This window comes from Bradyrhizobium sp. 154 (assembly GCF_023073875.1).
Taxonomy (GTDB): Bacteria; Pseudomonadota; Alphaproteobacteria; order Rhizobiales; family Xanthobacteraceae; genus Bradyrhizobium.
Window position 1 is genome coordinate 169,773 of sequence record NZ_JADPKG010000094.1, and the last position, 49,257, is coordinate 219,029.

The 49,257-nt window shown below is 61.2% G+C and carries 52 protein-coding genes and 1 tRNA gene; 44 read left to right on the forward strand and 9 right to left on the reverse strand.

What is annotated here, in order from left to right:
• Positions 1–468: 468 nt before the first annotated feature.
• On the reverse strand, positions 469–840 hold the full coding sequence (locus IVA92_RS22165; protein ID WP_247277135.1) for a cupin domain-containing protein: 372 nt from the start codon (positions 838–840) through the stop codon (positions 469–471).
• A 395-nt stretch (positions 841–1,235) separates the two neighbouring features.
• Between IVA92_RS22165 and IVA92_RS22170 the strand changes: the two genes are divergently transcribed.
• From IVA92_RS22170 to IVA92_RS22180, 3 genes are all read left to right on the forward strand, one after another.
• A complete protein-coding gene (locus IVA92_RS22170; protein ID WP_247277136.1) occupies positions 1,236–1,625 on the forward strand; it encodes a helix-turn-helix domain-containing protein in 390 nt (129 codons plus the stop codon).
• Positions 1,606–2,757 (forward strand): hypothetical protein, encoded by a 1,152-nt coding sequence (locus IVA92_RS22175; protein ID WP_247277137.1) that lies wholly within the window; start codon positions 1,606–1,608, stop codon positions 2,755–2,757. Before IVA92_RS22170 ends, IVA92_RS22175 begins: the two co-directional genes overlap by 20 nt.
• 271 nt (positions 2,758–3,028) lie before the next feature.
• Positions 3,029–3,736: a hypothetical protein gene (locus IVA92_RS22180; RefSeq protein ID WP_247277138.1), complete on the forward strand. Its 708-nt coding sequence runs from the start codon at positions 3,029–3,031 to the stop codon at positions 3,734–3,736.
• A 7-nt stretch (positions 3,737–3,743) separates the two neighbouring features.
• On the opposite strand, the gene IVA92_RS22185 is transcribed toward IVA92_RS22180, so the two are convergent.
• The gene (locus IVA92_RS22185; RefSeq protein ID WP_247277139.1) at positions 3,744–4,139 is read right to left on the reverse strand and encodes a response regulator; all 396 of its coding nucleotides are present in this window, start codon (positions 4,137–4,139) and stop codon (positions 3,744–3,746) included.
• Positions 4,140–4,526: 387 nt separating this feature from the next.
• On the opposite strand from IVA92_RS22185, the gene IVA92_RS22190 reads away from it, so the two are divergent.
• The 6 genes from IVA92_RS22190 to IVA92_RS22210 all read left to right on the forward strand — a co-directional run bounded on the left by IVA92_RS22190 (position 4,527) and on the right by IVA92_RS22210 (position 7,507).
• Positions 4,527–5,063 carry a hypothetical protein gene (locus IVA92_RS22190; protein ID WP_247277140.1) on the forward strand — a complete coding sequence of 179 codons (537 nt, stop codon included), beginning with the start codon at positions 4,527–4,529 and terminating at the stop codon, positions 5,061–5,063.
• A complete protein-coding gene (locus IVA92_RS22195; RefSeq protein ID WP_247277141.1) occupies positions 5,063–5,647 on the forward strand; it encodes a hypothetical protein in 585 nt (194 codons plus the stop codon). The genes IVA92_RS22190 and IVA92_RS22195 overlap by 1 nt, the downstream gene beginning before the upstream one ends.
• Before the next feature lie 164 nt (positions 5,648–5,811).
• Complete coding sequence (locus IVA92_RS22200) at positions 5,812–6,318, forward strand: HK97 family phage prohead protease (protein ID WP_247277142.1); 507 nt, start codon at positions 5,812–5,814, stop codon at positions 6,316–6,318.
• Between the two features lie 159 nt (positions 6,319–6,477).
• Complete coding sequence (locus IVA92_RS35795; RefSeq protein ID WP_256464556.1) at positions 6,478–6,606, forward strand: hypothetical protein; 129 nt, start codon at positions 6,478–6,480, stop codon at positions 6,604–6,606.
• A complete protein-coding gene (locus tag IVA92_RS22205) occupies positions 6,603–7,226 on the forward strand; it encodes a hypothetical protein (RefSeq protein WP_247277143.1) in 624 nt (207 codons plus the stop codon). The genes IVA92_RS35795 and IVA92_RS22205 overlap by 4 nt, the downstream gene beginning before the upstream one ends.
• Positions 7,223–7,507, forward strand: coding sequence for a hypothetical protein (locus IVA92_RS22210; RefSeq protein ID WP_247277144.1), 285 nt, complete (start codon positions 7,223–7,225; stop codon positions 7,505–7,507). Before IVA92_RS22205 ends, IVA92_RS22210 begins: the two co-directional genes overlap by 4 nt.
• Before the next feature lie 1,365 nt (positions 7,508–8,872).
• On the opposite strand, the gene IVA92_RS22215 is transcribed toward IVA92_RS22210, so the two are convergent.
• Together IVA92_RS22215 and IVA92_RS22220 are read right to left on the reverse strand one after the other, a co-directional pair.
• The gene (locus IVA92_RS22215; protein ID WP_247277145.1) at positions 8,873–9,070 is read right to left on the reverse strand and encodes a hypothetical protein; all 198 of its coding nucleotides are present in this window, start codon (positions 9,068–9,070) and stop codon (positions 8,873–8,875) included.
• Between the two features lie 142 nt (positions 9,071–9,212).
• Entirely contained in the window at positions 9,213–9,389 is a 177-nt protein-coding gene (locus IVA92_RS22220) for a hypothetical protein (protein WP_247277146.1), read from the reverse strand.
• Between the two features lie 126 nt (positions 9,390–9,515).
• Here IVA92_RS22220 and IVA92_RS22225 point away from each other — a divergent pair, with 126 nt between their 5' ends.
• Positions 9,516–10,787, forward strand: coding sequence for a hypothetical protein (locus IVA92_RS22225; RefSeq protein WP_247277147.1), 1,272 nt, complete (start codon positions 9,516–9,518; stop codon positions 10,785–10,787).
• 129 nt (positions 10,788–10,916) lie between these two features.
• On the forward strand, positions 10,917–11,558 hold the full coding sequence (locus tag IVA92_RS22230) for a hypothetical protein (RefSeq protein WP_247277148.1): 642 nt from the start codon (positions 10,917–10,919) through the stop codon (positions 11,556–11,558).
• A 99-nt stretch (positions 11,559–11,657) separates the two neighbouring features.
• On the opposite strand, the gene IVA92_RS22235 is transcribed toward IVA92_RS22230, so the two are convergent.
• The 3 genes from IVA92_RS22235 to IVA92_RS22245 form a co-directional block, all read right to left on the reverse strand.
• Complete coding sequence (locus IVA92_RS22235) at positions 11,658–12,020, reverse strand: hypothetical protein (RefSeq protein WP_247277149.1); 363 nt, start codon at positions 12,018–12,020, stop codon at positions 11,658–11,660.
• Positions 12,021–12,064: 44 nt separating this feature from the next.
• Positions 12,065–13,021 carry a hypothetical protein gene (locus IVA92_RS22240; RefSeq protein ID WP_247277150.1) on the reverse strand — a complete coding sequence of 319 codons (957 nt, stop codon included), beginning with the start codon at positions 13,019–13,021 and terminating at the stop codon, positions 12,065–12,067.
• Between the two features lie 231 nt (positions 13,022–13,252).
• On the reverse strand, positions 13,253–13,582 hold the full coding sequence (locus tag IVA92_RS22245; protein ID WP_247277151.1) for a hypothetical protein: 330 nt from the start codon (positions 13,580–13,582) through the stop codon (positions 13,253–13,255).
• A gap of 327 nt (positions 13,583–13,909) precedes the next feature.
• Here IVA92_RS22245 and IVA92_RS22250 point away from each other — a divergent pair, with 327 nt between their 5' ends.
• The 3 genes from IVA92_RS22250 to IVA92_RS22260 all read left to right on the forward strand — a co-directional run bounded on the left by IVA92_RS22250 (position 13,910) and on the right by IVA92_RS22260 (position 16,967).
• Complete coding sequence (locus IVA92_RS22250; protein ID WP_247277152.1) at positions 13,910–14,392, forward strand: hypothetical protein; 483 nt, start codon at positions 13,910–13,912, stop codon at positions 14,390–14,392.
• A 68-nt stretch (positions 14,393–14,460) separates the two neighbouring features.
• Complete coding sequence (locus IVA92_RS22255) at positions 14,461–14,646, forward strand: hypothetical protein (RefSeq protein ID WP_247277153.1); 186 nt, start codon at positions 14,461–14,463, stop codon at positions 14,644–14,646.
• Positions 14,647–15,701: 1,055 nt separating this feature from the next.
• Positions 15,702–16,967 (forward strand): hypothetical protein, encoded by a 1,266-nt coding sequence (locus IVA92_RS22260; protein WP_247448799.1) that lies wholly within the window; start codon positions 15,702–15,704, stop codon positions 16,965–16,967.
• Between the two features lie 38 nt (positions 16,968–17,005).
• Here the strand turns inward: IVA92_RS22260 and IVA92_RS22265 are convergent.
• Together IVA92_RS22265 and IVA92_RS22270 are read right to left on the reverse strand one after the other, a co-directional pair.
• Positions 17,006–17,082, reverse strand: a tRNA-Asp gene (locus IVA92_RS22265).
• 160 nt (positions 17,083–17,242) lie between these two features.
• Positions 17,243–17,446, reverse strand: coding sequence for a hypothetical protein (locus IVA92_RS22270; protein ID WP_247277155.1), 204 nt, complete (start codon positions 17,444–17,446; stop codon positions 17,243–17,245).
• A gap of 427 nt (positions 17,447–17,873) precedes the next feature.
• Here IVA92_RS22270 and IVA92_RS22275 point away from each other — a divergent pair, with 427 nt between their 5' ends.
• The 30 genes from IVA92_RS22275 (at position 17,874) to IVA92_RS22420 (ending at position 49,051) form a co-directional block, all read left to right on the forward strand.
• Entirely contained in the window at positions 17,874–20,129 is a 2,256-nt protein-coding gene (locus tag IVA92_RS22275; protein ID WP_247277190.1) for a TonB-dependent siderophore receptor, read from the forward strand.
• A gap of 448 nt (positions 20,130–20,577) precedes the next feature.
• On the forward strand, positions 20,578–20,943 hold the full coding sequence (locus IVA92_RS22280; RefSeq protein WP_008136158.1) for an NADH-quinone oxidoreductase subunit A: 366 nt from the start codon (positions 20,578–20,580) through the stop codon (positions 20,941–20,943).
• Complete coding sequence (locus IVA92_RS22285; RefSeq protein ID WP_247277156.1) at positions 20,934–21,521, forward strand: NADH-quinone oxidoreductase subunit B; 588 nt, start codon at positions 20,934–20,936, stop codon at positions 21,519–21,521. The genes IVA92_RS22280 and IVA92_RS22285 overlap by 10 nt, the downstream gene beginning before the upstream one ends.
• Positions 21,522–21,532: 11 nt before the next feature.
• Positions 21,533–22,147 (forward strand): NADH-quinone oxidoreductase subunit C, encoded by a 615-nt coding sequence (locus tag IVA92_RS22290; RefSeq protein WP_247277157.1) that lies wholly within the window; start codon positions 21,533–21,535, stop codon positions 22,145–22,147.
• Between the two features lie 2 nt (positions 22,148–22,149).
• Positions 22,150–23,346, forward strand: a complete 1,197-nt coding sequence (locus IVA92_RS22295; RefSeq protein ID WP_247277158.1) for an NADH-quinone oxidoreductase subunit D — start codon at positions 22,150–22,152, stop codon at positions 23,344–23,346.
• The gene (locus tag IVA92_RS22300; protein WP_247277159.1) at positions 23,346–24,338 is read left to right on the forward strand and encodes an FkbM family methyltransferase; all 993 of its coding nucleotides are present in this window, start codon (positions 23,346–23,348) and stop codon (positions 24,336–24,338) included. Before IVA92_RS22295 ends, IVA92_RS22300 begins: the two co-directional genes overlap by 1 nt.
• A gap of 12 nt (positions 24,339–24,350) precedes the next feature.
• Positions 24,351–24,962 carry an NADH-quinone oxidoreductase subunit NuoE gene (gene nuoE / locus IVA92_RS22305; RefSeq protein ID WP_247277160.1) on the forward strand — a complete coding sequence of 204 codons (612 nt, stop codon included), beginning with the start codon at positions 24,351–24,353 and terminating at the stop codon, positions 24,960–24,962.
• Positions 24,962–25,168 (forward strand): hypothetical protein, encoded by a 207-nt coding sequence (locus IVA92_RS22310; RefSeq protein ID WP_247277161.1) that lies wholly within the window; start codon positions 24,962–24,964, stop codon positions 25,166–25,168. Before nuoE ends, IVA92_RS22310 begins: the two co-directional genes overlap by 1 nt.
• A gap of 15 nt (positions 25,169–25,183) precedes the next feature.
• Positions 25,184–26,509 carry an NADH-quinone oxidoreductase subunit NuoF gene (gene nuoF / locus IVA92_RS22315; protein ID WP_247277162.1) on the forward strand — a complete coding sequence of 442 codons (1,326 nt, stop codon included), beginning with the start codon at positions 25,184–25,186 and terminating at the stop codon, positions 26,507–26,509.
• 4 nt (positions 26,510–26,513) lie between these two features.
• The gene (locus IVA92_RS22320; protein ID WP_247277163.1) at positions 26,514–26,765 is read left to right on the forward strand and encodes a hypothetical protein; all 252 of its coding nucleotides are present in this window, start codon (positions 26,514–26,516) and stop codon (positions 26,763–26,765) included.
• Between the two features lie 14 nt (positions 26,766–26,779).
• Positions 26,780–28,855 (forward strand): NADH-quinone oxidoreductase subunit NuoG, encoded by a 2,076-nt coding sequence (gene nuoG / locus IVA92_RS22325; protein ID WP_247277164.1) that lies wholly within the window; start codon positions 26,780–26,782, stop codon positions 28,853–28,855.
• Between the two features lie 10 nt (positions 28,856–28,865).
• A complete protein-coding gene (gene nuoH / locus IVA92_RS22330) occupies positions 28,866–29,933 on the forward strand; it encodes an NADH-quinone oxidoreductase subunit NuoH (protein WP_247277165.1) in 1,068 nt (355 codons plus the stop codon).
• Between the two features lie 14 nt (positions 29,934–29,947).
• Positions 29,948–30,436 carry an NADH-quinone oxidoreductase subunit NuoI gene (gene nuoI, locus IVA92_RS22335; RefSeq protein ID WP_026202312.1) on the forward strand — a complete coding sequence of 163 codons (489 nt, stop codon included), beginning with the start codon at positions 29,948–29,950 and terminating at the stop codon, positions 30,434–30,436.
• 9 nt (positions 30,437–30,445) lie between these two features.
• Positions 30,446–31,084, forward strand: coding sequence for an NADH-quinone oxidoreductase subunit J (locus IVA92_RS22340; RefSeq protein ID WP_247277166.1), 639 nt, complete (start codon positions 30,446–30,448; stop codon positions 31,082–31,084).
• Positions 31,081–31,389, forward strand: a complete 309-nt coding sequence (gene nuoK, locus IVA92_RS22345; RefSeq protein ID WP_008547737.1) for an NADH-quinone oxidoreductase subunit NuoK — start codon at positions 31,081–31,083, stop codon at positions 31,387–31,389. The genes IVA92_RS22340 and nuoK overlap by 4 nt, the downstream gene beginning before the upstream one ends.
• 8 nt (positions 31,390–31,397) lie before the next feature.
• On the forward strand, positions 31,398–33,503 hold the full coding sequence (nuoL, locus tag IVA92_RS22350) for an NADH-quinone oxidoreductase subunit L (RefSeq protein WP_247277167.1): 2,106 nt from the start codon (positions 31,398–31,400) through the stop codon (positions 33,501–33,503).
• Positions 33,504–35,012 (forward strand): NADH-quinone oxidoreductase subunit M, encoded by a 1,509-nt coding sequence (locus IVA92_RS22355; protein WP_247277168.1) that lies wholly within the window; start codon positions 33,504–33,506, stop codon positions 35,010–35,012. It begins immediately after the preceding gene.
• Positions 35,013–35,034: 22 nt separating this feature from the next.
• Positions 35,035–36,471, forward strand: a complete 1,437-nt coding sequence (nuoN, locus tag IVA92_RS22360; protein WP_247277169.1) for an NADH-quinone oxidoreductase subunit NuoN — start codon at positions 35,035–35,037, stop codon at positions 36,469–36,471.
• A 1-nt stretch (position 36,472) separates the two neighbouring features.
• Complete coding sequence (locus IVA92_RS22365) at positions 36,473–37,279, forward strand: biotin--[acetyl-CoA-carboxylase] ligase (RefSeq protein WP_247277170.1); 807 nt, start codon at positions 36,473–36,475, stop codon at positions 37,277–37,279.
• The gene (locus IVA92_RS22370) at positions 37,279–38,949 is read left to right on the forward strand and encodes a ribonuclease J (RefSeq protein WP_247277171.1); all 1,671 of its coding nucleotides are present in this window, start codon (positions 37,279–37,281) and stop codon (positions 38,947–38,949) included. Before IVA92_RS22365 ends, IVA92_RS22370 begins: the two co-directional genes overlap by 1 nt.
• A 10-nt stretch (positions 38,950–38,959) precedes the next feature.
• On the forward strand, positions 38,960–39,364 hold the full coding sequence (mce, locus tag IVA92_RS22375; protein WP_247277172.1) for a methylmalonyl-CoA epimerase: 405 nt from the start codon (positions 38,960–38,962) through the stop codon (positions 39,362–39,364).
• A gap of 9 nt (positions 39,365–39,373) precedes the next feature.
• Positions 39,374–39,649, forward strand: coding sequence for a DUF1467 family protein (locus IVA92_RS22380; RefSeq protein ID WP_247277173.1), 276 nt, complete (start codon positions 39,374–39,376; stop codon positions 39,647–39,649).
• 240 nt (positions 39,650–39,889) lie between these two features.
• Positions 39,890–40,237, forward strand: a complete 348-nt coding sequence (locus tag IVA92_RS22385) for a hypothetical protein (protein ID WP_247277174.1) — start codon at positions 39,890–39,892, stop codon at positions 40,235–40,237.
• 35 nt (positions 40,238–40,272) lie between these two features.
• Positions 40,273–41,571: an S-methyl-5-thioribose kinase gene (gene mtnK / locus IVA92_RS22390; protein WP_247277175.1), complete on the forward strand. Its 1,299-nt coding sequence runs from the start codon at positions 40,273–40,275 to the stop codon at positions 41,569–41,571.
• A gap of 156 nt (positions 41,572–41,727) precedes the next feature.
• Positions 41,728–43,314: an ABC transporter substrate-binding protein gene (locus tag IVA92_RS22395; protein ID WP_247277191.1), complete on the forward strand. Its 1,587-nt coding sequence runs from the start codon at positions 41,728–41,730 to the stop codon at positions 43,312–43,314.
• A gap of 60 nt (positions 43,315–43,374) precedes the next feature.
• On the forward strand, positions 43,375–44,310 hold the full coding sequence (locus IVA92_RS22400) for an ABC transporter permease (protein ID WP_247277176.1): 936 nt from the start codon (positions 43,375–43,377) through the stop codon (positions 44,308–44,310).
• The gene (locus IVA92_RS22405; protein ID WP_247277177.1) at positions 44,307–45,128 is read left to right on the forward strand and encodes an ABC transporter permease; all 822 of its coding nucleotides are present in this window, start codon (positions 44,307–44,309) and stop codon (positions 45,126–45,128) included. The genes IVA92_RS22400 and IVA92_RS22405 overlap by 4 nt, the downstream gene beginning before the upstream one ends.
• Positions 45,125–46,105, forward strand: a complete 981-nt coding sequence (locus IVA92_RS22410; RefSeq protein WP_247277178.1) for an ABC transporter ATP-binding protein — start codon at positions 45,125–45,127, stop codon at positions 46,103–46,105. The genes IVA92_RS22405 and IVA92_RS22410 overlap by 4 nt, the downstream gene beginning before the upstream one ends.
• Positions 46,098–47,120: an oligopeptide/dipeptide ABC transporter ATP-binding protein gene (locus IVA92_RS22415; RefSeq protein ID WP_247277179.1), complete on the forward strand. Its 1,023-nt coding sequence runs from the start codon at positions 46,098–46,100 to the stop codon at positions 47,118–47,120. The genes IVA92_RS22410 and IVA92_RS22415 overlap by 8 nt, the downstream gene beginning before the upstream one ends.
• Before the next feature lie 146 nt (positions 47,121–47,266).
• Complete coding sequence (locus IVA92_RS22420; protein WP_247277180.1) at positions 47,267–49,051, forward strand: adenylate/guanylate cyclase domain-containing protein; 1,785 nt, start codon at positions 47,267–47,269, stop codon at positions 49,049–49,051.
• The last annotated feature ends 206 nt before the right edge of the window (positions 49,052–49,257 follow it).

A 49,257-nucleotide genomic window follows, 5' to 3' on the forward strand; every position in this document is an offset into this window, starting at 1 on the left:
CTCGTTCTGGCCGGTGGCTCGGGGACACCCCTGGACCCCGCAAGTTCCTGGAGGCGTAGACGATTCGGGCGCGGCCTGACTATGCCGGCTCGAATGTCGTCCATGGCTTGCCGCAGACGCGACAGCGTCGAGAAGTTCAGGCTAAGACTATGAAGGAATTGCCAAAATGGCGCGAGAGACGGGGCTCGAACCCGCGACCTCCGGCGTGACAGGCCGGCTAAAAGGCTCCTGCCTTCAATCAGAGTTTCAACTTTCGTGGAACAAAAACGAGCCTGAAACTGGCCGAAGTTGAAACCTCGGCCGGAGTCGTCTTGAGGAGCCTGCTGCGCCGAACACAACCACACAACCGGAGAATTCACCTTTAGGTTGTTAACAGAACAAAAGAAGGCTGTAAGCACGGCTGGGCTCGAAGCCGAGGCACGCAAAGCACGCGGTCGCTTTGATACATCAGAGCCGCAGGCGGAGCGACTATTGAGCCGGCTCCATCATCGGCTTGCCCTTATCAATGATGTGGACGGTTAGCATCTTCAGGGTCTTATCGCCCGCAATCTTGAAGCCCGCATGAGGGACGTCGCGAGCGTTGATTACTGCCGCGCCAGTTGGAAACTGAATCTCCTTGCCATCGGGGAGCGCCAGTGTCGCGCCATCGAGCACGTAAACCGCCTCTTCACCGTGGTGGGTGTGGCGCGCGAGATTATTCCCTGGCGGCACGTCCACAACGCTGACGATGACTTCCATGTTGGTGCCGGTTAGATCGGCACGCTTCAATTCCTGGCGGTTGGTTTGGGCTTGGGCGGCAAAGGTGAGCACGAAAAAAAGAATGGCAGTCAGGCGGAGCATGTCACTCTCCCAAAAATGAGCGCCGTCTAGCGCTTCTCAAAAATGGCCAGTTCAGTACTGTGGCAACGCAAAAACCGTTTAAAGAGCCGCCCGCAGGCCAAACCTGGGATGGATGCGTTTAGCCGGACCGCGGACGGGCATTGAAAGGGTATGCTCGCCCAGGTCGAGGGCAATTCACGAGCCGGTGATGACCCCTTGCCAGACCTCCACTTGGTCGCCAACGAGAGCGCCGCGACCGCGCAAGTCCTGGCATTAATCTTCCGGCGGCCCTTTACCGCCGCCGCGCTCGCCTCCTATCTCCCCCAGCTTTTTCGGGCGGCCCGCTTTAGTGCCTGCCCAGCAGAGCCGCACTATTCAACAGTAACAACAATTGGGGGCCTTCATGGGCGATGTCCATGACGCTTGATCAGGTTCGGTCAGCGATGCCGTCTGGCGAGAAAGAGTGCGACCTGTACTGCAACCACAACGCCGATGTGTGGAGGACTGTACGTTGCGGTTCTGGAGGCCGGGTCGCTCATTATATTGCAAAGGCGACGCTGGCATTCGGCCATTGTGCAATCAGCCATAATGACCTGGCTGCCGCATCATTCTGTGGCCGTCGCACGATCGGCAAAGCCGTTCGAGAGCTTATCGAGAAGGGCTTTATTTCATACGAGGGGCGCACCGCGACCGGCGAGCCCATCTACAAGGCGATCTGGGGGCGTGCCGAGGCATGCGCAGCGCGATACGATTTCGTGGCTCCCGAGGATTCTCTGGAGCCAACGAATGCCCAAGAAGCAGCGTGATTTCGCGCCAACCTACTGGGTGCGCTCCAATCTTCGTGACGACATAAACGGAGATTCGAGGGTCACTCACACAGCAACTCGTTTCTTCGAGAAATTGCTTGCCTCCTACAGCTGGAAGAACGGCTATGCGGAGTGTGCTGACACGTTTATAGATCGTGACATCCCGATTTCCCTGGCCTCAATCAAGCGCGCTCGCAAACTGCTGTGCACGCTTGAACGAATTTGGATTATACGGCGCGGCGGTCGAAGGGGTGTAGTCAATCTGCCGACGCGCTATGGCATCGCGCTCTATTACCGAGGTTCAGATCGCTTCCGTGAACTCAGCGGCGGCGAGCACGCGGTGGACTTTCGCACCAGCACGGTCACCATGCCGAACGACTATCATTTGGCCGGCCGGCTAGCAGGTCCGCCCCAAGGGGCAAATGACGACCTTCCCAAGGTATCAAAAGTGCGCTCCCAAGGTATCAAAAGCGCACACCCAAGGTGTCATGGTGACCCCCAAACCCATCCTCTTACAGAGGATAATATAGGCGCCCCTAAAGGAGCGCGCCCTGTTGAGGGCGCGCAGGGTGGCGCCAAGAAAGAGGAAAGTGCGGCGCGCTGGCATGCCTCTGAGGGAGGTCGGTTTGCGAAGTGGCGCATCGTCCACGCTGAATATGTCGGCAAGAAGGGCGCAGACGATGACGAGAAAGACGTCTTGCTTGCCCACCTTCGGAGCGCACGTGGTGCCAAGTTTACATTGCGCTGCCATATCGACAGCGACGAATACGCAAGCCTTGACGATGCTTTAGGCGTGGATGGCGAACCTGAGAGGTTGGCAAACCAAGAAGTGATGATGTCAACCGGAAATGCTGCAAAGACTTTCCGTAGATCTGCACCACTCCCATGGTGCGAGGTGACAATCCTGTCTGGTGAGTCTGATGAAGACGGTAGCGCACGTGTTCGGGTGGAGTTTCACGACAATCACGGGGGCGAGTCGACGATGAACCTGTCAGCAGAAGCAGCAGCGGCGCTTGCGGCCGAATGCGGCGGGGAAGATCGGTCAGTCGGATCTCGCGTCCGGTACCGGATCATGCCGGACGATTCATACGAGTGGAGGCTTGTCGTCGCGGCCAGCCGAACGGCGGCCTGACCGGGGGGCCATCCTGATCCCTTTCGCAAGCCGCCCCGCTTACCGGCCGCCCACTCGCGCGCTAAATCCCGCAGATATCGAGGAAAATTTTCACCGGTGACGCGAACTGAAAACCTGCGGCGTCGCGTCCGCAAGTGCACATACCGGTAGGAGGCGTGGTGGGCTGAGAGTGTCAATCCACCCCCGTTCAGCATTCGATCCGGCGGCAACAGCCGGACGAAACCAAGAGCCGATAACGGCCAAGCAATATGCACTGTTACGTCGAGACCTTATGAAACACGCAAACGATAACGGCCCCATTCAGGCCGACGACTTCACCGACCTTGCAGCCCGCCGTGCCTGGCTGGAGACTGCACCAGCTACGCACGCTGCACACCGTGAGCAGTCCCCCTGCGCAACGTGGGCGAAGCGGGAGAAAGACGAGGTCACGTTCATGGGCCTCAGACTATGGCGCGCCTTGAACGAGCCGCCGCGCCTTGCCGCCAATGATAACGATGCGCCGGACGAGGAGGGTGCGGATGCCGGCGGGCAGCCCGTACTGCTCAACATGGATAGAGAGCTGGTCGACGTCAGCGCCAAGCAGCTCAAATACGCGGCGGAGCATGGCATGGTTCGCTGGCAGGGCGCCAAGCTCGTGAAGGTCTGGAGCGGACGCAAATGGGTTAGCCCGGACGCCAAGTTCGGCAAGGTGCGCACGCGCAAAATCGAGAAAGCCGACACCGAGCATTTTGACGCCGAAATGCCCGACGCTCAGACGGAGTTGGCTCGGGCGCAGGATACTGAGAGGTTGCGCAGCCGGCTGGGGCACAAGGTGTGCACTGTGCTGGATATGGCCTCAGGCGACAGCACGCTTGCGGAGATAGGCGAGTATCTGGGCTTTGCTGGCCAATACGCGCAGCGATCGGCCTCCAAGGAAGTGCGGGCGGCTGTCGCTGCGCTGAACGTGGCCATGGCTGAGGGTGAGCGCGCCGCAGCTTGACGGGGCCTTACTCTGCCGGGGGAATGGGGGTTGCATTCAGCAGATTGGAAATGGCTGTAACCAACTGCGCCGGCGCAAATGGTTTGGCGAGGAGAAGGCTATTTGGAACGCCGTGTATCGGCCATTTGTCGGCGCTAGCGCCTGACATGTAGACGACGGGGAAATTAGGGTCGATGGCTCTTGCACATCTTGCTACCTCCCAGCCGTCCACGGTGCCGGCGAGGTTGATATCCGTGACTAGCGCGCGATATTTGCTGTTGGTCCCCTGCAGCAGTGTAACCGCTTCCTCACCCGTGGCTGCGACCTCCGCTTCATAGCCGCCGTCAACAAGAGCGTCTTCAACAAGCGCCCAAATTAGCTGCTCGTCTTCCACGACCAGAATGGCAAGCGATAGCTCTGACACAGACGCGCTCCCCGACAGCCCTCAACATGACGCGCAGCAAGTAGAAAAGTTCCAATGCGCAAAAGTGAACTTAGGCCATTTTTGGCCACTGTGGTCGGCGCGGGTCCGCATCTAGACCTCCGGGGGAAGAGACGTGGGCCGGCAATGGGAAACACCACCTCAAATTTCCAATGGTTGAGTGCTAGCGTCCCATTCCGACCGGACGTGTACGCTCGCAATCGCTCCAAGCTCTATAGTCCTTATAGGCAGAGTTTCTGCCCTTACGTGACGTGCACCACTGTGCCGGTTTCGGCCGGCGTCCTTTTTTCCGGCCTAGAGCCGTGAAGCCGCTAGTCGGCCAATTCCAACAACCGTCTATTCGACATTTTTCATTGAGGAGAAGAAAACGTGGCGAAACTCGCCGACGTCCTCGCCGCAGTTGACTCCCTCGGATTCGACGCTGCGCGAGTCAAACACGTGGCACGCCGTCTTAGTGAGGCGGGAAAGATCCCGGCTGGTGGCCCAGCAAGATCACCAGAGTTGAGTGAAGATGACGTCTTGCGGCTCGTCATGGCTGTGGCCACCTCGCCGAAACTTCGGCAAGCAGAAATGTCTGTCGATACCTACGGAGCGTTGACGCCGGTCGGCACGTGTCTTGCTGGCGATGCACCGGATTCTATTCCGCGAAATGCCGCCGATGCAATCGCAGTCGAAGTCGAGATGGCCCGTAGGGGCGATACGAAGGCGCGGCATTCCTTCCTCAGCTTCGTCCGATCGTGGCCGGAAATCGTGATCGAACGCCGTGGCGATCCCGTTGTGCGGTTCCGCCAGCCGGGTACGAACGCTGCCCATTGGGCACACGACGGCCACAGGACAGCCACCACGATTCCGGTCGCTGCTGTCGCCGACATTCTTGATCTGTTGTTTGGAAAGGTTGCTGCCTGATGGCTCTCCTAAAGAAGAAACCCGCCGACGAATTCATTGTTCCGAGCCTAGCTGACTCTAGCCCTGAATTCGCCGCCCTGATCGCAAAGAGGCAGGAGCTGGAGCAGAATTACGCGAAGCTCAACACCGAGCGCTCTAAACTTCTTGAAGAGATCAAGGCCGCTAAAGCGGCTGGAGGGGAGCACCTGAATAGTAGTGTCGCCCGAATTCTTGGTGATGCCGCGAAAGGCAGCATCGGAGAGCTGTCGAAGCGACTTCGCGACATCGTAACTGAGATGAGCAACATTGAAGATGCTCGGGAGGTGTTGTACCGCCGCACCGGCGAGGCGCGAGACAAAGCCAGCAAGATTGTCTGCAGCGCGGTACGACATGAATATAAGCGCCGTCTCGCTGCGCTGTGTGACGCCGCGCGCGCATTGGAAGCGGCTCGCGAAGACCATGATGCGCTAATTGATGACCTAGAGCGTGAAGACGTGCGCCTCGGCTATCTGGCGCCGATTACGCCACACTTCATGGGCGATCGCCGCGAGGGCAGGATTTTCCATTTTCTGAAGGAAGTGAGAGAGAAGGGTTACAATGTCTAACGGATCAGAGCGCACCTCCGACGCTGGCGATCGAAAGCCTGTGCGTCGCAGCGTCAAGTTGCCCGGCGAAAAACCACACTCCGAATGCTCGGACTCGCCGGCCGTGATCGCGCGTAAACTAATGCAGGAAAAGCGCGAGAAGAGATTGCGAGCGATGCAGCGCAATGGCTGAAACTATTTCAGGATTCGCCATTTCATGGAACAGACCCGCGATCATCGCCGGGCTCTTCGAGGAAAGGTTCGCGCGTGGTGCATTCGATAGGCACCTCGCGCAGAACCCAGACGTCGCCGCGCTCTGGAGTCACGATCAAAGCAGGCCACTGGGGCGCATCAGTAACGGCGCCCTCAAATTGCGTTCAGACAATGTGGGTTTATATTTTGCGCTAACACCTGATCCCAATGCACCGCTAGGACAAGAGGCATTGGCGACTGTCGGCAACGGCACGGTCAATGAAGTCAGCGTCTCATTTACTCCGGTTGTTGAGGAGTGGACCGACGACGGCGACATGCCGAAACGACTGATTACCGAGGCTAGGTTGTTTGAGATCAGCCTCGTCCTTTGGGGCGCTTACGGCAAGGACACCTCGGCTCAGATCAGCCGAGCATCAAGCAACAGCATCGCAGCCAAGCGGCGCATTGAAGCGAAGATGCGAGCGCGCGGCATTCTTTAGCACCGGGGTGGGGAGGGGTGTAGCAACTCCCTCGGCCGTTTGCCCGCGGAGACCGGCGCCCTCCCATTTCACGCGCATCTGCAATTGAAAAGATGGGGTATCAGAGGTTGCATTGGTTAATCATGCAGCCGACCACAAAATCCCAGAACGGAGATCTCAATGCCAATTTTTACGGCTATCGCGACCGCAGTTCTCGCGACTTTCAGCATCACTAGCACCTTCATCGACGAAGCTGAAATCGTGGTGATTGACGAAGGGTCTGATGATGACGAGGGCGTGGACAAATGACTGCGATTTCGGCTTTCAAGTCTTCAGACTCGATTCACGTCTTTTCCGATGGCGCCTGGCACGACCCGATGTCTGCTAAACTTTGCGGCGTGGGAACCAAAGTCCACACGATTCCGGAGCACAACGCAATTTTTGCGGTCACCGGAATGTCGACGGTGCCGCATCTGCTTTCGGGACTTCTGATGGAAAATCACTTCGCCGATTTTCGTTCGCTTGCAGATGCAATGCCGGATCTGGTTAAGGCGTGCTCCACTCGGGCGAAGGCAGTCGGCCTTAACATGACCGGCCGGTGCGACGTCGTCCTGGCGGGTTGGTCCGAAAATGTCGGTCCATCGATCTTCGTCACGGAATGCCATTTTGACCACGGCTTTTTCAAAGGAGCCGCAGTCGAGCTGTACATCAGGCCTAGCGTAGATGGTTCATCGGGAATGCATTTTCCTGATGATGGACTGCGGTTGCTAGAGAAGCAGCATGCCGCAAGATTTAACCGAGCCGCCGAAGGTACATTCGGCAGCGCGACGGTTGGCGGACTTGTCGGCGGCTTCGCGCAGCATACGCAAATCGATGCTGATGGTATCCAAATCAAAGTGCTGAAGCGGTGGCCGGATGAGATCAAATGATTGCATCAAAGCAGAGACGAGCACTCACCATGTGCGCATTGGCAGATGGACATCAACAACATCTTTCCGTCGATGAAGCCGTCGCGCCGACGCATGACCAACGCCACCACGCCGTTCTACCTCAATGCGCAATCCGTCTTTACCGGTACGGCGCCAACGGCCACTTGGTCGATCCGAGCAAGACGGATGTGCTAGCTAACGAGGCGCTTTCCACTCCTGATCGTCTGGGAATGAACGTGATTGCCGCGCCTTTGCTAGTATTTCGCCAGCGGCCGACTTGACCGTCACCTCATACTGGTAGACGCCGGGATTGCAAGGCGCGAACGTGCGAAGAGCGCCAGCGGGAAGGATGCCATTCTTAGGCAAGGGAACTTCCTGGCCGCCATATTCTCGATCGGCCTGGGAAAAGAGCACAAGGATTGAAGCCGCTCCTTGCGGAACATCTTTAAGCCGGAGTTCTGGATTGTCGAAGAGGCTAATGCAGCGCTCTGATCTGAGAAACGAGAAGCTCATTGTCATTCGTGCAGCAGCCGGCGGTGAGATCACCTCGTGCTGGACCTGTTGTCGCGCGGTTGTTTGGGCTGCGACCGACGTGGCCCAGATCAGGACCAAACCCGTGACTACAATTGCTCTCATTGGCTTCGATAGCATAAACCGCGAGACGAGTCTGATCTATTCTCGATCGGTCGCTCCCTCAGGGACGGTCAGTGCGGCCGTCTGCTCTTCTTTTTGCGTTTCGCGATCGCCTTCTTGATCTGCTCTCGCAAGCGAAGGATTTCTGCCCATCGAGCCGCAATCTTCGGATCGAACGGCGCCGGTGCCGGCTTGCTTTTCTGACGGTTGCGTTTCGCCATGCTTGCAGCCCAGCGGCTACAACCTGCGCTCGCGCGATCATTCCGCCGTTAAGCTTGATGGGCGCGGTCCGAGTTAATTCTGGAACTACACACGCGGACTTGCCGGGCGCGGTCAAGCGGCGAAAAGCAAGTAATAAAGAAGCGCGGCGGCGACCATGGCCAGCCAGACTAACGACGCTAAGAAATACGCCCTGTGCCAATTCATGGGCTGGAAGCGTAGCACCGGCGCGGCCAACCGGGAATCTCTTCCACTTGCTCAGGGCTTTGAAGCACCCGTCCAGAGGATTCGCGGCGTTTTCCATGTCAGTGATGGGTAAACGCTGCCGCGGCACAGCCTCTATGCATCAAGGCGCTCGCTATCGTCGGAGCAGAGGCGCGGCACGCGCGCTGACCAAATTGCACTGAGCCGGCCGGGATACGGGAGAACTGCGGACGCGTCTCTCGGCTTCTTTGATCTGAAGCCGAAGGCTCTCCAATTCCGAAAGTTCAGAACAGAGTTCGCTAAGACGTTGGGCGAGAAGGGTCGCGCGAGAAATAAGCATGAGCACCCCGACACAAAAGCCACTGTGAAAACGCTTTAGAAAGAAATGCGCACCTTATCGAAGAATAACAACATGACCGGAACGGCATAGGAGCCGGGCAGTTTAGACTATGAACAGAGCAGTCGTCACAATCAGCAACGCAACAAGCAGCACGTTTTCCAGTTTGTGATTGTAGGAGCCGAAAGATCTTCTAATCGATCGCATGTCAGCGCCTGCTAGCGGTTTCAATCCGGTGGCTTGAGCCTGGAAATTACGTTGGCGCTTGCAGACCAGGAGAGGTCACCCACGCGTTGATTTCAATGGCAACATCGATCTGCCGCGCCTTCCGCAGTAGCTCGTCGCGCCGAACGCTGGTGGGCATTCCTTCAGCCTGCTTGCGCAAGCTGGTCGCCTCTCGATCTAGACGGTATTCAAATGATGTAGATGATGGCTTGAAATGATGTCGCATCACAATGCTCCCTGCTCGATTGGGCGGGAGCGCAATTGGCGGTCTCGTCACCGATAGAAGCCGTGGGCCGAGCGGTGATGAAGCGACTAGACACCCTTTTCAGTAGGGAGTCGACCTAATTCGGTTGAGGCGCTTCGAATTGTCAGTTCGGTGAGCGAAGTAGGTAAAACAGGGCGCTATTTCCCTCGATCTGGGCTGTTTCGCGCGAAGTCTCGTGGCCGCTCATCAGCAGTGTGTCGTCCTTCCACACTTGCCATTCCCACTTCTGCGGGAGAAGGGCGATCAGCCTCACTTCAAGCATCGCGGTAAATTTGGCCATCTACGCTATATGCGCTCCTGATCGTCAATATTCCAGTGGTCAATATCCGTCCGAGGGACGGCACAGAATTGCGCTCGTAGTGCGCAACCCCGCGCGAGCATGCGCGTACTCACCGACAGGATACCAATGGCAAACGATTTAGTCGTCCAACTCGGCGCGAAGTTGGATCAATTCCAAAGCGACCTGAACCAAGCCGGCGATATGGCGGATAGCGCCGTAAATCGGATTGAGCAGTCGTTTGCGAGCATCAACCCAACTGCCGGAGGGTTTGCGTCGCTCGGAGTTGCCGCTGCTGGCGTTACTGGCCTTGTGGGTGGGCTGCTCGCTGCGCTCACCAAGGTCAACAGCGAGCTGGCCGACCTACAGAAGAACGCAGAGTTTACCGGCCTGACTGCCGAGCGATTCCAGCAGATCCATTTCGCGGCTGGGCAGGGCGGCGTCTCTTCGGCGGACGCGGTCACCGACTTGCGCAAGGTTGCTTCGTTACTCGCAGATGCCAAGGAAAACGAAAACTCTCTGACGAAACTGCTTGATGCCAACAACATCAAGTACAAGGACCGCAACGGGCAAGTTATCAGCCTCAACCAGCTTTTGGTGGTGGCTGGCGATCTGATTAACAAGTTCGGCTCAATGCCGGAAAAAACGAAGGCCGCGCAGATGCTCGGCCTTTCAGAAAGCTGGGTTGAGGCGCTTCGCAACGGCAGTAAGTCGTTTGAGGATATTGCGCAGGGGGCAGAGGCGGCTGGTGCGGTCATCGACGGCGCGACCGTTGCCAAGGCTGCCGCGTTCGATCGAGCGTGGAAGCAGTCCTCTGCACAACTTGCTGCGCAGTTCAAATCAACTGCTGCCGATATTGGCGGTTGGTTAGATGATTTGATTGATAAAGCCAACGACCTTGTGAAGACTGCGCTTGCCTCGCAGAACATTCAGCCTGGTAGCGGCCAGGATGTGTTCAATAGATGGGCTGATGCAGCGGACATCTTCCAAAAGGACTTGCGCGGCCTGCCGCAAGATGTCGACCAAGTCACGCGCGCGATCGAACATCTAAACGCTTCGGGCAAACCCGAGAATCTTGAGATCGCAGCTGCCCTTGAGTTAATCCGCGCGAAAGCGCAACTTGCTCGCGACATGTTGCAAGCTGCGGCCGAGCAGCAGTCCAAGGTCGAGTTTCCAGGCGGCGTTCCACTACCATCGTCCCGACCGGCCGCTGCCAACAAAGATGATCCTAATGCTGCAAAACTCCCGACACGCGGTGGTGATGGTGGCGCGAACGCTTACGATCGCGCGACCGAATCCATCATAAAGCACACGGCTAGGTCGATCGCGGACACCGTGGCAGTGGGTAAGGGCGCGACAGCCATGGTGGCGGCGCGCACTAGATTGGAGGTCCGGATATGAGCGCAATAAATGGTTTTGTTCGAAGTAATGCGGCATTCCTGCTGACGGACGTGACTTTCATATTTCAAAGGCATCCCGGATGATGTCAATCTCAATAAGGCTCATCGCCTGTACCGGTTGAATGCTGTCGTGGCTGCGACTGGTCCGGCGCAGTTCGGCGAATGGCTATCCGGTCGTCTCGCTTACAAGTCATTTGACAATTTGATCAAAACCGCTGAGCTTCAGATCACTCATCATTTCCAGCGCTACGCGCGCGAGTACCGCAACGGAGATGCGGCATCTTGCGTTGTGCTGGCTGGTTGGCATGAAAAAGAAGATCGGCCAGCGATCTATTCTATTGAATTAGAGACGGCCGGCACACCAAAAGCTTTGTTGGTCAGACAGAGCGCTGAGTTTGAGGAAAAGCACGTTGCGGCGAGTTTGACAGAATTACCGATCATTTCGATGCCCCCGCCGTCGCTAGAGGAGTTTCAAGCGGCGGACTATGACTTGATTGCCGACTTGGAGAAGGTCGATCCTGAATCGTATCTCCTTCACTGTATGGAGATTCAGCGTCGCAAACGCTTCGATGGGCGTCACGTTGTCGGCGGCCATGCCGTATTGACGACGATCACTGCGAGCGGCGTCGTGCAGCGCCTCGTGCACGTATGGCCTGAAGATCAACCCGGCTCAAGGATTGAACCGGTACCGATTGATTGGTCGGCGTGGCGGGCGGAGCGCGCTGCTGCTCGCTCAGCTCAGGATCGAGTTGCGCGTGCGGGCCGCGGCTGAGGCGAGGAGTGCGAAAACGCGGGCGGGTGTTCTGATGACGGTTGAAAGCCGCAACCTTGAGTCTCTGGGACCCGCGCATCTTATGTTCGGTTGAAGCTATCAGAAGCCGATTCGATAAGGCTTTTCCTCGATCTTAGGCATTTCAATGAGCATCACGGACATTTGGCTGTGATGCTGCAATAACTGGACGTTGCGCCCTCTTTCATCAATGCCGCTGAAAATCAGCATGTCTGGATCAGAAGCCCTTATCTGACGGAGATGGAAGGACCCATCGCTGCCACCCCCGACAACGGTAACTCCTATCTCGGATTCCTCGGACATCTTTGATTGAAAGTTGGCAATGAGAGTTTGCAAGCGTCCAAGCATGTGGCCGGCCGGATTGTGCCTCTTGTGCATCGTTTCCGTCGCTCGCTGCATAGATGCGCTCAGACCAGCCAGGGGATCGGGCGGTTTCATGGGCATGTTCAGGTTCCTAATTCTATCCGGGCCGGGTCCGTGTAAGCACGTCACGGTGGGATAATCTGATTCCCACCATTCATACCGTAAGAATACTTCACAAGCTTATTGCTGCGTTGATTTTCGGGCAGCTCGACCACTTGGATAGGAATCGTCACCGATGCATCAATATTTCTCGAACACAAGAACGCAATCAGAATCTCGAACGTATCGGCGATATGCTCGGTGACCTGCGACGTGTAGGCGGAAACCGGTATTGGTGGTTGATTAAACTTGGGATGGTGCACGGCAATTGTGGGAGGAGCCACCTCGTTATTCGGCGTTAGGGAGTAGTCGGAAACTTCGATCCGCTCGTTTGGTTTCCTGTGTTCGACGCAGTTGCGAGTGATCCTAATTGATTTGCAGAAATTCGCCACGTCTGACGTCAGCCCAATGTATTGGCTGTCGCCCTTGTGTTTCCGCGATACTTCTTCCGCGAGGCCTTCAAACCACCCCTTTAACTTGCTGCCGTAGAACATAGAAGCAATTGCAAAGAGTGCTTGGAGCGCATGATCGGCGCGTTGAATGAACTCTTTGCAGCGAGGCTCTAGGTTGGACGCCGATGGGAGCGTTATAGAACGGCCTTTGATCTGCAACTCTGCAAGCCGTCTCTCTTCGTTATCGTCCTGCCTGCTGAAATCCGTTGCAAGGTCGGACATCGCAGCCAAATTCTTCAAACATTCGAAGCTTAGCTCGATTGCCTTCGTAGACTCGAAGTTGGGACCTAGGAAGCCCTTCTCAAAAAGCTGCTTGCCGGTCAGCAGCGTTTTGGCCACCAACGGCGAGTCTGAGCCGTAGTCCAGAACCTTCTGTTGCGAGTTTGGCACATTGATATTGGTGCGATCAGGATCAATTTCGTCGGCTAGCATAATCCGGTAGATCGAGTCAGTCTTCACGGTGTGAAGACGCTCGCCGATCTTAACCATTCCTGTAATGTGCCCTCCGGACGGTCCCACGTCCATGGACATCGCGGAGTCGCGAAGGTGATCAATCGGGCGCTTCATTTTGCTGCGGTTTAGCGATCAACGAGGGACGATCTTCGGGCGAGGCCAACCAAAGCCCGCCCGAAGACTTATTTGAAAATCGCTGCGAGACTCAGAACTTCAGGCCATTGAGCAGCCCGAAAGGCGCCTCTGGTTTAGTGCCAGCCGACAGGCCCAGAAGGCCGCCAAGGCTTGCAAGCGAGTTGTGCTGCTTGTTCAAGGGCGGACACAATGCTCGGATGAGCCGTTGCTCCACCTCGTGAAAATGCACCTTGCTATGTGGTCGGTACGGTGGACCCATAGCTCGGTCGCGCCATCGCGCTTGGCTTCCTCGATACGATCATGAGATCCGATCCGAGTGGCGAGATCATCGGCTCTGCCGACGTAGTGTACAAAGCCGTAAGACGAGACGAAAGCATACACGCAGTCGCGGCCATAAGGCTTGGCATCAATCGGGTATCGCTGAAACTCGAACTTCCACTGCCAGTCTTGCAGAGAGCGATTTTCCGTAAAAGGGGGATTGATCAAAGCATCGTAAAGTGACATCGATAGTTCTCCATTGCGAGAGCGCCCGGTTTCCCGATTCCCCAAGAAAAGGCCCGGGCGCGGTTCGCGACCCGAATCATTTCGCGTCGCACCCTGAAGAACACACGTAGAACAGAGTCGGCGCAACAGCGCGTTGTCACTCGCGCCGTGGTTGTTCGACCTTTTCACAGACAACGGTGGGCAAGTGGCGGCGAGCCGCTATCCGTGGCGTCATTCTTTGCGGCAGAGGCGACGCAGCAGGCTCCGCCTGGGCCGTGCCCGGTGATGAACTGAGCCTAGCGCGATCCGGCTAATCCAACTATTAGGGTGGGCTGGGGAAGCGCTCGAATGGCCTATGTCTATGATTTGGATTCCGAATTGTCCGACGTTTTCGTCGACAACTTGGGAACCAGTGTAGTTGAATTCGCACTTGGGTACGACCTGGAGCAGGAAGAGGTGATCCTCTTCTCAGTCACGTTAGGCCCATCGATCGACGGCGTTTCAGATCTCCGGTTTGGGATACGGCGTCGCCACATCGAGAAGGAGTGGAAAGTCACAGGTCTCGACTTTTCACGGGAGTCGGTGCTTGAGTGTGTCCCTTCGTACGCACGCGAAGAAGTTAGGATCTTGCTCTCTGCAAGCGTTTCGATGTTGGCCCGAGCCTGCACTGACGAGAAAATTACTATGGAAACTTATTATCGGAACTTGCCTGCGGCTGCCCTTGAAAAGTACGAGATGATAACTAACGTATTGATAGATAATGGTTTTTTAGTCGAAACAAAGTTCCAAGACTTGGAGGGAGTGAACTATTGGCTCTACCGGAGGGGCTAAAATCCCGCTTTGAGCCGGGCGGTAGGTGTGTCAACATGACGTTTACTAGGAGCAGATAGGAGTCGGTCATGACTCGCGAGCAGATCATAGCAATTGCCAAGCTTGGCGCGAAGCGTGCGACCGCCAAAGGCTTTGCCGCGACTCCAGTCCAATCGCGCCATGCCAAGCGGCTTGCCGAACTTAAGAGGCGAGCTGAAGAGGATCGCAAGCACAACGAAGAAGCGTTTGCGCTCCAAGTGCGCATGATTGCCTAGTTAGGCTAAAAGCCACGGAATTCGAGAGTACCAAGGAACTTGAGCGGGAGGCTGCCTCAATTGGCAGCCTCTTTAATTTGGGTCCATCACTTCCAGGCCGGCACACCCGCTAGCCCGCTCCGCGCAATCTGCGACCTCGGCTCTAGCCCCTCGGCTTCCCCTTCAGCGCCTGCCGCATCAGCGTCCGAATAGCCTCAGGGCGGGTAGAGGCTTTGTCCTGTTCTGCAATCCAGTTGTCGACGGCTGACAAGTCGTCAGGCTGCAGGCGAACGCCAACCAGCGTGCCCTTGCCGGTCGCGGGCGGCCCCCGTTTTTTCCGTGTTATCACGGGTTGGCGTTTCATAGAATCCGTGTTAACACAGTTTCGGGGCCGGTCAAATGAGCCGGACGAACTGGGGTTATAAATGACTAATCTAAATCTTAAGGCTAGCGCTGGTATCGATCCATCCACGTCTTTTTGCGCATACACGTACTATACGAGCCTACGTGCTCAAGGCAGCGATCCCATTGTCCGGAACGGCGGTCTTTATTGGAGTGTCGGGGAGTCCTCGAATGACGACCTCCACAAATGGGCCGCGCGCCAGGACCCAAAGGGCGCGCTGCGGATTCAATACGCGCGCATGATGTGGTCAGCGCGGGCCTCGGATGACGAGATCATTGAGCTGGGCGCCGCGCCTGAGCTGGCCTGAGCGGTATGGTATAATCAATCGCGGTGGTGAATCGCCGGCCACTGGATTGCTGAAACCCAGCAGCGAAGCGCCAGCGGTTCACCATCCCCCTTGTGCGTCGGCTCGGCCGGCGAGGTTTGCCGAACAATTCGATTTCTCAGGGGCGTGTTATGCCCATTCCCGCCAACGACAACGTTCGGGGAAGCTCCGTTCGCTTTCCCGTCGACCCGCGCCTCGTGCCGCCGCAGAAAGCCGCTCGACGCCTACACCTGATCGAGTCTGACTTTCTCACAAAACTATCCGCACTTCAGCGAATTGGCTTTCCCGCCGCATGCCCCGTAACTGGACACTATGACCTGCTGGCGATTGATGCTTGGCTAGATCGACGTGCCGGTCTCGGTGCAGCGGTTGGTGTGGCCGTTGATGCTCGCGACGTATTTGAGGAGCGACTGGCGAGCCTTGGCAAGCATTAAGCTCAAGCATTACGTTGTGCGCAAAGGGAAGCATGGCTATTGGCTTCCTACCGCGAAGATGCGCGCCATGGGCTTTCAGATCGTGTCTTGCGGGCAGGACGGCCCAGATGCTTGGGCTATCGCAAGAGAATGGGAAGAGCGCTACCAGCGCGCCCGCAAGGGGTTGGAGAAGGCACCCGCCCGCGTCTATCCCACCGGCAGCGTGGGCGACGGCTTTGAGCGTTTCCGCCGCAGCAACGAATGGAAGTCAAAGCCGCCGCGCACCCGCGAGGATTGGGACCGCGGCTGGAAATACATCGATCCTGTTTTTGGTGACGTCGATCCGAAGACCGTCACTTTCGAAATGCTGGACCGGTGGTACGGACGGCTCAAGACGACGAAGGGCGATGGCGAGGCCGGACGTGCGCTAAAGATCTGGAGGGCGCTCTACAACGTCCTGGCCGGCATGAAGCTCTGTACGCCCGAGGCGGACCCGTCACAGATCATCCGAAAGACTGGCGTGCCCGGCCGCACCGAGACGTGGCAGGAGGGTGAAGTCGTCCGCCTGGTTAAGGCGGCGTGGCGCGCCGGCTACCGGGGGCTGGCCTGCGTCATTGCCGTAGCTTGGGATACCGGCTTTGCCCCGGTCGACGTCCGCACCCTTACCCCCGCGCAGGCCGTCACCAGCGGCACCGACATGGCGTTTACCAGCGACCGGGCCAAGACGGGCGAACCCGCGATAGGAACGCTCACAGCACGCTCGCAGCGACTCGTGGAGGCCTACGTCGCTGGCTTGGACTACGACCTGCACGACGATGCGCCCATTTTCCGGACCAAGGGCTTCAAGCCTACGGGGAAGGGCGGTCGGCCGCGCCTCCCGGTTCCATACACCAAGGACTCCCTGATCGACGATTTTGCGGACCTGCGCCGGGCGGTATTCGGCAAGGGCGAGATGCGCCGGCTGATGGATATGCGCCGAACCGGCGCGGTCGAGGCGAATGCCGGAGGAGCGCCCGTAGAGGCCATTGCCGCCAAAATGGCGAACAGCATCGACCAAAACCGCAAGCTGCAGAAAACCTATATGCCGGTGAACATCGCGGCGGTTCGGGCAGCCGATGAGGCGCGCAAAATCGGCCGGAGGTTGCTCGGTTCAGAACAGAACAAGCTCAGAAAGTTGAAACTCGGGACGGGGAAAAGTTGAAACTGAAGGGCGGCCATGCCGCTAAGCCATTGAAATAATGGCGCGAGAGACGGGGCTCGAACCCGCGACCTCCGGCGTGACAGGCCGGCGCTCTAACCAACTGAGCTACTCCCGCGTGGCGCGCTGAACGCGTGCGGAACGTGGGGGGACTTAAAGGGGGGACATGGTGAAGTCAAGGACGTTGCGCTCCGCCGGTGCATCTCGGTTAAGCATTGCTCTGGAAAACGAAAATGGCCGCCCGGCGGCGGCCATTGGTCAGCCCGGTCAAGTGCGTCTCAGCGAATCTGCGACGCGCCCGCGCTGGTCACCACCACCGGCTTGCCGGCCTTGATGATTTGGGTGGACTGGGCAGTCTGGCTGTAATCGGCATGGGTGCGGGCTGCAATCCCGAACCCGGCCACCGCAATGCCGGCAACCAGCGCCACCACCACGATCTTCAGGTGGGTCGCGCGATCAGCAGAGTGAATTGAGTGGTTCATCTGAGCCTCCCGACGGACTTTGCCGTCGTCTATGGGCTCCTCTTCTAGGCACTCTCTGTTTCCGGATGGTTTCGCGGGTTCCGCAAAATGGTTTCATCCCCCGCGCGCATGATGCGATCGTCGGCGCGCAGCAACGCAATCGGCGCCTGCTGGATCATTTGAGCGAAGCCGTTCCACGCACTGCTGCGGCAGATTGATCAACTCACGGCGACCGCCGCCGAGATGCTCGAGAACGGGAAGAATTCGCGCTGAGATCTCCGGTTTTCAAGATATTGAAGTGCTTCTAAGAATTTTTCTAAGAAGCTTTCAATTAGGCAATTCGCGCGCCCTCCCATAAGCGTCCTCCTAAGCGCATGTCGCCGCGGGGACTGGCGGCATGATGCATCAAAACATGCAGCTTTGGGGTGGCGCGTTGAATAGTCTTGGAATGCTGCGGTCGGCCGTGTTGGCGACCGCATCCGCTTGGGTTTTGGTGCCGCAGGCATCGCCCGCACAAGCATCGGCGCAGAGTGGCGCGCAGAACATTCCGTCGGTGACGGTCACGGCGCCTGAAGCGCGCCGCCGCGCCGCGGCGACCCCTCAGCGCCGTGCGCCGCGCTCGTCGGTGCAGACCGCCAACAGGAACAAGCCGCAGCCGCAGCGCAATGTCGGCGTGGTCGAAACGCCGCTCGGTCCGGTGAACGGCTACGTCGCCGGCCGCAGCTCGTCGGGCACCAAGACCAACACGCCGATCATAGAGACGCCGCAGTCGGTCTCCGTGATCGGTGCCGAGCAGATCCGCGACCAGAAGCCGAACAAGCTCGACGAGGTCCTGCGCTACACCGCCGGCGTGCGCGCCGGGACCTTTGGGACGGATACCCGCAACGATTGGTGGCTAATCCGCGGCTTTAAGTCCGAGGACATCGGACTGTTCCTCGACGGCATGCAGCTGTTCTACACGTCCTATGCCAGCTGGAAGCTCCAGACGCCCAACATGGAGCGCGTCGAGGTGCTGCGCGGTCCGTCAGCCGTGCTGTATGGCGGATCGAGCCCGAGCGGCATCGTCAACGTCATCAGCAAGATGCCGCCTGCCGAGCCGATCCGCTACATCGAGGCCGGCTTCAACAATTTCGGCAACGCCTATGTCCGCTTCGATTTGGGCGGACCGGTCGCCACCAGCCCTGAGAACGGCAAGCTGTTCGCCCGCGTGCTCGGCCAGGTCCAGAATGGCGGCACGCAGGTCAACTTCACGCCCGACAACAACTACTTCATCGCCCCGTCGGTCACCTGGAAGCCGGATGCCGACACGACCTTGACGGTGCTGGCCTCGGCTTCGAAGCAGGACACCCGCGGCATCAACTTCCTGCCTTACCAGGGCACAGTGACCAGCGCCTCGTTCGGCAAGATTCCCACCAGCTTCTTCATCGGCGATCCCAGCGTCGACAAGTTCACGCGCGAGCAGGAGATGCTCGGCTATCAGTTCGAGCGCAATCTCACCGACGACCTGACATTCCGTCAGAACGCCCGCTTTGCACATGTGGACATCACATACCGCGGCTATGTCGGCAACGGTTGGGCCGACGTCAACACGGCCACTCTCAATCGGTACAATTGGTATGCGAAGAACACGGCCAATCAGGCCAATCTCGACAACCAGCTTGAGTACCGTTTCAACACCGGCCCAGTCGGGCACACCATGCTGTTCGGGGTCGATCTGAGGGGCTACCAGATCGACGACTATCAGGCCTTCGGGTTCGGCGTGCCCGCGATCAACGTCTTCAATCCCGTTTATGGGGCGGCCCAGGTTCCATTACCGAGCGCTCCGTTCCGGAACTTCCTGATCACGCAGAAGCAGGCCGGCACTTATCTCCAGGACCAGATGAAGCTCGGCAACTTCACGCTGGTGCTGAGTGGCCGCAATGACTGGGTCGAGACCACGCAGGACGCCCGCGACACGGGCGTCATGGTCGCCAGCCGCGACGACAGCAGGTTCAGCGGCCGCGCCGGGCTGATTTATAATTTCGACAACGGCATCGCGCCCTACGTCTCCTATTCGACGAGCTACAATCCCATCATCGGCCTCAACGCCCAGAACCAGCTGTTTCTGCCGGAGACCGGCAAGCAGGCCGAAATCGGCGTGAAGGTCGCGCCAAAAGGCTTCGACGGCTATTTCACGGTCTCAGCTTTCGATCTGGTCCGTCAAAATGTCGCGACGACGTTGCCGGGCAGTGTGCCGGTGCTGCAGAACCAGACCGGCGAGGTGACCTCGCGCGGCATCGAGCTCGAAGCGGTGGCCAATGCCACAAGGGAGCTGAAGCTGATCGGCGCCTTCACGGCCTATCATATCTTCAACAGCAAGGATCTCGATCCGGCGCTGGTCGGCAAGACGCCGACCAACACGCCTGAACTCCTGGTCTCGGGGTGGGCCGACTACACGTTCAAGGACGGACCGTTGGAAGGATTCGGGTTCGGCGGCGGTGTGCGCTACGTCGGCTCCTCCTGGGCCGATACTGCCAACACTCTCGAGGTACCCGCGGTGGTGCTCGGCGATCTCGCGGTCCACTACGAATGGCAGAACTGGCGGACGGCGCTCAACGTGATCAACGTGACCGACAAGATGTACGTCGCGAGCTGCGCGTCGGCCACGTCCTGCTTCTACGGCGACCGCCGGCGCGTGACCGCCAGCGTCTCCTACAAGTGGTAGGCGCGGGCGAGCGGCGGCAATCGTGAAGGCGCGCACGGCCAGGCTCTGGTCCGCGGTCCACACCTGAACCAGCCTGATCTCGACCGTTTTCTGCTGCTCTGCCCGACCGGCCTGCCGCTCTATCGCCAGGCCTCGGGGGCGGTGGGAGCCCCTGTCCTGATTGTAATCTGGACTTTGCTGCGCCTCGGCCTAGATTAAGGTGCGCCTTCCCAATTAGTGGCCGTCACGGCCGAGCGCGCCTGGACTGATCGGGGATCGCCCTTGCTGGGTCGGCTGATCTGCTCCATACCAGCGCGGGGTGATTCCGGGATTTCCACCGTTCTGGGAGCGGCAAAGGGCCTGAAAAGAGCGTGTCTTGCGCCCATTGGTGCACTGCGCTAAGGCTCAGAATAATTCCAAATCGGACGAATCCGTGGCTGTCCCGAGGCTGCGGGAAAAAGGGCTCGTCATGAGCGGCATTCTACAGAACTATCTTCCACTCGTCGTCTTTATAGGGGTAGCGGGCCTCATCGGCCTCGTGCTGCTGATCGCGCCCTTCATCGTGGCGTTTCAGCAGCCGGACCCGGAAAAGCTGTCGGCGTATGAGTGCGGTTTCAACGCCTTCGACGACGCCCGCATGAAGTTCGACGTCCGCTTCTATCTGGTCGCCATCCTCTTCATCATCTTCGACCTCGAGGTGGCGTTCCTGTTTCCCTGGGCGGTGGCGTTCGGCAAGCTTGGCGCGACCGGCTTCTGGTCCATGGTGGTGTTCCTGGCCGTGCTGACGGTCGGGTTCGCCTATGAATGGAAGAAGGGAGCACTCGAATGGGATTGAACCCTGCATCGTCCACGGGTCCGGTTGTTGCGCCGGCCTCCAAGGGCATACTGGATCCGTCGACCGGCAAGCCGGTCGGGGCCAATGATCCGTTCTTCCTTGAGGTCAATTCCGAACTGTCCGACAAGGGCTTCTTCGTGGCCGCGACCGACGACCTCATCACCTGGGCGCGCACCGGCTCCTTGATGTGGATGACCTTCGGTCTCGCATGCTGCGCGGTCGAGATGATGCAAGTCTCGATGCCGCGTTACGACGTCGAGCGCTTCGGCTTCGCGCCGCGCGCCTCGCCGCGCCAGTCCGACGTGATGATCGTCGCCGGCACCCTGACCAACAAGATGGCCCCGGCGCTGCGCAAGGTCTACGACCAGATGCCCGAGCCGCGCTACGTCATCTCGATGGGCTCCTGCGCCAACGGCGGGGGGTACTACCACTATTCCTACTCGGTCGTGCGCGGCTGCGACCGCATCGTGCCGATCGACATCTACGTGCCGGGCTGCCCGCCCACGGCGGAAGCGCTGCTCTATGGCGTGCTGCTGCTTCAAAAGAAGATTCGCCGCACCGGCACCATCGAACGCTAAGGTTTTACGTCATGGACGACGCCAAGCTCGACGCCCTGGGGCAGACGATCGTTAGCGCGCTGCCGGGCGCCGCCACCGGTCACGCGGTGGCCTTCAACCAGCTCACGGTGGACGTCGACGCGAGCAAGATTGTCGAGGTGGTCAAGTACCTCCGTGACGATCCGAACTGCCGCTTCGTCAACTTCACCGACATCACGGCGGTGGACTATCCGGATCGCGAGAAGCGCTTCGACGTGATCTATCACTTCCTGTCGCCGACGCTGAACACGCGGATCCGGCTCAGGGCCCAGGCCGACGAGACCACCCAGGTGCCCTCGCTGATCGATGTGTTCCCTGGCGCCGACTGGTTCGAGCGTGAGGCCTATGACCTCTACGGCGTGATCTTCGTCGGCCATCCCGACATGCGCCGCATCCTCACCGATTACGGTTTCGAGGGGCATCCGCTGCGCAAGGATTTCCCGCTCACCGGCTTCGTCGAGGTCCGCTACGACGACCAGGAGAAGCGCGTGGTCTACGAGCCTGTCAGGCTCAACCAGGAATTCCGCAAGTTCGATTTTCTCTCGCCGTGGGAGGGGGCGGACTATCCGGTCCTTCCGGGCGACGAAAAAGCGGGGCCGAAGGTCTGATCATGAACGAGCAACCGCAAAATCTCCGCAACTTCACCATCAATTTTGGACCGCAGCATCCCGCGGCCCATGGCGTGTTGCGTCTTGTGCTCGAATTGGACGGCGAAGTTGTCGAACGCGTCGATCCCCATATCGGCCTTCTTCACCGCGGCACCGAGAAGCTGATCGAGCAGAAGACCTACCTGCAGGCGATCCCTTATTTTGACCGGCTCGACTACGTCGCGCCGATGAACCAGGAGCACGCGTTCTGCCTCGCTGCCGAAAAGCTGCTCGGCATCGAGGTGCCGCGCCGCGGCCAGCTGATCCGCGTGCTCTATTGCGAGATCGGCCGCATCCTGTCGCATCTGCTCAACGTCACCACGCAGGCCATGGATGTCGGCGCGCTGACCCCGCCGCTGTGGGGTTTCGAAGAGCGCGAGAAGCTGATGGTGTTCTACGAGCGCGCTTCGGGCAGCCGCATGCATGCCGCCTATTTCCGCGTCGGCGGCGTGCACCAGGACCTGCCGCAGAAGCTGGTCGACGACATCGAGGCCTGGTGCGATCCGTTCCTGAAAGTGGTGGACGACCTCGATCGCCTGCTCACCGCCAACCGCATCTTCAAGCAGCGCAACGTCGACATCGGCGTCGTGCCGCTCAAGGAAGCCTGGGAGTGGGGCTTTTCGGGCGTGATGGTGCGCGGCTCGGGTGCAGCCTGGGACCTGCGCAAGTCGCAGCCCTATGAATGCTACGCCGAGATGGATTTCGACATTCCAATCGGCAAGAACGGCGACTGCTACGATCGCTACCTGATCCGCATGGAAGAGATGCGCCAGTCCGTGCGCATCATGAAGCAGTGCATCCAGAAGCTGAACGCGCCCGATGGCAAGGGGCCCATCGTCGTCGCCGACAACAAGGTCGCGCCGCCGCGCCGCGGCGAGATGAAGCGCTCGATGGAAGCGCTGATCCACCACTTCAAGCTCTACACCGAAGGCGTCCACGTGCCGGCCGGCGAAGTCTATGCTGCGGTCGAGGCGCCGAAGGGCGAGTTCGGCGTCTATCTCGTCTCCGACGGCACCAACAAGCCCTACAAGTGCAAGATCCGCGCGCCGGGCTTTGCCCATCTCCAGGCCATGGACCACATCTGCCGCGGCCATCTGCTCGCCGACGTCTCGGCCATCCTCGGCTCCCTCGACATCGTGTTCGGAGAGGTCGATCGGTGATGGCGCAGGCGCCAATTCAGTTTGACCGTGCCTCGGGGGCCCTTGAAGGGGCCAACCTGTGGGAGCGGACGGCTGCCTTGGCGCTAGTTACAGGATCGAAGATCTCGTCGCACTTTTCGCATATGGGCTACATCGCCTGCGCGAACCTGCTGCGGAAGACGCTGCCCGAGCGCAACATCGCGATCAGGCTCAATCCCGACGCGGTATTCGAATTTCCTTACGGCGACGGTTATTGGAGCAAGCTGCTCAACCGCTCCTACAATTACGAGGACGAGCTCGAGCTGTTGTTTTCCGACTCCGTCGACGTCGACTACACGCTGCTCGATTGCGGCGCCAATTACGGCTACTGGTCGGTGCTGGTGTCGAGCAGGCCGTTCGGTTCGCACAAGGCGATCGCGATCGAGCCGTCGGGCCAGAACTATCCGAAGCTCGCCAACAACGCCCGCGTCAACGGCAACCGCTTCGAGACGATGAAGTGCGCGATCGGCGCAGCCCGCGGCACCGCGCGGCTATCCGGCACCAAGCACGAGGCCTTCAGCATCGCCGGCAATCCCTCCGCGGGCGGCGAGGAGGTGCCTGTCATCGCGCTCGACGACCTGATCGACGATGGCAAGGTTGCCGCCGCTGGCAAGTACCTGATCAAGCTCGACGTCGAGGGCGTCGAGATCGAGGCGATCAAGGGCGGGGCCCGGCTGCTCCAGGCCGACAGCGTCATCATGTGCGAGGAGCACGGCAGCGACCGCTCCCATGCCGTGTCGCGCTACATCCTCGAACAGACCCCGCTGAAGCTGATCGTGTTCGATCCGCGCAGCAACCGGATGGAGACCGTGACCGAGCTGTCGATCCTCGACCGCATCAAGGTCTCGACCCACGTCGGCTACAACGTTTTCGGCACCGCGAGCGCATTCTGGCAGGACAGGATCGAAGCCCTGAATGCCAAGAACCTGAACGCCAAGAACCCGAATGCCAAGACCGCGCGCCGCATGCAATGAGAGATTGAAGCCATGTCCGTTCGCCGATTAGCACCGAAGGAAGTCCAGCCCGCGAGCTTTGCGTTCACGGCGGAGAACCTCGCATTCGCCAGGCAGCAGATCGCGAAATATCCGGCCGGACGCCAGGCCTCCGCTGTCATCGCCATCCTCTGGCGCGCGCAGGAGCAGAACGAGGGCTGGGTCTCGGAAGCCGCAATCCGCGTGATCGCCGACATGCTCGACATGCCCTATATCCGCGTGCTGGAAGTCGCGACCTTCTACACGATGTTCCAGCTCGCGCCGGTCGGCAAGAAGGCCCACGTCCAGGTTTGCGGCACCACGCCGTGCCGCCTGCGCGGTGCCGAGGATCTAATCCATGTGTGCGAGCACCGCATCCATCACGAGCCCTTCCATCTGTCCAAGGACGGCAATTTCAGCTGGGAAGAGGTGGAGTGCCTGGGGGCCTGCGTGAACGCGCCGATGGTGCTGATCGGTAAGGACACCTATGAGGACCTGACCAAGGAGAGCTTCGGCAAGGTGCTCGACGGTTTTGCTTCGGGCAATCCGCCCAAGCCGGGTCCGCAGAACGGCCGCCAGTTCTCGGCGCCGATCACCGGGCCGACCACGCTGAAGGAGGTCACCTGATGCGTGATCTCTCGTCGCGTTCAGTGCAGGGGAGCGGTGCCGTGAAGAAGTGGGGCTTCATCGCCATGCACGCCGCCGTGGCGGCCGTGTTCATCTTCCTGCTGCAGCGTTTCAGCCTGAACGCATCGCTGGAATCCAGCCTGCTCTGGGCGCTGACGTTTGGCGTCTGCGCCGCCGGACTTGCCTACAAGCAGTCCAATCGTTGATCGGAAAGCACTGAAATGCTCGAGGACAAGGACCGCATCTTCAAGAACCTCTACGGCCTCCACGATTGGGGGCTCGAGGGCGCGCGGCGCCGCGGCGCCTGGGATGGCACCAAGGCCATCGTCGATAAGGGCCGCGACTGGATCATCAACGAGATGAAGGCCTCGGGGCTCCGCGGCCGCGGCGGCGCCGGCTTTCCCACCGGCCTGAAATGGTCGTTCATGCCGAAGGAATCGACCGACGGCCGGCCGAGCTATCTCGTCGTCAATGCCGACGAATCCGAGCCCGGCACCTGCAAGGACCGCGAGATCATGCGGCATGATCCGCACCTGTTGGTCGAGGGCTGCCTGATCGCAAGCTTCGCGATGAATGCGCATGCCTGCTACATCTACGTCCGCGGCGAGTTCATCCGCGAGCGCGAACGTCTCCAGGCCGCGATCGACCAGGCCTATGAGGCCAAGCTGGTCGGCAAGGACAATGTCAACGGCTGGCCGTTCGACATCTATGTCGCGCACGGCGCCGGGGCCTATATCTGCGGCGAGGAGACCGCGCTGCTCGAAAGCCTCGAGGGCAAGAAGGGCCAGCCACGGCTGAAGCCGCCGTTCCCGGCCAATGTCGGTCTGTTCGGCTGCCCGACCACCGTCAACAACGTCGAGTCGATCGCCGTCGCGCCGGACATTCTGCGCCGTGGCGCGGCCTGGTTCGCCGGCATCGGCCGTCCGAACAATGTCGGCACCAAACTCTTCTGCATCTCCGGCCATGTCGAGCGGCCCTGCAACGTCGAAGAGGCCATGGGCATTCCGTTCCGTGAGCTGATCGACAAGCATTGCGGCGGCATCCGCGGCGGCTGGGACAATCTCAAGGCCGTGATCCCCGGCGGCTCGTCGGTGCGCATGGTGCCGGCCGAGCAGATCATCGACACGCCGATGGATTTCGACAGCTTGAGCAAGCTGCGCTCGGGCCTCGGCACCGCGGCCGTGATCGTGATGGACAAGTCGACCGATTTGATCCGTGCGATCGCTCGCATCTCCTATTTCTACAAGCATGAGAGCTGTGGCCAGTGCACGCCGTGCCGCGAGGGCACGGGGTGGATGTGGCGCGTGCTGACCCGCATGGCCGAGGGCCGTGCGCATAAGCGCGAGATCGACATGCTGCTGGAGGTGACGAAGCAGGTCGAGGGCCACACCATCTGCGCGCTCGGCGATGCGGCGGCCTGGCCGATCCAGGGCCTTATCGCGCATTTCCGTCACGAGATCGAAGCGCGCATCGACCAGTATTCCCACAAGGCCGATGTCGACGATATCGGCGTCCGCGATCCCGTGCACATGGTCGCGGCGGAGTAGGGCGATGACCGACCAGCCGGACAACATCGTGCTCGTTTATCTTCGTCGGATCGACGAAAAGCTCGATCGCGTGTCCGCGGATGTGAGCGATCTGAAGACCCGCGTCACCAACGTTGAAGAGAGAATGGGCCACATTGATTTGAGGCTGGCGCAGGTCGAGATCGCCATTGCGGGCATCGACCCACGGATCGATCGCGTTGAAGAACGGCTGGACCGTATCGAGCGGCGTCTCGATCTGGTCGATCAGCCGCACTGAGAAAGACTTAAGGTATGACCAAGCTCATCATCGACGGCAAAGAGATCGATGTCCCCGCCGAATATACGCTGCTTCAGGCGTGTGAGGCCGCGGGCGCCGAGATTCCGCGCTTCTGCTATCACGAGCGGCTGTCGATCGCCGGCAATTGCCGGATGTGCCTCGTCGAAGTGAAGGGCGGCCCGAAGCCGGTCGCGAGCTGCGCCTGGGGCGTGCGCGACTGCCGTCCGGGCCCCAAGGGCGAGCCGCCGGAGATTTCGACGCGTTCGCCGATGGTGAAGAAGGCGCGCGAAGGCGTGATGGAATTCCTTCTCATCAACCATCCGCTGGATTGCCCGATCTGCGACCAGGGCGGCGAGTGCGACCTCCAGGACCAGGCGATGGGCTATGGTGTCGACACCAGCCGCTTTGCCGAGAACAAGCGCGCGGTCGAGGACAAATATCTCGGCGCGCTGGTCAAGACCTCGATGAACCGCTGCATCCAGTGCACGCGCTGCGTCCGCTTCTCGGCGGAAGTGGCCGGCGCCCCTGAGATGGGCGCGACCGGGCGCGGCGAGGACATGGAGATCACGACCTATCTCGAGCATGCGCTGACGTCGGAATTGCAGGGCAATCTCGTCGACATCTGCCCGGTCGGCGCGCTGACTTCCAAGCCTTATGCGTTTGCGGCGCGTCCCTGGGAGCTCGGCAAGACCCAGTCGATTGACGTGATGGACGGCCTGGGATCGGCGATCCGCGTCGACACCCGCGGCCGCGAGGTGATGCGTATCCTGCCGCGCATCAACGAGGCCGTGAACGAGGAGTGGATCTCCGACAAGACGCGCCACGTCGTCGACGGTTTGCGCACCCAGCGCCTCGACCGGCCCTATATCCGCGAAGCCGGCAAGCTGCGCGCGGCGAGCTGGCCCGAGGCCTTCGCCGCCATCGCCGCCAAGGCGGCGCGCACCGACGGCAAGCGCATCGGCGCGATCGCCGGCGACCTCGCCGGCGTCGAGGAGATGTTCGCGCTAAAGGATCTGCTCGCCAAGTATGGCTCGACCAATCTGGCGGTGCAGGGCGGCGACGCCTTCGATCCCGCGCTCGGCCGCGGCGCCTACATCTTCAACCCGACGCTGGCAGGCGTGGAGCAGGCCGACGCGCTGCTCATCATCGGCGCCAATCCTCGGAAAGAGGCGGTGGTGTTCAACGCCCGCATCCGCAAGCGCTGGCGCGCCGGCGGCTTCAAGGTCGGCCTGATCGGCCCCAAGGCTGACCTGACCTATCACTACGACCATCTCGGCGCGGGCACCGAGACGCTCAGTGATCTGGCGGCCGGCAAGCACTCCTTCATGGAGGTGCTGAAGGACGCCAAGACGCCGATCATCCTGGTCGGCGCGGGCGCGGCCTCGCGTCACGACGGCGCCGCCATTCTCGCCGCGAGCGCCAAGCTCGCGCTCGACGTCGGCGCGGTGAAGGACGGCTGGAACGGCTTTGGCGTGCTGCACGAGACCGCCTCGCGCGTCGGTGCGCTCGACATCGGCTTCTCCGCCACGGCGGGCGGGCTCAACGCGGCGCAGATGACCACGTTCGGAACGCTTGACCTGCTATTCCTGCTCGGCGCAGACGAGATCAAGGCGCCGGACGGCACCTTCGTCGTCTATATCGGCACCCATGGCGACCGCGGCGCGCATCGCGCCGACGTCATCCTGCCGGCCGCCGCCTACACCGAGAAGTCGGCGATCTATGTCAACACCGAAGGTCGGGTGCAGATGACTGGCCGCGCCGCGTTCCCGCCGGGCGAAGCTCGCGAGGACTGGGCGATCATTCGTGCGCTGTCGGAAGCGCTCGGCAAGAAGCTCGGCTATGACTCGCTCGCGCAGCTTCGCCAGGCTATCTTCAAGGCCGTGCCGCATCTGATCCGTCTCGACCAGATCGAGGCCGGTTCCGCCGACCAGATCAAGAAGCTGGCGGGGAAGGGCGGCTCGCCCGAGAAGGCGCCGTTCAAGCCGCTGGTCGAGGACTTCTACCTGACCAACCCAATCGCGCGTGCGTCCGCCGTGATGGCAGAATGTTCGCGCCTCGCCTCCGGGCACATGCTGACCGCAGCGGAGTGAGCGTGATCTGATGGAATTCTTCGAAAGCGCATTCTGGACCGGTTTCCTCTGGCCATTGATCATCATGGTCGCCGAGAGCGTGCTGGTGCTTGTTGTCCTCTTGGTCGCGATCGCCTATATCCTGCTCGCCGACCGCAAGATCTGGGCGGCGGTGCAGATCCGGCGCGGCCCGAACGTGGTCGGACCCTGGGGCCTGCTCCAGTCCTTCGCGGACTTGCTCAAGTTCGTGCTGAAGGAGCCGATCATCCCTGCCGGCGCCAACAAGGGCGTATTCCTGCTGGCACCGCTGGTCTCCTGCGTGCTCGCGCTCGCCGCCTGGGCCGTGATCCCGACCAATCTCGGCTGGGTGATCTCCGACATCAATGTCGGCATCCTTTTCATCTTCGCGATCTCGTCGCTGTCGATCTACGGCATCATTATGGCCGGCTGGTCGTCGAACTCGAAATACCCGTTCCTGGCCGCGCTGCGCTCGGCGGCGCAGATGGTGTCGTACGAGGTCTCGATCGGCTTCGTCATCATCACGGTGCTGCTCTGCGCCGGCACGCTGAACCTGTCGGCCGTGGTCGAGGCTCAGCATGCGCGCGGCCTTGCCAGCCTGATCGGGCTGCCGCAGCTCACCATCCTGAACTGGTACGTCTGGCCGCTGTTCCCGATGTTCGTGGTGTTCTACGTCTCGGCGCTGGCAGAAACCAACCGTCCGCCCTTCGACCTCGTCGAAGCCGAATCCGAGCTCGTCGCGGGCTTCATGGTCGAATACGGCTCGACGCCGTACCTCTTGTTCATGCTCGGCGAGTATGTCGCGATCGTCACGATGTGCGCGATGGCGACGATCCTGTTCCTCGGAGGCTGGCTGCCGCCGGTCGACCTGCCGCCCTTCAACTGGGTGCCGGGGATCATCTGGTTCTCCCTGAAACTATTCTTCATGTTCTTCCTGTTCGCGATGGCCAAGGCGATCGTGCCGCGCTACCGCTACGATCAACTGATGCGTCTCGGCTGGAAGGTGTTCCTGCCGATCTCGCTGGCGATGGTGATCGTGGTGGCCGGCGTGCTGCATTTCGCCGGCATCGCGCCGAAGTGAGGGCCGTCATGGGTATCAACGTCAACGCCACTGCACGCTCGCTTCTGCTGTCGGAATTCGTCTCGGCGTTCTTCCTCGCCATGCGCTATTTCTTCCAGCCGAAGCCGACGCTGAACTACCCGTTCGAGAAGGGCCCGATCTCGCCGCGCTTCCGCGGCGAGCATGCGCTGCGCCGCTATCCGAACGGCGAAGAACGCTGCATCGCCTGCAAGCTGTGCGAAGCGGTCTGCCCGGCGCAGGCCATCACCATCGAGGCCGGCCCGCGCCGCAACGACGGCACCCGCCGCACCGTGCGCTACGACATCGACATGGTGAAGTGCATCTATTGTGGCCTCTGCCAGGAGGCCTGTCCGGTCGACGCCATCGTCGAAGGTCCGAACTTTGAGTTCGCGACCGAGACCCGCGAGGAGCTGTTCTATGACAAGGCCAAGCTGCTCGCCAATGGCGACCGCTGGGAACGCGAGATCGCGAAAGCGATCGAGCTCGACGCGCCGTACCGGTGAGATGAGAGTATGATCCTTCCCGCGCTGTTCTTCTATCTGTTCGCCAGCGTCTGCGTCGCGTCGGCGGTGATGGTGATTGTGTCGCGCAATCCCGTGCACTCCGTGCTGTACCTGATCCTGGCCTTCGTCAACGCCTCCGGTCTGTTCGTGCTGATGGGTGCCGAATTCCTGGCGATGATCCTGATCGTCGTCTATGTCGGCGCCGTCGCGGTGCTGTTCCTGTTCGTGATCATGATGCTCGACGTCGACTTCCTCGAGCTGCGCGAGGGCTTCATCGAGTACTTGCCTGTCGGCCTCGTGGTCGGCGGCATCTTCCTGTTCGAGCTGCTGCTCACCGTCGGCTTCTGGGTCATCAATCCGAGCGTCAGCAAGACGATCACGGCGGCGATCCCGGCCAATGTCAGCAACACCGAGGCGCTCGGTCTCGTGCTCTATACGAAGTACATCCACTACTTCCAGCTCTCGGGCATGGTGCTGCTGGTCGCCATGATCGGCGCCATCGTGCTGACGCTGCGTCACAAGGCGAGCGTGAAGCGGCAGGACATCAACGTTCAGAACGCGCGCACGCCGGAAATGGCGATGGCGATGCGCAAGGTGGCGCCGGGGCAGGGGCTTTCGGATGCCGACGCGGCGGAGTGGGTGAAATGACGATCGGGCTCGGACACTATCTGGCGGTCGGCGCGATCCTGTTCACGCTCGGCATCCTCGGCATCTTCCTGAACCGCAAGAACATCATCGTCATCCTGATGTCGATCGAGCTGATCCTGCTCTCGGTCAACATCAACCTCGTGGCGTTCTCGACCTTCCTCGGCGACATCGTCGGCCAGGTCTTCGCGCTTTTGGTGCTGACCGTCGCCGCCGCCGAAGCCGCGATCGGTCTCGCCATCCTGGTGGTCTATTTCCGCAACCGCGGCTCGATCGCGGTTGAGGACGTCAATCTGATGAAGGGCTGAGCTCTCAAATGGTTCAGGCAATCGTTTTCCTGCCTCTGCTGGGCGCCATTCTGGCTGGCCTGATCGCGCTCGTGGGCGCGCACGCCCGCAACCCCTCGGGTGACGAGGTCGAGCATCACGGGGACCACGGCCACGGCGCGCACGCCCATGCGTCCGATACGATCAACGAGGATGCGTCCGTCATCCACGAAACCCATCACGAGCCCGGCGACGGACATGACGATCATGGCCACGGCCCGACTGAGCCGCCGGCCGCGGGCTCGCGCGGCGCCGAGCTGATCACGACCGCGCTCTTGTTTGTGTCGGCGGCCTTGTCCTGGATGACGCTGGTCGATGTCGGTTTCATGCACCACGACGCGCGCATCCAGCTGCTGCCCTGGATCTTCTCCGGCGACCTCCAGGTCTGGTGGACGCTGCGGGTCGACACGCTGACGGCCGTGATGCTGGTGGTGGTGACCACCGTGTCCTCGCTCGTGCACCTCTATTCCATCGGCTACATGGACGAGGACCCGAACCGGCCGCGCTTCTTCGGCTATCTCTCGCTGTTCACCTTCGCGATGCTGATGCTGGTGACCGCGGACAACCTCGTGCAGCTGTTCTTCGGCTGGGAAGGCGTGGGTCTGGCCAGCTATCTCCTGATCGGATTCTGGTACCAGAAGCCGTCAGCGAATGCGGCGGCGATCAAGGCCTTCGTGGTCAACCGCGTCGGCGATTTCGGCTTCGCGCTCGGCATCTTCGCGATCTTCATGCTGGTCGGCTCGACCGACTTCGAGACCATCTTCCATGCCGCACCCGGCCTGACCGGCAAGACCATCGACTTCCTCGGCTGGCACGCCGACGCGCTGACCCTGACCTGCCTGCTGCTCTTCATGGGCGCGATGGGCAAGTCGGCGCAGTTCCTGCTGCACACCTGGTTGCCGGACGCGATGGAGGGTCCGACGCCGGTCTCCGCGCTCATTCACGCCGCGACCATGGTCACTGCGGGCGTGTTCATGGTGGCGCGGCTGTCGCCGCTGTTCGAGCTCGCCCCGAACGCTCAGGCCGTCGTGATGTTCTTCGGCGCCACCACCGCGTTCTTCGCGGCGACCATCGGCCTCGTCCAGAACGACATCAAGCGCATCGTCGCCTATTCGACCTGTTCGCAGCTCGGCTACATGTTCGTGGCGATGGGAGCCGGCGCCTATTCGGTCGGCATGTTCCACCTGTTCACCCACGCCTTCTTCAAGGCGCTGCTGTTCTTGGGTTCCGGCTCGGTGATCTACGCGATGCACCACGAGCAGGACATCCGCAACATGGGCGGCCTCTGGCGCAAGATCCCTTACACCTACGCGGTGATGGTGGTCGGCACGCTGGCCCTGACCGGCTTCCCACTCACCGCCGGCTACTTCTCCAAGGATGCGATCATCGAGTCCGCCTACGCCGCGCACAACCCGTTCGGCGTCTACGGCTTCCTGATGACGGTCGCTGCCGCGGGCCTGACCTCGTTCTACTCCTGGCGCCTGATCTTCAAGACCTTCCACGGCGAACCGCATGACGAGCATCATTACGAGGCCGCGCATGAGGCTCCGATCTGGATGCTGATCCCGATCGGCGTGCTCGCGGTCGGCTCATTCGTCGCCGGCTTGCCGTTCAAGGAGCTGTTCGCCGGCCACGGCATCGAGGAGTTCTTCCGCGAATCCGTGAAGATGAACCCGCACATCATCGAGGAGATGCACCACATCCCCGAGACCATCGCCTTCCTGCCGACGGTGATGATGGTGCTGGGCTTCCTGGTGTCGTACCTGTTCTATATCCGCGCGCCCTATCTGCCGGTCGAGCTCGCGAAGACGCAGCCGATGCTGTACCAGTTCCTGCTCAACAAATGGTACTTCGACGAGCTCTACGACATCATCTTTGTCCGTCCGGCGAAGTGGATTGGTTATCAGCTCTGGAAGAAGGGCGATGGCTTCATCATCGACGGACTCGGTCCCGACGGCATCTCGGCGCGGGTCCTGGACGTCACTCGCAACGTCGTGAAGATCCAGACCGGCTATCTCTATCACTACGCATTCGCCATGCTGATCGGCGCCGCCAGCCTGATCACCTGGTTCATGTTCGGCTTTGGAGGCCAGTAAATGACAACCTGGCCCATCCTTTCGGTCACGACGTTCCTGCCGCTGGTCGGAGCGCTGATCGTCTATCTCAGCCGCGGCGATGACGAGGCGGCCAAGCGCAACTCGCGCTGGATTGCGCTCTGGACCACGCTGATCACCTTTGCGGTGTCGGTGATCCTGGTCATGCGCTTCGATCCCGCAAACCCCGACTTCCAGTTCGTCGAGAAGGCGAACTGGCTCGCCACCGGCATCACCTACCACATGGGCGTCGACGGCATTTCGCTGCCGCTCGTGATCCTGACCACCGCGATCATGCCGTTCTGCATCATTGCGAGCTGGAAGGCGGTTACGAACCGCGTCCGCGAATACATGATGGCGTTCCTGATCCTGGAAACGCTGATGATCGGCACCTTCTCGGCGCTCGATCTCGTGCTGTTCTACCTGTTCTTTGAAGGCGGCCTGATCCCGATGTTCCTGATCATCGGCGTCTGGGGCGGTCCGCGCCGGGTCTATGCGTCATTTAAGTTCTTCCTCTACACGCTGCTCGGCTCGGTCTTGATGCTGCTCGCCATCATGGCGCTGTATTGGAACGGCGGCACCACCGATATCCCGACCCTGATGCACACCGCCGTGCCGCGCTCCTTGCAGACCTGGGCGTGGCTGGCCTTCTTCGCCTCGTTCGCGGTGAAGATGCCGATGTGGCCGGTGCACACCTGGCTGCCCGACGCGCACGTCGAGGCGCCGACCGCGGGCTCGGTCGTCCTTGCCGCGATCCTCTTGAAGATGGGCGGCTACGGCTTCCTGCGCTTCTCGCTGCCGATGTTCCCGCTGGCCTCGCATGACTTCGCGCCGCTGATCTTCACGCTCTCGGCCATCGCCATCATCTACACCTCGCTGGTGGCGTTGATGCAGGAGGACATGAAGAAGCTGATCGCGTACTCGTCCGTGGCGCATATGGGCTTCGTCACAATGGGCATCTTCGCCGGCACCATGCAGGGCGTCGCCGGCGGCATGTTCCAGATGATCTCGCACGGCATCGTCTCCGGTGCGCTGTTCCTCTGCGTCGGTGTCGTCTACGACCGCCTGCACACCCGCGAGATCGCGGCCTATGGCGGCCTCGTCAACCGGATGCCGCTCTACGCGATGACCTTCATGGTCTTCACCATGGCCAATGTCGGTCTGCCCGGGACGAGCGGCTTCGTCGGCGAGTTCATGACGCTGCTCGGCACCTTCAAGGTCTCGATCCCGACCGCGTTCTTCGCCACCTTCGGCGTGATCCTGTCGGCAGGTTACGCGCTGTGGCTCTACCGCAAGGTCGTGTTCGGGGCGCTGGTCAAGCCGTCGCTGATGAGCATGAAAGATCTCACCTTGCGTGAATGCGTGACGCTGTTCCCGCTGATTGCGCTGACGATCCTGTTCGGTGTCTATCCGAAGCCGGTGCTCGACATGTCGGCCGCCTCGGTCCAGCAACTCGTCAACAACTACAACACCGCTGTGACGGCCGTGAAGGCCGCCGCACTGCTCCAGTGATCGGGCAGGTCAGGATATCGCCATGAGCTTTGAGACTGCAGGATATCAATTGGCGCCGGTGCTGCCCGAGCTCGTGCTCGCGGTCGGCGCGATGGCGCTCCTGATGCTGGGAGCCTATCGCGGGCAGGGGACGACCAAGACCGTCACCTCGCTGGCGGTGGTGCTGCTCATCGTAGTCGGCGCGCTCGTCTACATGCAGCCCGCGGGCAAGCAGGTCACTTTCGGCGGCAGCTTCATCGTCGACGATTTCGCCCGCTTCATGAAGATCCTGGCCTTGATCGGCTCGGCGGTGACACTGGTGCTCTCGACCGAGTTCCTGTCCGATCCGTCGCGGCGGATCTTCGAATATTCGATCCTGGTGCTGCTCTCGACGCTCGGCATGATGGTGCTGATCTCGGCCGGCGATCTGATCTCGCTCTATCTCGGCCTCGAATTGATGTCGCTGGCGCTCTATGTCGTGGCGGCCTCGAACCGCGACAATGCCAAGTCGACCGAAGCCGGCCTGAAGTATTTTGTGCTCGGCGCGCTGTCCTCGGGCATGCTGCTCTACGGCGCCTCGCTGGTCTATGGCTTCACCGGCACGGTCAGCTTCACCGGCATCGCATCGGCAGCGACGGTCTCGAATGTCGGCCTCGTCTTTGGCCTGGTCTTCCTGCTCGCCGGCCTCTGCTTCAAGGTCTCCGCCGTGCCGTTCCACATGTGGACGCCGGACGTATATGAAGGCGCGCCGACGCCGGTTACCGCCTTCTTCGCCTCGGCGCCGAAGGTGGCCGCGCTTGCGGTCTTCACCCGCGTCACGCTAACCGCATTCCCCGGCATCGTCTCGCAGTGGCAGCAGATCCTGGTGTTCGTGGCGATCGCCTCGATGGCGCTCGGCTCCTTCGCCGCGATCGGCCAGAGCAACATCAAGCGCCTGATGGCGTACTCTTCGATCGGCCACATGGGCTTCGCGCTGGTCGGCCTCGCCTCCGGCACGGTCGAAGGTGCGCAAGGCGTGTTGATGTACATCGTGATCTATGTCGCGATGACGCTCGGCTCGTTCTCGATCATCCTTGCCATGCGGCGCAACGGCCAGGCCGTGGAGCAGATCAGCGATTTCGCAGGTCTATCGCGGACCAATCCGCTGCTCGCCTTCATGTTCGCGATGCTGCTGTTCTCGCTCGCCGGCATCCCGCCGCTCGCCGGCTTCTTCGCGAAATGGTACGTCTTCGTCGCTGCCATCAAGGCGAACCTGTTCACGCTCGCTGTCATCGGCGTGCTGACCAGCGTCGTCGGCGCCTACTACTATCTCGCCATCGTCAAAACGATGTACTTTGACGAGCCGGCCGGCCAGGTCGATCCTGTTAGGATCGAGGTGCGGACGGTGCTGGCGGTCGCGGGCTTGTTCAACCTGCTGTTTGCGCTGTTCGCGGGGCCCGTCGTGAGCGTCGCCTCCGCCGCGGCAAAGTCGCTGTTCTAGAATGGGGTTCGCGCTCGGTCCTCGTGCACAATCGGCGGGCTACAAGCTCGCGGCCTTCGAACGGACCGGCTCGACCAATACCGACGCGATCGAGCACGCCCGCGCCGGCGAACGCGGCCCGATGTGGTTCGTCACGTCCGAGCAGACCGCCGGCCGCGGCCGGCGCCAGCGCGCCTGGATCGCGCCTCGGGGCAATCTCGCTGCCAGCATCCTCGAAGTCATGGACGTCGCCCCTGCCGTCGCCGCGACGCTCGGCTTTGCCGCCGGGCTCGCGGAGGAGACGGCGCTCGAGAAGGTCAGCCTGGAGGCGGCGCTCCGCCTCGGCGAGGGTCGTCCCCGCTATGCCCTGAAATGGCCGAACGACGTGCTTGCCGGCGGCAAGAAGCTGGTCGGCATTGCGCTCGAGGCCGAGGCCATTGGCGATCGCCTTGCTGTGGTCGTCGGCATCGGAACCAATGTCGTCGCCGCGCCCGAGGGCACGCCGACGCCGGCGGTGTCGCTGGCCGCGCTCGGTGTCCAGATCAGCGCGGAGGAGTTGTTTGCCGCCCTGTCCGACGCCTGGGTCGAGTTCCGCGGGATCTGGGACAATGGCCGCGGCTTTGCCGAGATCCGCAGGCTCTGGCTGCAACGCGCAGCCGGTCTCGGCGAGAAGGTCGCAATCCACACAGGAGCGACGACGCTGGAAGGCATTTTTGACACCATCGATGACACCGGCTGCCTGATCGTCCGCACCGCGGAGGGGCGGCGGGTGCCGGTCGCAGCGGGCGAGGTGTTCTTCGGCCCGGCCGCCTCCGTGGGAGCTGCGTGATGGCGAGGCCCGACGAACTCGTGTTTGCGCCACTCGGCGGTGTCGGCGAGATCGGCATGAACCTGTCGGTCTACGGCCTCGGCAACCGCCACCAGCGCGCCTGGCTCGCGGTCGATCTCGGCGTCTCCTTCGGCGACGAGGAGCACCTGCCGGGCATCGACCTGATCATGCCGGACATCTCTTTCCTGGAGAAGGAACGCAAGAATCTGATGGGTCTGGTGCTGACCCACGCCCATGAGGATCATTTCGGCGCCATCATCGATCTCTGGCCGAAGCTGCAATGCCCGATCTACGCAACCAAGTTCAGCGCGGCGTTGTTCGAGGCCAAATGCGCCGCCGAGCGCGGTGCTCCGAACATTCCGGTGACGGTGGTCCCGTCGGGGGGCCGCGTCGATGTCGGCCCGTTCAACGTCGAGTTCATCCCGATGGCGCACTCGATTCCGGAAGCGCACGCGCTGGCGATCCACACCGAGGTCGGCATCGTGCTGCACACCGGCGACTGGAAGATCGACCCGACCCCGACGCTGGGGGCCCCGACCGACGAGAAGCGCCTGCGCGAGCTGGGCGAGGAGGGCGTGCTCGCCCTGATCGGCGATTCCACCAACGCCGTGCGCGACGGCCGCTCGCCGTCGGAGGCCGAGGTCGCCAGAACCATTATCGATCTGGTCAAGGCCGCCAAGGGCCGCGTAGCGGTGACGACGTTCGCCTCCAACGTCGCCCGCATCAAGGCCGTGGCTGAGGCTGCGAAAGCCGCCGACCGCGAGGTTGTCGTGGTCGGCCGCGCCATGGAGCGCGTGGTGCAGGTCGCGCGCGAGACCGGTTATCTCGACGGCGTGCAGAATTTCCGCTCACCCGACATTTACGGCCATCTTCCGCAGGACAAGGTGCTGGCGCTGTGCACCGGCAGTCAGGGTGAGCCGCGCGCGGCGCTAGCGCGCATCGCCAATGACGATCATCCCGAGATCACGCTCAACCGCGGCGACAGCGTCATCTTCTCCTCGCGCACCATTCCCGGCAACGAGAAAGCGGTCGGCTCGATCATCAACAATCTGGTGCTCCAGGGCGTCGAGATCATCACCGACCGCGAGCATCTGGTCCATGTCTCCGGCCATCCCCGCCGCGACGAGTTGCGCGACCTGATCTCCTGGGTGAAGCCGCAGCTCCTGATCCCCGTCCATGGCGAGGCCCTGCACCTGCACGAGCACGCAAAGCTCGCGCGCGCCGCCGGCGTGCCGCGCGTGCTGGTCTGCCGCAACGGCGACCTCGTCAAGCTCGGTCCCGGCGATCCCGGCATCATCGGCGAGGTGCCGTCGGGCCGTCTCTACAAGGACGGCACGATTTTGGAGGACTCCAAGTCCCGCGCGGTGGTCGAGCGGCGGCGCATGGCCTTTTCCGGTTGCGCCTTCGTTGCTGTCGCCATGACGGAGCAGGGCGAGCTCGCCGATGATCCCGAGATCGATCTGGTCGGAATCCCCGAGAAGAACAGGGGGGGTGAGGCCTTCGATGACATCGTCTTCGACGCCGTGGTCTCTACCATCGAGAGCCTGCCGCGGCCGCGCCGCCGCGATCCGGACGCGCTGGCTGAATCGGTACGACGCGCTGTCCGGGCCGTGATCAACGAACATTGGGGCAAAAAGCCCCCCTGTCTGGTACACGTGCTGACAGTTTGAGGAGGGGAAGATGCTGGGCCGGCTCAACCATGTGGCGATCGCGACCAAGGACGCTGTCAAGGCGGCCAAGATCTATGGCGCGGCGTTCGGGGTGCAAATTTCGGAAGCCGTCGCGCTGCCCGAGCATGGCGTCACTACCGTGTTCGTGACGCTGCCTAACACCAAGATCGAGTTCATCGAGCCCTATGGCGAGGCCTCGCCGATCGCCAAATTCCTCGAGCGCAACGCCGACGGCGGCATTCATCATGTGTGCTACGAGGTCGTCGACATCATCGCCTCGCGCGACACCTTGGTGAAGGAGGGTGCGCGCGTGCTCGGCGACGGTGTGCCCAAGATCGGCGCCCACGGCAAGCCGGTGCTGTTCCTGCACCCCAAGGATTTTTCCGGCGCGCTGGTCGAGATCGAGCAGGCATAAGGCCGCCCCATGGCCATCCAGATATCGACCGCCATCGCGATCTACTTCGTCATCTGGTGGGTCGCGCTGTTCCTGACGCTGCCGTTCGGCGTGCGTAGCCAGCATGAGGACGGCGTCGGTGCGCCTGGCACCGATCCTGGCGCGCCAATCCTGACGCGGATGGGACGCAAGCTGATCTGGACCACGATCATCTCGGCGATCATCTATGGGCTAGGCATGATGGCCTATCACGCCGGCTATCTGTCGATCGAGCGCCTGTCGAAGATGATGGGAATGCCGTTTTAGCTTATCTCTCAACTGAGCGGGACTACCCAGTCTTGCGAGCGGTTTCCGTGCGGCCCATCCTTCGAGACGCCGGCCTTTGGCGGGCCCTCAGGGATGAGGACCGAGTGCGCGGTAGCAGTTCCAACGCGCGCCGATGTCCGTTAGCCTCATCCTGAGGAGACCGCGAAGCGGTCGTCTCGAAGGACGAGGCGTGCGCGCTCCTCTCGCCTGGAATTTTGTGCTTTTTTATTGGGGGGACGAATGACTTTTCAGCGGGTCGTTGTTGCGCTTCTGGTCCTGATCGTCGCCGGTCTCGGTGCCATCGGCTATGTCGAATGGAAGATGGCGGTGCAGGTGCGCACCCTGAAGGCGTTCGTCGAGGGCTACGTCTTCAACGAAGCCGTGATGGCCTGCGAGCAGGCCAAGAGCTCGACGCCGTTCAAATGGAACGGCGGCAAGAGCACGTCGGTGATCGGCCTGAACTCGGTCAAGCTCGACAAATACACCGTCAGCGCCAGCTACACCCTGGTGGCGGATAGCATCTATTGTGATTACGATCCGATCAAAAGAAAGGCCGAGATCGGCTCGAGCTTCCTGGAGCGGGAGTAACGATCCGGCCACGCCAAACATGGGATGGGATCGTTATGGTCGAGGCGCAGGCGGGGGACTACCGAATTCTGCATGAGGCGGCGTTGCGGGATTATCTCGCAGGCCTGCCGGAGCTTAGGGCACTGCTCGGCGGCGAGCCGCCATCCTGGGCGATCACCGAGGTCGGCGACGGCAATCTCAACCTCGTCTTCATTGTCAAGGGCAATTGCGGCGGCATCGCGGTGAAGCAGGCGCTGCCCTATGTCCGCCTCGTTGGCGAGAGCTGGCCGCTGCCGCTGTCGCGGGCTCATTACGAATACCTGGCGCTGTCGAAGCAGGCCCAGCTCGCGCCGGGCCTCGTGCCGGCGCTGCTGCATCACAACGAGGCACTGGCGCTCACGATGATGGAGCTGCTCGAGCCCCACATCATCATGCGCAAGGGGTTGGTCGCGGCAACGCAATATCCGCACTTTGTCGACGACATCACCACCTTCATGGCGAGGACCTTGTTCTTCACCTCCGACCTAGCGCTCTCCGCGGCCGAGAAGAAGCAGGGCATCGCGGCCTTCGCCGGCAACCATGCGCTGTGCAAGATCACCGAGGACCTGATCTTCACCGATCCCTACCGCATCGCCGAGCAGAACCGCTGGACCGCGCCGTATCTCGACGGCCTGGCGGCAAGCCTCCGCGATGACATGGAGCTGCATGTGGCGATCTCCCGCCTCAAGCTGAAGTTCATGGCAAGCCCCGAGGCGCTGATTCACGGCGACCTCCACACCGGCTCGATCATGGTGACGGAGAGCGAGACCCATGTGATCGACCCCGAATTCGCGTTCTACGGCCCGATGGGGTTCGACGTCGGGGCCGTGCTCGCCAACCTCCTGATGGCCTATTTCGCCTCCGCCGGCCACGAGCGCTCGCCGGGCGAGCGCGCCGCATTCGAAGTCTGGGTGCTGGAGACGGTCGAGCAGGTCTGGCGCGAGTTCGCCCGCAAATTCCTCGACCTCTGGCGCGCCGGAGCCGAAGGCGATGCCTATCCCGTCTCGCTCTTTGCCGGCGAGCAGGGCGCCGCACGGCTGGAAGCCGAACGGCAGGCCTACATGCAGCGCCTGTTCGCCGACACGGTCGGCTTCGCAGCCGCAAAAATCATCCGCCGCATCTTCGGGCTCGCCCACAACATCGATTTCGAGCTGATCGCGGACCTGCGCACGCGGGCGATCAGCGAAGCCCGCGCCGTACGGCTGGCGCGGGCGATGATGGTGGAGGCGGGGGCGTTTGCAGCTATCGGCGACGTCACCAGTGCAGCGCGGAAACTGCGCGACTGGCAGCCGGAGTTCGCCGCCGGCCAGGCATGACGAATTTGGACCCGGTCGGCGATCCGGCTTCACCTCTCCCCACGGGAAGAGGTGAAGCCCGGATCGCATAGGTCATTCCTTCAAGGCGCTTGCATTCGACATGCTGTGAATGGTCAACTCGCCGATCAGAGCACGCCTACATTGGGGGGACACATGATGTTCAGGACAATGGCGATCGTTGCTGGCTTGGGACTGGCGCTTGCCGCCACGGCGGAGGCCCAGACACCGCGCAAGGGCGGAACCATCCGCATGACCGCGCCCTATGGCTCGAGTTTCACCAGCCTCGACATTCATACGACGCAGCGCGCGCAGGACGAGATCTACGCCAAGGCTCTGCACCGGTCGCTCTACATCTGGAATTCCACGGAAGGCAAGCCGGTTCTGGAGCTTGCCAAGGAGCACGTGGTCTCCGGCGGAGGCTTCGTTCACACCTTCAAGCTGCGGGACGACGCGTATTTCCACAATGGCCGCAAAATGACGGCCGACGACGTCATCTGGTCCTACAATCGGATCATGGACGGCACCAAGGCCTATCCCGGCGCGCGCTTCGTGCGCGTGATCGAGGGCGCGGCCGCGGTCGAGAAGGGGGAGGCCAAAGAGATCTCCGGCCTGAAGAAGATCGACGACTTCACCCTGGAAATGAAGCTGACTGAGAAGGTCGATCCGGGCTTTTACTTCTTCAACGCGCTGACCTCGATCTATCCCGCCGACGAGGGCGCCAAGGAAAGCTTCATCCAGAAGCCGATCGGTCTTGGACCCTTCAAGTTCGTCGAGCACGTGCCGGGATCGCGTATCGTCCTGGAGCGGTGGGACCGGTTCTACAAGCCCGGCAAGCCCTATGCCGACAAGCTCATCGTCTCGATCATGGGCGAAGCCGCGGCCCGCGATGTCGCTTTCCGCAACAAGGAGATCGACACGTCCGTGCTCGGGCCGGCGCAATATGTCGCCTATCAGGCCGACCCTGGCCTCAAGGGCACTATCGTCGAAGTCGCCGAGGTCTTCACCCGTCACATGGGAATGAATCCGACCTTCAAGCCGTTCGCCGACAAGCGCGTCCGGCAGGCGATCAACCACGCGATCGATACCGACCTGATCATCAACAAGCTCGTCAAGGGCAAGGCCTATCGCGCCACGAGCTGGCTGCCTCTGACCTCGCCGCTCTACGACAAGGCGATGAAGCCCTACGCCTTCGATCCCGCGAAAGCAAAGCAGTTGCTCGCGGACGCCGGCTATCCCACCGGCTTTGAGTTCGAATGGACGACCAGTCAGAACGAAAGCTGGGGTCTGCCGATCGTCGAGGCCATCATCCCGATGCTGGACCGCGTCGGCGTCAAGGTGAAGGTCAAGCAGGTCGAGACCGCAGTGTTGGCGGAGGTGATCCGCAAAGGCGACTTCCAGGCCTATGTCTATTCCATGGCGACAGGCCCGGATCCCCAAGCGGCGCTGAAATGCTTCTACTCGTCGACGCCGCAATCAGCTTGCAATTACACGTCCTTCAAGAACGCGGATTTCGACAAGCTGATCGACGAAGCCGGGCAGGCCGACGACGATGCAACACGCGACCAATTGCTCCGGAAGGCCAATGCTCTGCTCTATGAAGAGGCTCCGGTCTGGTTCTTCAACTACAACAAGGCGGTCATGGCGGTGCAGCCGTGGCTGAAGGGGATTCAGCTGAATGCGACGGAACTGACCCATCAAAATGTCGAGGACCTCTGGGTGGACGAGACGTCGCCCGCCAAGTGACCCGCGCTCTCACCCTCCCACCATCGCAAGAAGCGACGGAGGGAGGGAGGAACAGTTGCAATGCTCGCCTTCCTGATCCGCCGAATCCTGCAAACCGTTCCGACCGTGCTGGCCGTGGTGCTGGTGGTCTTCGTCCTGTTCAGCGTGGTCCCTGGCAGCATCGTATCGAGCATGAGCGATGACGGCCGCGGTGCAGCGGACCCGCAGGTCGTGGAGCGCATGAAAAAGCAGCTCGGCCTCGACGATCCCGTTTACATGCGCTTTGGCGCCTACATCGGCAAGCTTGCGACAGGTGATCTGGGGACCTCGTTCCGGACCCGCGAGCCGATCACGACCATGATCGCAAAACGGATGTGGCCGACGCTGCAATTGATATTCGCAGCCTTGACGTTTGCGATCGCGATCGGCGTTCCGCTCGGCTTTGTCGCAGCATTGCGACCGGGCGGCATCGTCGACACGGTCTCCATGGTCGTCGCCGTGTCGGGCCTTTCGATGGCCAAATTCTGGCTCGGGCTGCTGTTGATGTACCTGTTCGCCTTGAAGCTTGGCTGGCTGCCGAGCTTCGGCTATGGCGACGGCAGCCTCAAATATCTGATCCTGCCGGCCGTGACGCTTGGCGTCTCGCCGATGGCGCTGCTGGCCCGGACGACGCGCGCCGCCGTGCTCGAGATCATGACCGCCGATTTTGTCCGCACCGCGCGCTCCAAGGGCATGAGCGAGACCCGTGTCGTGAAGTGGCATGTGATGCGCAACGCGCTCGTCCTGATTCTCACGACAATGGGCCTGCAATTCGGCGCGTTGATGGGGCAAGCCGTCGTCGTCGAGAAATTGTTCTCATGGCCGGGCATCGGCTCGCTGCTGGTCGACAGTGTCCTCCAGCGCGACATTCCGGCCGTCCAGGGCTCAATTCTCGTGGTGGTGCTGTTCTTTCTCGCGCTCAATTTGCTGATCGACGTGCTCTACGGCGTGATCGATCCCAGGATCAGATACGCATGAAGCTCCGCGCCAATCTCGTCATCGGCGGCGCGTTGTTTGCGCTTGCGATCCTGGTCGGCCTGCTCGCGCCATGGCTGGCGCACACCGATCCGATCATGGACGCCAACCTCATGAATGCAGAGGAGGCGCCGAGCTGGACCTGGTGGTTTGGCACCGACGGGCAGGGCCGCGACATCTACTCCCGCGTCGTGTACGGCGCCCGCGTTTCGCTGACGGTCGGCATCGTCTCCCAACTCATCAACAGCGTCATCGGCGTGGCACTCGGCCTGAGCGCGGGTTATTGGGGCGGCTGGTGGGACGATGTCGTCAACGCCCTGACCAACCTCATGCTCGCGATCCCTTCGCTGATCTTCGCGCTGGCCATCATGGCGGTGCTTGGACCCGGCCTGACCAGCCTGCTCATCGCGCTCGGCTTGACCAACTGGTCCTTCACCTGCCGGATCGCACGGGCCTCGGCGCTGTCGCTGAGGAGCCAGGGCTATGTGCAGGCGGCAACCGTGCTCGGCTACGGCGATATGCGCATCATGATCACGCAGCTGCTGCCCAACATGCTCGGACCGATCGTCGTCATCGGCACGCTCGGCATGGGTAGTGCGGTCCTGTCCGAAGCCGCATTGTCGTTCCTCGGCCTCGGCGTGCGTCCGCCGTTTCCGAGCTGGGGCAGCATGTTGTCGGAAGCCCGCGACCAGATCACGACGGCGCCGTGGCTCTCGGTTTTCCCGGGCCTTGCCATCTTCCTGACGGTGCTCGGCCTCAATTTGCTTGGCGACGGCCTGCGCGACATTCTCGATCCACAGTCGCGGAGCCGGCGCACATGACGGGCTCGCCGCTGATCGAAGTCGAGGATCTGCGCATCGATCTCAACGACGGATCCCGCAAGGTCCCCGCCGTCGAGAGCGTTTCGTTCCGCATCGATCGTGGCGAGACCTTCGGTCTTGTCGGTGAATCCGGCTGCGGCAAGAGCATCACGGCGCTTGCTCTGATCGGCCTGCTGCGGCCGCCATTGTCGATCGGGGGCGGCGTCATCCGCTTTGAGGGGCGGGAGATCCAGCACCTTTCCGCCGCCAAACAGCGGGCGCTGCGCGGCAACCGCATCGCCATGATCTTCCAGGAGCCGATGACGGCCCTGAACCCGGTCTCGCCCGTGGGCCGGCAGATCGCCGAGATGTTCGTGCTGCACAAGGGCAAGAGCTGGCGGGAAGCCAATCAGCTGGCGGTGGATGCACTGGCGAGCGTCCGCGTCCCCGCGCCCGAGCGGCGCGTGAAGGATTACCCGCACCAGCTCTCGGGCGGCATGCGGCAACGCGTGATGATCGCCATCGCGCTGGCATGCGGTCCGGATCTCCTGATTGCAGACGAGCCGACCACCGCGCTCGATGTGACCGTGCAGGCGGAGATCATCGAGCTGATGCGCAATCTATGTGCCGAGCGGCGGACGGCCATCCTGATGATCAGCCACGATCTCGGCCTGATCGCCAATGTCTGCCGCCGCGTAGCCGTCATGTATGCTGGCCGCATCGTCGAGGAGCGCGGCTCGGCCGATATTTTCCGCTCACCCTCGCACCCCTATACGCAGGGCCTCGTCGCCTCGCTGCCGCGGCTCGGCAGTCGCGCTGCGCTTGGCCGGACCAGACTCAAGGAGATCGCGGGCGTCGTCCCGGCGATCGCGAGCTTCCCGGACGGATGCCGGTTCAATCCGCGCTGCGCGCAGGCGACCGATATTTGCCGAACCACTGCGCCGGGGACGGATTTGCTGGGCGCCGGCGGTCTGGTGAGGTGTCACCATCATGCATGAGCCACAGGGGAGGCCGGACGACGATCTCATTCTCAGCGTCGAGGATCTCGCGGTGCATTTTCCACTGGGGGGCGGCTTGCTCGGCCGCGAGAGGCGGCTGCTCCGTGCCGTCGACGGTGTCGATCTCAGCTTGAGGCGCGGCGAATGCCTCGGCCTCGTCGGCGAGTCCGGCTCGGGCAAGTCGACGATCGCGCTCTCGATCCTCGGTCTCCTGACGCCGACGCGCGGCCGCATCGTGCTGGACGGGCAGGTCGTCACGAACAGGCAGTCCGCGGACCGCAAGGCGCTGGCTCGCATCGTGCAGATCGTGTTCCAGGATCCCTACGCCTCGCTCAATCCGCGCCAGACCGTCCGCCGCACGCTCGAAGATCCCTTGCGCGTCCATGGCGTGACCGCGAAAAGCGAGATCGAGGATCGCGTCGCGACGATGCTCAAACATGTTGGCCTACGGCCCGAGCAGGCCGACCGCTACCCGCATGAATTCTCCGGCGGCCAGCGCCAGCGCATCGGTATTGCGCGGGCGCTGATCCTCAATCCCAGGATTGTCATCTGCGACGAACCGGTCTCGGCGCTCGATGTCTCGATCCGCGCCCAGATCATCAATCTCTTGCTGGAATTGAAGGAGACGCTCGGTCTGTCCTACATCATGATCAGCCACGACCTTGGCGTCGTCGAGCACATGAGCGATCGCGTCGCCGTGATGTATCTCGGCCGCATCGTGGAGAATGGCCACTGGCGCGAGATCTTCGAACGGCCGGCGCACCCCTATACGCAGGCCCTGATCGCCGCCATTCCCGATCCCTTGCGCCACGCCCCGCTGGCGACGACAGGCGGTGACCTGCCCAATCCGCTCAACCCGCCGAACGGATGCGCGTTCAGCCCGCGCTGTCGTTACGCAGAGGCGGTGTGCCGGAGCGAGCCGGAGCCGACGCTGGAGACACGGCCGGACGGGCACGCGGTGAGGTGCTGGCGAAGTGACGAGATTGCCCATCAGACGTCATTGGCCGCGACGTAGCGGTTTGCTCAATGTCCGCTTCGATCCGAAAGCGGCGGAATGGCTTTGTTGCCGCGAATTGATGCAATGGGCCAACAGGAGACATTGGATGGGTGGGCATCCTGCTCGACTTGATGTACAATCGCGCGAGGCGTGGATCGTAGGCCATGGTGCAAGAACGGCCAATCGGGATCGAACGCAGATTATCAGCGATATTGGCTGCCGATGTCGCTGGTTATTCGCGGCTTATGCATACCGATGAAGAACCTACGCATGCCAAATTTGCAGCGCTCTTAGCTAACGCTGTCAACCCGGCAATTGCCGAACACCGGGGCCGTATCGTGAAGAATACCGGCGACGGATTCTTAGCGGAGTTTTCGAGCGCGGTCCAAGCGGTGCGGGCTGCCGTACAATTTCAAAAGCTCATCAAGGAACTTACGATAGGTGACGCTGACGAAACACGTATTGCTTTCCGCGTAGGCATTAACATTGGCGACGTCATCGTCGAGCCCCACGACATCTTTGGAGACGGCGTCAACAAAGCGGTACGGCTGGAGAGCATTGCAGAGCCGGGTGGCATATGCGTGTCTGCCTCTGTGTACGAACACGTCCGAGGTAAGGTCGATGCAGAGTTCGCCGATATTGGCGAACAACATCTGAAGAACATCGCTCACCCTGTTCGAGCTTATGCGATGATCCGGGATGGAGGTAACCGGGCATCAGAAACTGGGCGGACACGACAGGTTTCCCCACCTCATTTTTCCGTCGTTGTGTTGCCTTTTACCAACCTCAGCGGTGATGCTGAGCAAGACTACTTCGTAGATGGCGTGACCGAGAGCCTAACCACGGATTTGTCTCGCATCAGAGGCTCGTTCGTCATTGGCCGACACACAGCATTCACCTACAGAGGAAAGGTCGCTGACCTCAAACAGATCGGTCGCGAACTGAACGTCCGCTACGCACTCGAAGGTTCCATACAACGTGACCGCAACCGGTTGCGAGTGAACGTGCAGCTTGTCGAGACCGAAACAGGTAGTCACCTCTGGGCTGACCGGTTCGATAAACCCGTCGCTGACCTGCTCGACATGCAGGATGAGATCGTAGCGCGGCTGGCGAACACAGTGAATGCCCAGCTGATTGAGGCTGAGGCACGGCGAGCGGAAAACACGCCCAATCCCGACGCCATAGATTTGATTTTCCGGGGTCGCCATTCATTCAATGAGGGCCTCACGTCTAGCTCGCTGACACAAGCTCGCCTTTATTTCGAGCGGGCATTGACGATCGACCCTGAAAACGTCGACGCGAAAATCTGGATGGCGGCGGTCGATGTGACATCCTCATCGACCTTTTTGACTGACGACCTGCCTCTTCGTCTGGCAGCCGCAGAGACCATACTCCTAAAGGCGCTATCCCATGCACCGAGCCATCCCTTTGCACACTTGCTCTTAGGAATCGTCTTGATGCATACGAACCGCGCGGTTCAAGGGTTGGCAGAGTGCGAGCGAGCATTGGAATTAGATCGGAATTTTGCCGACGCCCACGCGATGATTGGTCTCGCTAAGTATATAATGGGTTGCGGCGCAGAGACAGAGGGGCACGTAAACCAAGCATTGCGCCTCTCTCCTCGTGACACTCTTGCCTACAGATGGCTGTCGCCGGTCGGGTTTTCCAAGTTGCAGGTCGGAGCAGATAACGAAGCAGTCGGGTGGTTCCTTCGCAGTATCGAAGTCAACCGAAATTATCCGCTCGTGCATTTTGGGCTTGCGGCTGCTCTCGCGCTACTTGGCAAGCTGAACGACGCGTACGCCGCCGCGAAAGCAGGGCAAGCGCTCGATTCCACATTTACGATTCGTCGCATGAAGAGCATGTCAATCGGCAATAATGCGACCTTTCTCGACGGAAGTAGGCGCATCCTGAAAGGGATGCGCGTGGCCGGGGTACCGGAGGGGTGATGTCCGGCTTCGGGTCAAACTGCGAAGAACTCAGGTTGAGCAAATCAGGCCCGCTCTAATGTAATGACCGGACTTTGGTCCGCCGATGCTCAATTTCGCAGATGGGCCGATTCTGTTGAAAAAGGCAGCTGTTGCGACGCAGAGATATCAGTGATTCAGTCTGTCTAATTGGCAGGACTGAAGATCATGATGGGGCATCGGCAAGT

Bases quoted from the DNA above. Each gene is read 5' to 3' on its own strand.
- IVA92_RS22165 (WP_247277135.1), bottom strand. From the start codon at position 840: ATGCTCCGCCTGACTGCCATTCTTTTTTTCGTGCTCACCTTTGCCGCC.
- IVA92_RS22170 (WP_247277136.1), top strand. From the start codon at position 1,236: ATGACGCTTGATCAGGTTCGGTCAGCGATGCCGTCTGGCGAGAAAGAG.
- IVA92_RS22175 (WP_247277137.1), top strand. From the start codon at position 1,606: ATGCCCAAGAAGCAGCGTGATTTCGCGCCAACCTACTGGGTGCGCTCC.
- IVA92_RS22180 (WP_247277138.1), top strand. From the start codon at position 3,029: ATGAAACACGCAAACGATAACGGCCCCATTCAGGCCGACGACTTCACC.
- IVA92_RS22195 (WP_247277141.1), top strand. From the start codon at position 5,063: ATGGCTCTCCTAAAGAAGAAACCCGCCGACGAATTCATTGTTCCGAGC.
- IVA92_RS22200 (WP_247277142.1), top strand. From the start codon at position 5,812: ATGGCTGAAACTATTTCAGGATTCGCCATTTCATGGAACAGACCCGCG.
- IVA92_RS35795 (WP_256464556.1), top strand. From the start codon at position 6,478: ATGCCAATTTTTACGGCTATCGCGACCGCAGTTCTCGCGACTTTCAGC.
- IVA92_RS22205 (WP_247277143.1), top strand. From the start codon at position 6,603: ATGACTGCGATTTCGGCTTTCAAGTCTTCAGACTCGATTCACGTCTTT.
- IVA92_RS22210 (WP_247277144.1), top strand. From the start codon at position 7,223: ATGATTGCATCAAAGCAGAGACGAGCACTCACCATGTGCGCATTGGCA.
- IVA92_RS22215 (WP_247277145.1), bottom strand. From the start codon at position 9,070: ATGCGACATCATTTCAAGCCATCATCTACATCATTTGAATACCGTCTA.
- IVA92_RS22220 (WP_247277146.1), bottom strand. From the start codon at position 9,389: ATGGCCAAATTTACCGCGATGCTTGAAGTGAGGCTGATCGCCCTTCTC.
- IVA92_RS22225 (WP_247277147.1), top strand. From the start codon at position 9,516: ATGGCAAACGATTTAGTCGTCCAACTCGGCGCGAAGTTGGATCAATTC.
- IVA92_RS22235 (WP_247277149.1), bottom strand. From the start codon at position 12,020: ATGCCCATGAAACCGCCCGATCCCCTGGCTGGTCTGAGCGCATCTATG.
- IVA92_RS22240 (WP_247277150.1), bottom strand. From the start codon at position 13,021: ATGTCCATGGACGTGGGACCGTCCGGAGGGCACATTACAGGAATGGTT.
- IVA92_RS22245 (WP_247277151.1), bottom strand. From the start codon at position 13,582: ATGTCACTTTACGATGCTTTGATCAATCCCCCTTTTACGGAAAATCGC.
- IVA92_RS22250 (WP_247277152.1), top strand. From the start codon at position 13,910: ATGGCCTATGTCTATGATTTGGATTCCGAATTGTCCGACGTTTTCGTC.
- IVA92_RS22255 (WP_247277153.1), top strand. From the start codon at position 14,461: ATGACTCGCGAGCAGATCATAGCAATTGCCAAGCTTGGCGCGAAGCGT.
- IVA92_RS22270 (WP_247277155.1), bottom strand. From the start codon at position 17,446: ATGAACCACTCAATTCACTCTGCTGATCGCGCGACCCACCTGAAGATC.
- IVA92_RS22275 (WP_247277190.1), top strand. From the start codon at position 17,874: ATGCTGCGGTCGGCCGTGTTGGCGACCGCATCCGCTTGGGTTTTGGTG.
- IVA92_RS22280 (WP_008136158.1), top strand. From the start codon at position 20,578: ATGAGCGGCATTCTACAGAACTATCTTCCACTCGTCGTCTTTATAGGG.
- IVA92_RS22285 (WP_247277156.1), top strand. From the start codon at position 20,934: ATGGGATTGAACCCTGCATCGTCCACGGGTCCGGTTGTTGCGCCGGCC.
- IVA92_RS22290 (WP_247277157.1), top strand. From the start codon at position 21,533: ATGGACGACGCCAAGCTCGACGCCCTGGGGCAGACGATCGTTAGCGCG.
- IVA92_RS22295 (WP_247277158.1), top strand. From the start codon at position 22,150: ATGAACGAGCAACCGCAAAATCTCCGCAACTTCACCATCAATTTTGGA.
- IVA92_RS22300 (WP_247277159.1), top strand. From the start codon at position 23,346: ATGGCGCAGGCGCCAATTCAGTTTGACCGTGCCTCGGGGGCCCTTGAA.
- nuoE (WP_247277160.1), top strand. From the start codon at position 24,351: ATGTCCGTTCGCCGATTAGCACCGAAGGAAGTCCAGCCCGCGAGCTTT.
- IVA92_RS22310 (WP_247277161.1), top strand. From the start codon at position 24,962: ATGCGTGATCTCTCGTCGCGTTCAGTGCAGGGGAGCGGTGCCGTGAAG.
- nuoF (WP_247277162.1), top strand. From the start codon at position 25,184: ATGCTCGAGGACAAGGACCGCATCTTCAAGAACCTCTACGGCCTCCAC.
- IVA92_RS22320 (WP_247277163.1), top strand. From the start codon at position 26,514: ATGACCGACCAGCCGGACAACATCGTGCTCGTTTATCTTCGTCGGATC.
- nuoG (WP_247277164.1), top strand. From the start codon at position 26,780: ATGACCAAGCTCATCATCGACGGCAAAGAGATCGATGTCCCCGCCGAA.
- nuoH (WP_247277165.1), top strand. From the start codon at position 28,866: ATGGAATTCTTCGAAAGCGCATTCTGGACCGGTTTCCTCTGGCCATTG.
- IVA92_RS22340 (WP_247277166.1), top strand. From the start codon at position 30,446: ATGATCCTTCCCGCGCTGTTCTTCTATCTGTTCGCCAGCGTCTGCGTC.
- nuoK (WP_008547737.1), top strand. From the start codon at position 31,081: ATGACGATCGGGCTCGGACACTATCTGGCGGTCGGCGCGATCCTGTTC.
- nuoL (WP_247277167.1), top strand. From the start codon at position 31,398: ATGGTTCAGGCAATCGTTTTCCTGCCTCTGCTGGGCGCCATTCTGGCT.
- IVA92_RS22355 (WP_247277168.1), top strand. From the start codon at position 33,504: ATGACAACCTGGCCCATCCTTTCGGTCACGACGTTCCTGCCGCTGGTC.
- nuoN (WP_247277169.1), top strand. From the start codon at position 35,035: ATGAGCTTTGAGACTGCAGGATATCAATTGGCGCCGGTGCTGCCCGAG.
- IVA92_RS22365 (WP_247277170.1), top strand. From the start codon at position 36,473: ATGGGGTTCGCGCTCGGTCCTCGTGCACAATCGGCGGGCTACAAGCTC.
- IVA92_RS22370 (WP_247277171.1), top strand. From the start codon at position 37,279: ATGGCGAGGCCCGACGAACTCGTGTTTGCGCCACTCGGCGGTGTCGGC.
- mce (WP_247277172.1), top strand. From the start codon at position 38,960: ATGCTGGGCCGGCTCAACCATGTGGCGATCGCGACCAAGGACGCTGTC.
- IVA92_RS22380 (WP_247277173.1), top strand. From the start codon at position 39,374: ATGGCCATCCAGATATCGACCGCCATCGCGATCTACTTCGTCATCTGG.
- IVA92_RS22385 (WP_247277174.1), top strand. From the start codon at position 39,890: ATGACTTTTCAGCGGGTCGTTGTTGCGCTTCTGGTCCTGATCGTCGCC.
- mtnK (WP_247277175.1), top strand. From the start codon at position 40,273: ATGGTCGAGGCGCAGGCGGGGGACTACCGAATTCTGCATGAGGCGGCG.
- IVA92_RS22395 (WP_247277191.1), top strand. From the start codon at position 41,728: ATGTTCAGGACAATGGCGATCGTTGCTGGCTTGGGACTGGCGCTTGCC.
- IVA92_RS22400 (WP_247277176.1), top strand. From the start codon at position 43,375: ATGCTCGCCTTCCTGATCCGCCGAATCCTGCAAACCGTTCCGACCGTG.
- IVA92_RS22405 (WP_247277177.1), top strand. From the start codon at position 44,307: ATGAAGCTCCGCGCCAATCTCGTCATCGGCGGCGCGTTGTTTGCGCTT.
- IVA92_RS22410 (WP_247277178.1), top strand. From the start codon at position 45,125: ATGACGGGCTCGCCGCTGATCGAAGTCGAGGATCTGCGCATCGATCTC.
- IVA92_RS22415 (WP_247277179.1), top strand. From the start codon at position 46,098: ATGCATGAGCCACAGGGGAGGCCGGACGACGATCTCATTCTCAGCGTC.
- IVA92_RS22420 (WP_247277180.1), top strand. From the start codon at position 47,267: ATGGTGCAAGAACGGCCAATCGGGATCGAACGCAGATTATCAGCGATA.